Source organism: Desulfonauticus submarinus (assembly GCF_900104045.1).
Taxonomy (GTDB): domain Bacteria; phylum Desulfobacterota; class Desulfovibrionia; order Desulfovibrionales; family Desulfonatronovibrionaceae; genus Desulfonauticus; species Desulfonauticus submarinus.
In genome coordinates this window covers 1-51,443 of sequence record NZ_FNIN01000013.1, presented here as the reverse complement: position 1 = coordinate 51,443, position 51,443 = coordinate 1, and the positions used below count along the sequence as shown (strand labels likewise).

At 32.2% G+C, this 51,443-nt stretch carries 52 protein-coding genes; 26 read left to right on the top strand and 26 right to left on the bottom strand.

What is annotated here, in order from left to right; all coding sequences use genetic code 11:
• The first annotated feature begins 177 nt into the window (after window positions 1-177).
• The 3 genes from clpS to aat all read left to right on the top strand — a co-directional run bounded on the left by clpS (window position 178) and on the right by aat (window position 3,574).
• Window positions 178-489 carry an ATP-dependent Clp protease adapter ClpS gene (clpS, locus tag BLP60_RS09170; RefSeq protein WP_092066245.1) on the top strand — a complete coding sequence of 104 codons (312 nt, stop codon included), beginning with the start codon at window positions 178-180 and terminating at the stop codon, window positions 487-489.
• Between the two features lies 1 nt (window position 490).
• Window positions 491-2,752, top strand: a complete 2,262-nt coding sequence (gene clpA / locus BLP60_RS09165) for an ATP-dependent Clp protease ATP-binding subunit ClpA (protein WP_092066243.1) — start codon at window positions 491-493, stop codon at window positions 2,750-2,752.
• A 135-nt stretch (window positions 2,753-2,887) separates the two neighbouring features.
• Entirely contained in the window at window positions 2,888-3,574 is a 687-nt protein-coding gene (aat, locus tag BLP60_RS09160; RefSeq protein ID WP_092066241.1) for a leucyl/phenylalanyl-tRNA--protein transferase, read from the top strand.
• On the opposite strand, the gene BLP60_RS09155 is transcribed toward aat, so the two are convergent.
• Complete coding sequence (locus tag BLP60_RS09155) at window positions 3,533-4,582, bottom strand: glycosyltransferase family 9 protein (protein WP_092066239.1); 1,050 nt, start codon at window positions 4,580-4,582, stop codon at window positions 3,533-3,535. The genes aat and BLP60_RS09155 overlap by 42 nt on opposite strands.
• Complete coding sequence (locus tag BLP60_RS09150) at window positions 4,572-5,048, bottom strand: hypothetical protein (RefSeq protein ID WP_143338930.1); 477 nt, start codon at window positions 5,046-5,048, stop codon at window positions 4,572-4,574. Before BLP60_RS09150 ends, BLP60_RS09155 begins: the two co-directional genes overlap by 11 nt.
• A gap of 153 nt (window positions 5,049-5,201) precedes the next feature.
• Here BLP60_RS09150 and wtpA point away from each other — a divergent pair, with 153 nt between their 5' ends.
• The 4 genes from wtpA to cbiB all read left to right on the top strand — a co-directional run bounded on the left by wtpA (window position 5,202) and on the right by cbiB (window position 9,094).
• Window positions 5,202-6,170: a tungstate ABC transporter substrate-binding protein WtpA gene (gene wtpA, locus BLP60_RS09145; protein ID WP_353640743.1), complete on the top strand. Its 969-nt coding sequence runs from the start codon at window positions 5,202-5,204 to the stop codon at window positions 6,168-6,170.
• Window positions 6,171-6,314: 144 nt separating this feature from the next.
• Complete coding sequence (locus BLP60_RS09140; RefSeq protein WP_234970986.1) at window positions 6,315-7,013, top strand: ABC transporter permease; 699 nt, start codon at window positions 6,315-6,317, stop codon at window positions 7,011-7,013.
• A gap of 23 nt (window positions 7,014-7,036) precedes the next feature.
• Window positions 7,037-8,092 (top strand): ABC transporter ATP-binding protein, encoded by a 1,056-nt coding sequence (locus BLP60_RS09135; RefSeq protein ID WP_092066231.1) that lies wholly within the window; start codon window positions 7,037-7,039, stop codon window positions 8,090-8,092.
• Between the two features lie 57 nt (window positions 8,093-8,149).
• Window positions 8,150-9,094 (top strand): adenosylcobinamide-phosphate synthase CbiB, encoded by a 945-nt coding sequence (gene cbiB / locus BLP60_RS09130; protein ID WP_092066229.1) that lies wholly within the window; start codon window positions 8,150-8,152, stop codon window positions 9,092-9,094.
• 33 nt (window positions 9,095-9,127) lie between these two features.
• On the opposite strand, the gene BLP60_RS09125 is transcribed toward cbiB, so the two are convergent.
• The 3 genes from BLP60_RS09125 to BLP60_RS09115 form a co-directional block, all read right to left on the bottom strand.
• On the bottom strand, window positions 9,128-9,988 hold the full coding sequence (locus BLP60_RS09125) for a deoxyribonuclease IV (RefSeq protein ID WP_092066227.1): 861 nt from the start codon (window positions 9,986-9,988) through the stop codon (window positions 9,128-9,130).
• 75 nt (window positions 9,989-10,063) lie between these two features.
• Window positions 10,064-10,801, bottom strand: a complete 738-nt coding sequence (locus BLP60_RS09120) for a sulfite exporter TauE/SafE family protein (protein ID WP_092066225.1) — start codon at window positions 10,799-10,801, stop codon at window positions 10,064-10,066.
• Window positions 10,802-11,251 carry a phosphatidylglycerophosphatase A family protein gene (locus BLP60_RS09115; RefSeq protein WP_092066223.1) on the bottom strand — a complete coding sequence of 150 codons (450 nt, stop codon included), beginning with the start codon at window positions 11,249-11,251 and terminating at the stop codon, window positions 10,802-10,804. It abuts the gene before it with no gap.
• 249 nt (window positions 11,252-11,500) lie between these two features.
• On the opposite strand from BLP60_RS09115, the gene BLP60_RS09110 reads away from it, so the two are divergent.
• From BLP60_RS09110 to BLP60_RS09095, 4 genes are all read left to right on the top strand, one after another.
• Window positions 11,501-12,718, top strand: a complete 1,218-nt coding sequence (locus BLP60_RS09110) for an ammonium transporter (RefSeq protein ID WP_092066221.1) — start codon at window positions 11,501-11,503, stop codon at window positions 12,716-12,718.
• Window positions 12,719-12,741: 23 nt separating this feature from the next.
• Window positions 12,742-13,080: a P-II family nitrogen regulator gene (locus BLP60_RS09105; protein WP_092066219.1), complete on the top strand. Its 339-nt coding sequence runs from the start codon at window positions 12,742-12,744 to the stop codon at window positions 13,078-13,080.
• Window positions 13,081-13,363: 283 nt separating this feature from the next.
• Window positions 13,364-13,663, top strand: coding sequence for a type II toxin-antitoxin system RelE/ParE family toxin (locus BLP60_RS09100; protein WP_092066217.1), 300 nt, complete (start codon window positions 13,364-13,366; stop codon window positions 13,661-13,663).
• A gap of 3 nt (window positions 13,664-13,666) precedes the next feature.
• Window positions 13,667-13,990, top strand: a complete 324-nt coding sequence (locus BLP60_RS09095; protein ID WP_092066215.1) for a HigA family addiction module antitoxin — start codon at window positions 13,667-13,669, stop codon at window positions 13,988-13,990.
• Between the two features lie 114 nt (window positions 13,991-14,104).
• Here BLP60_RS09095 and BLP60_RS09090 read toward each other — a convergent pair whose 3' ends face one another.
• The 6 genes from BLP60_RS09090 to BLP60_RS09065 all read right to left on the bottom strand — a co-directional run bounded on the left by BLP60_RS09090 (window position 14,105) and on the right by BLP60_RS09065 (window position 21,685).
• Window positions 14,105-14,704, bottom strand: a complete 600-nt coding sequence (locus BLP60_RS09090) for a Maf family protein (protein ID WP_092066213.1) — start codon at window positions 14,702-14,704, stop codon at window positions 14,105-14,107.
• Between the two features lie 68 nt (window positions 14,705-14,772).
• A complete protein-coding gene (gene lpdA, locus BLP60_RS09085; protein ID WP_092066211.1) occupies window positions 14,773-16,098 on the bottom strand; it encodes a dihydrolipoyl dehydrogenase in 1,326 nt (441 codons plus the stop codon).
• The gene (gene gcvPB, locus BLP60_RS09080) at window positions 16,086-17,537 is read right to left on the bottom strand and encodes an aminomethyl-transferring glycine dehydrogenase subunit GcvPB (protein ID WP_092066209.1); all 1,452 of its coding nucleotides are present in this window, start codon (window positions 17,535-17,537) and stop codon (window positions 16,086-16,088) included. The genes lpdA and gcvPB overlap by 13 nt, the downstream gene beginning before the upstream one ends.
• 34 nt (window positions 17,538-17,571) lie before the next feature.
• Window positions 17,572-18,915 (bottom strand): aminomethyl-transferring glycine dehydrogenase subunit GcvPA, encoded by a 1,344-nt coding sequence (gene gcvPA / locus BLP60_RS09075; RefSeq protein WP_092066207.1) that lies wholly within the window; start codon window positions 18,913-18,915, stop codon window positions 17,572-17,574.
• A gap of 78 nt (window positions 18,916-18,993) precedes the next feature.
• Window positions 18,994-19,374 (bottom strand): glycine cleavage system protein GcvH, encoded by a 381-nt coding sequence (gene gcvH / locus BLP60_RS09070; protein WP_092066205.1) that lies wholly within the window; start codon window positions 19,372-19,374, stop codon window positions 18,994-18,996.
• A gap of 112 nt (window positions 19,375-19,486) precedes the next feature.
• Window positions 19,487-21,685 carry a bifunctional diguanylate cyclase/phosphodiesterase gene (locus BLP60_RS09065; protein WP_092066203.1) on the bottom strand — a complete coding sequence of 733 codons (2,199 nt, stop codon included), beginning with the start codon at window positions 21,683-21,685 and terminating at the stop codon, window positions 19,487-19,489.
• A gap of 297 nt (window positions 21,686-21,982) precedes the next feature.
• Here BLP60_RS09065 and BLP60_RS09060 point away from each other — a divergent pair, with 297 nt between their 5' ends.
• The 5 genes from BLP60_RS09060 to BLP60_RS09040 all read left to right on the top strand — a co-directional run bounded on the left by BLP60_RS09060 (window position 21,983) and on the right by BLP60_RS09040 (window position 27,394).
• Complete coding sequence (locus BLP60_RS09060) at window positions 21,983-23,185, top strand: type II secretion system F family protein (protein WP_092066201.1); 1,203 nt, start codon at window positions 21,983-21,985, stop codon at window positions 23,183-23,185.
• Between the two features lie 95 nt (window positions 23,186-23,280).
• Complete coding sequence (gene metF, locus BLP60_RS09055) at window positions 23,281-24,150, top strand: methylenetetrahydrofolate reductase [NAD(P)H] (protein WP_092066199.1); 870 nt, start codon at window positions 23,281-23,283, stop codon at window positions 24,148-24,150.
• Window positions 24,151-24,248: 98 nt separating this feature from the next.
• The gene (locus BLP60_RS09050) at window positions 24,249-25,268 is read left to right on the top strand and encodes an aspartate-semialdehyde dehydrogenase (protein ID WP_092066197.1); all 1,020 of its coding nucleotides are present in this window, start codon (window positions 24,249-24,251) and stop codon (window positions 25,266-25,268) included.
• Between the two features lie 126 nt (window positions 25,269-25,394).
• The gene (locus BLP60_RS09045) at window positions 25,395-26,336 is read left to right on the top strand and encodes an aminotransferase class IV (RefSeq protein WP_092066195.1); all 942 of its coding nucleotides are present in this window, start codon (window positions 25,395-25,397) and stop codon (window positions 26,334-26,336) included.
• 2 nt (window positions 26,337-26,338) lie between these two features.
• Window positions 26,339-27,394: a glycosyltransferase family 4 protein gene (locus tag BLP60_RS09040; RefSeq protein ID WP_092066193.1), complete on the top strand. Its 1,056-nt coding sequence runs from the start codon at window positions 26,339-26,341 to the stop codon at window positions 27,392-27,394.
• On the opposite strand, the gene BLP60_RS09035 is transcribed toward BLP60_RS09040, so the two are convergent.
• Genes BLP60_RS09035 through selA form a run of 4 tightly spaced genes read right to left on the bottom strand, consistent with a single transcriptional unit; the run spans window position 27,391 to window position 32,113 of the window.
• Window positions 27,391-28,758: an aminopeptidase gene (locus BLP60_RS09035; RefSeq protein WP_092066191.1), complete on the bottom strand. Its 1,368-nt coding sequence runs from the start codon at window positions 28,756-28,758 to the stop codon at window positions 27,391-27,393. The genes BLP60_RS09040 and BLP60_RS09035 overlap by 4 nt on opposite strands.
• Window positions 28,759-28,788: 30 nt before the next feature.
• Entirely contained in the window at window positions 28,789-29,688 is a 900-nt protein-coding gene (locus BLP60_RS09030) for a hypothetical protein (RefSeq protein ID WP_092066189.1), read from the bottom strand.
• Between the two features lie 45 nt (window positions 29,689-29,733).
• The gene (locus tag BLP60_RS09025; RefSeq protein ID WP_092066187.1) at window positions 29,734-30,720 is read right to left on the bottom strand and encodes a UDP-glucuronic acid decarboxylase family protein; all 987 of its coding nucleotides are present in this window, start codon (window positions 30,718-30,720) and stop codon (window positions 29,734-29,736) included.
• Window positions 30,713-32,113: an L-seryl-tRNA(Sec) selenium transferase gene (gene selA, locus BLP60_RS09020; RefSeq protein WP_092066185.1), complete on the bottom strand. Its 1,401-nt coding sequence runs from the start codon at window positions 32,111-32,113 to the stop codon at window positions 30,713-30,715. Before selA ends, BLP60_RS09025 begins: the two co-directional genes overlap by 8 nt.
• 519 nt (window positions 32,114-32,632) lie before the next feature.
• Between selA and BLP60_RS09015 the strand changes: the two genes are divergently transcribed.
• Window positions 32,633-33,265: an AzlC family ABC transporter permease gene (locus BLP60_RS09015; RefSeq protein ID WP_092066183.1), complete on the top strand. Its 633-nt coding sequence runs from the start codon at window positions 32,633-32,635 to the stop codon at window positions 33,263-33,265.
• Entirely contained in the window at window positions 33,258-33,551 is a 294-nt protein-coding gene (locus BLP60_RS09010; protein WP_092066181.1) for an AzlD domain-containing protein, read from the top strand. The genes BLP60_RS09015 and BLP60_RS09010 overlap by 8 nt, the downstream gene beginning before the upstream one ends.
• Before the next feature lie 110 nt (window positions 33,552-33,661).
• On the opposite strand, the gene BLP60_RS09005 is transcribed toward BLP60_RS09010, so the two are convergent.
• A complete protein-coding gene (locus BLP60_RS09005; protein ID WP_092066179.1) occupies window positions 33,662-34,927 on the bottom strand; it encodes a bifunctional folylpolyglutamate synthase/dihydrofolate synthase in 1,266 nt (421 codons plus the stop codon).
• A gap of 160 nt (window positions 34,928-35,087) precedes the next feature.
• Between BLP60_RS09005 and BLP60_RS09000 the strand changes: the two genes are divergently transcribed.
• The 5 genes from BLP60_RS09000 (at window position 35,088) to BLP60_RS08980 (ending at window position 40,278) form a co-directional block, all read left to right on the top strand.
• The gene (locus BLP60_RS09000; protein ID WP_092066177.1) at window positions 35,088-36,611 is read left to right on the top strand and encodes a glutamate synthase-related protein; all 1,524 of its coding nucleotides are present in this window, start codon (window positions 35,088-35,090) and stop codon (window positions 36,609-36,611) included.
• Between the two features lie 7 nt (window positions 36,612-36,618).
• Window positions 36,619-37,059: a 4Fe-4S dicluster domain-containing protein gene (locus BLP60_RS08995; protein WP_092066175.1), complete on the top strand. Its 441-nt coding sequence runs from the start codon at window positions 36,619-36,621 to the stop codon at window positions 37,057-37,059.
• Between the two features lie 18 nt (window positions 37,060-37,077).
• On the top strand, window positions 37,078-38,361 hold the full coding sequence (locus BLP60_RS08990; RefSeq protein ID WP_092066173.1) for an NAD(P)/FAD-dependent oxidoreductase: 1,284 nt from the start codon (window positions 37,078-37,080) through the stop codon (window positions 38,359-38,361).
• Between the two features lie 77 nt (window positions 38,362-38,438).
• Window positions 38,439-39,509, top strand: coding sequence for a class II glutamine amidotransferase (locus tag BLP60_RS08985; protein WP_200779128.1), 1,071 nt, complete (start codon window positions 38,439-38,441; stop codon window positions 39,507-39,509).
• 16 nt (window positions 39,510-39,525) lie between these two features.
• Window positions 39,526-40,278, top strand: a complete 753-nt coding sequence (locus tag BLP60_RS08980) for a GltB/FmdC/FwdC-like GXGXG domain-containing protein (protein WP_092066170.1) — start codon at window positions 39,526-39,528, stop codon at window positions 40,276-40,278.
• On the opposite strand, the gene BLP60_RS08975 is transcribed toward BLP60_RS08980, so the two are convergent.
• The 7 genes from BLP60_RS08975 to BLP60_RS08945 all read right to left on the bottom strand — a co-directional run bounded on the left by BLP60_RS08975 (window position 40,279) and on the right by BLP60_RS08945 (window position 46,113).
• A complete protein-coding gene (locus tag BLP60_RS08975) occupies window positions 40,279-40,716 on the bottom strand; it encodes an arsenate reductase ArsC (RefSeq protein WP_092066168.1) in 438 nt (145 codons plus the stop codon).
• The gene (locus BLP60_RS08970) at window positions 40,716-42,377 is read right to left on the bottom strand and encodes a methyl-accepting chemotaxis protein (protein WP_092066166.1); all 1,662 of its coding nucleotides are present in this window, start codon (window positions 42,375-42,377) and stop codon (window positions 40,716-40,718) included. Before BLP60_RS08970 ends, BLP60_RS08975 begins: the two co-directional genes overlap by 1 nt.
• A 233-nt stretch (window positions 42,378-42,610) precedes the next feature.
• A complete protein-coding gene (locus BLP60_RS08965) occupies window positions 42,611-43,042 on the bottom strand; it encodes a response regulator (RefSeq protein WP_092066164.1) in 432 nt (143 codons plus the stop codon).
• Window positions 43,043-43,052: 10 nt separating this feature from the next.
• Window positions 43,053-43,655 (bottom strand): histidine kinase dimerization/phospho-acceptor domain-containing protein, encoded by a 603-nt coding sequence (locus tag BLP60_RS08960; RefSeq protein WP_092066162.1) that lies wholly within the window; start codon window positions 43,653-43,655, stop codon window positions 43,053-43,055.
• On the bottom strand, window positions 43,648-44,013 hold the full coding sequence (locus BLP60_RS08955) for a response regulator (RefSeq protein ID WP_092066160.1): 366 nt from the start codon (window positions 44,011-44,013) through the stop codon (window positions 43,648-43,650). The genes BLP60_RS08960 and BLP60_RS08955 overlap by 8 nt, the downstream gene beginning before the upstream one ends.
• A gap of 16 nt (window positions 44,014-44,029) precedes the next feature.
• Window positions 44,030-45,757, bottom strand: a complete 1,728-nt coding sequence (locus BLP60_RS08950) for a sensor histidine kinase (protein ID WP_092066158.1) — start codon at window positions 45,755-45,757, stop codon at window positions 44,030-44,032.
• A complete protein-coding gene (locus BLP60_RS08945) occupies window positions 45,754-46,113 on the bottom strand; it encodes a response regulator (RefSeq protein ID WP_092066156.1) in 360 nt (119 codons plus the stop codon). The genes BLP60_RS08950 and BLP60_RS08945 overlap by 4 nt, the downstream gene beginning before the upstream one ends.
• Before the next feature lie 282 nt (window positions 46,114-46,395).
• Here BLP60_RS08945 and BLP60_RS08940 point away from each other — a divergent pair, with 282 nt between their 5' ends.
• Genes BLP60_RS08940 through BLP60_RS08930 form a run of 3 tightly spaced genes read left to right on the top strand, consistent with a single transcriptional unit; the run spans window position 46,396 to window position 48,273 of the window.
• Window positions 46,396-47,355: a sulfite exporter TauE/SafE family protein gene (locus BLP60_RS08940; protein ID WP_092066154.1), complete on the top strand. Its 960-nt coding sequence runs from the start codon at window positions 46,396-46,398 to the stop codon at window positions 47,353-47,355.
• A 17-nt stretch (window positions 47,356-47,372) separates the two neighbouring features.
• Window positions 47,373-47,801, top strand: coding sequence for a DUF1634 domain-containing protein (locus BLP60_RS08935; RefSeq protein WP_092066152.1), 429 nt, complete (start codon window positions 47,373-47,375; stop codon window positions 47,799-47,801).
• A 22-nt stretch (window positions 47,802-47,823) separates the two neighbouring features.
• The gene (locus tag BLP60_RS08930; protein WP_092066150.1) at window positions 47,824-48,273 is read left to right on the top strand and encodes a response regulator; all 450 of its coding nucleotides are present in this window, start codon (window positions 47,824-47,826) and stop codon (window positions 48,271-48,273) included.
• A 37-nt stretch (window positions 48,274-48,310) separates the two neighbouring features.
• On the opposite strand, the gene BLP60_RS08925 is transcribed toward BLP60_RS08930, so the two are convergent.
• The 3 genes from BLP60_RS08925 to BLP60_RS08915 form a co-directional block, all read right to left on the bottom strand.
• Complete coding sequence (locus BLP60_RS08925; protein WP_092066148.1) at window positions 48,311-49,627, bottom strand: sigma-54-dependent transcriptional regulator; 1,317 nt, start codon at window positions 49,625-49,627, stop codon at window positions 48,311-48,313.
• Window positions 49,628-49,779: 152 nt separating this feature from the next.
• Window positions 49,780-51,114, bottom strand: a complete 1,335-nt coding sequence (locus BLP60_RS08920; RefSeq protein ID WP_092066146.1) for an ArsB/NhaD family transporter — start codon at window positions 51,112-51,114, stop codon at window positions 49,780-49,782.
• A gap of 12 nt (window positions 51,115-51,126) precedes the next feature.
• Window positions 51,127-51,443 (bottom strand): CBS domain-containing protein (locus BLP60_RS08915; RefSeq protein WP_143338912.1); only part of this gene is annotated, 317 nt, incomplete at its 5' end.

Sequence of the window (51,443 nt, the reverse complement as noted above, 5' to 3'; positions counted from 1 at the left end):
AAATCGCTTTCACCAATGGGAAGTTTTTGCATGGTTTTGTCCTTTGGTATTGATTCTAGGTAAAAGTTAGGTGTTTATTTAGTAAAGGTCAATATGTGAAGTTATGTTTTGAAAGAGAGTTTTAATTACAGGCTTCTTCACATTGACTTTTTAAAACAAAAGGTTAACATTTTTTACATGAGTGAGAAATTTTCTTCTGATTTTGAATTAGCAGATTTGGTTGAAGATAATATAGAAGAACCTAAGTATTATAAGGTATTACTTCATAATGATGATTATACCACTATGGACTTTGTAGTTGAAGTTTTACAAAAGATTTTTCATAAAGATAAGGCAGAGGCTTATGCTATTATGATGAAAGTTCACACAGAAGGGATAGGTGTTTGTGGCATATATCCGCTGGAAATAGCAGAAACAAAGGTGTTTTTAGTTAAGCAAATGGCAAGGTCCAGGGGATTTCCCTTAAAATGTACTTTAGAAGAGGTGTAAAGTGTTAAGTAGAGAGCTTGAAAGAATTATTGCAATTGCAGTACAAGAGGTCAAAAGAAGACAACATGAATTTTTGACCTTGGAACATATTTTATTTGCTTATACAATTGATAAAAAAGGACGTCAAATTTTAGAAGATATGGGAGCTGATATAAAGGAATTGAGACGATTGTTGGAAGAATATTTTGTGGAAAATTTAGATGTTTTGCCAAGTAGCTGGGAGCGGGAGATTATTCAGACAATAGGAGTGCAGCGTGTTATTCAAAGGGCTATTATGCATGCTCAATCTGCTGGTAAGAATATGGTCCAAGCAGGAGACTTGTTAGTTGCCTTTTTTGAGGAACCTGAAGCCCATGCTACTTATTTTTTAAGAACTCAAGGAATAACTCGGTTAGATTTACTAGACTATATTTCTCATGAAATGGAAAAAGATAGCCCTGGAAATAGTTGTCCTGAATGCTCGCGGGGGGGTAAACAGGAACAAAAAAAACAAGGTTTTGTAGAAAAGTTCACTATTGATTTAGTAGAAAAGGCAAGACAAGGGAAAATAGATCCTTTAATTGGTCGGGAGAAAGAACTAAGACGTACTATTCAAGTTTTACTCAGGAGAAGAAAAAATAATCCTATTTTTGTTGGAGAGCCTGGAGTTGGGAAAACAGCAATGGCCGAAGGCTTAGCTTTAAAGATAGCTAATGGAGATATACCAGCACAATTTAGAAATACTAAGCTTTATGCTTTAGATATGGGAGCATTAGTAGCTGGAACAAAATTTAGAGGTGACTTTGAAGCAAGATTAAAAGGAGTAATAAAAGAATTAAAGGCAATGGATAATGCTATTTTATTTATTGATGAGATCCATACAGTAGTAGGAGCAGGTGCAACTAGTGGTGGTTCTTTAGATGCTTCTAATATCTTAAAGCCTGTATTAGCTTCGGGAGAGATTAGATGTATTGGGTCTACTACGTATGAGGAGTATAAAAATTATTTTGAAAAGGATAGAGCCCTTTCTCGTCGTTTTCAAAAAATAGAATTAAGTGAGCCTAGTATCGAAGATACAGTGAAGATATTGAAAGGTTTAAAGCCGTATTATGAGAAGTATCATCGAGTAAAATATCAAACCAAGGCCCTTCTAACAGCAGTAGAACTTTCTGCTAGATATATACGGGATAGATATTTGCCTGATAAAGCTATTGATGTGATTGATGAAGCAGGGGCTGTATTTGTTTTAGAAGGAGCTCCTAAAGGGAAAAAGACAGTTACTCCAAAGGATATAGAAAAGGTAGTAGCAAGTATTGCTAAAATTCCTTCTAAACAAGTAACAGTTAGTGATAGAGAAAAACTGCTTAGTTTGGAACAAGAACTAAAAACAGTAATTTTTGGGCAAGATGAGGCTATATATACTTTAGCCAAAGCTATTAGAAGAGCTAGGGCAGGGCTTAGAGATCCTCAAAAGCCTGTAGGTTCTTTTTTATTAATTGGCCCTACAGGAGTTGGAAAAACTGAATTAGCCCGTCAGTTAGCACTGACGTTAGGGATAAAATTTTTGCGTTTTGATATGAGTGAGTACATGGAAAAGCATGCGGTTTCTCGTCTTATTGGCGCTCCACCTGGATATGTAGGGTTTGATCAAGGCGGTCTTTTGACAGAAGCAGTACGAAAAAATCCTCACTGTGTGCTGTTGCTAGATGAGATTGAGAAGGCGCATCCAGATATATTTAATATCTTACTTCAAATTATGGATCATGCAACGCTTACAGATAATACAGGAAGAGAAGCTGATTTTAGACATGTTATCTTACTTATGACCTCTAACGCAGGAGCAAGAGAGATGAGTGCTAGATCTATTGGTTTTGCTCCTGAAAAGGTAATGGATAAAGCTAAAAAAGGATTAAAGGAAATAGAAACTTTGTTTAGTCCTGAGTTTAGAAACAGATTAGATGCTATAGTTGCTTTTAATGGTCTTTCTCAAGATATTATGGAGAAAATTGTAGAGAAATATATAAAAGAACTAAATCAACAGTTAAAATCTCAGCAAGTAGAATTGACTTTAAGTTCAGGTGCAAGATCTTGGTTAGCGAAAAAAGGTTATGATCCTAATTTTGGTGCAAGACCTTTAGCTAGGGTTATTGAACAAGAATTAAAAGATGTTTTAGCAGAAAAATTACTTACCAAAGAAATAGAAAAAGGAACAAAAGTTTTTGTAACATTAAATAGTAAAAGGAAAAAATTGCGCTTTAAAATAGAAGAGAAAGTAGCTTATTGAGATAGTGATAAACTAAATTTAGATCAAAAAAAGTAAATATATTAAATTAGCTTGTAAAAGATGTAGTAAAGAGAGTGGTGTAAAAGGATTGGGTAAAAAAAGATTACAAGAAGGAAAATGGAATAACTATGAAATATGTTTTATCTAAATTCAAAACCTATTTTTCCACCTATTGAATTTGCAGATAAAGATGGTCTTCTAGCTATAGGTGGAGATTTATCTCCAGAGAGACTCATTTCAGCTTATTCTATGGGTATTTTCCCGTGGTATGAAAAGGATACTCCAATTCTTTGGTGGGCTCCTTTTCCCCGTCCTGTTATTTTTCCATCTGAGTTTCATATTTCTAAAAGTCTTAAAAAAATTTTAAAAAAAAATATTTTTTCTATTTCCTTTGATGCAAATTTTTTTGAAGTTATTTTTAGTTGTGCAGAGCTTAGAAAAGAGCAAGGAACATGGTTAGTTCCAGAAATGATAGAAGCTTACTCTAATCTTCATAAATTAGGATATGCCCACTCTGTGGAAGTATGGAAAGATGGAAAATTGGTTGGAGGATTATACGGTGTATCTATAGGAAGGGCTTTTTTTGGGGAATCTATGTTTCATTTAGTAGATAATGCTTCTAAAGTTGGTTTGTGGGGACTTTTAAAATTTTTACAAAAAAATGACTTTATTTTTTTAGATTGTCAGCAATCTTCTCCTCATGTATTGCGTTTTGGAGCTAAAGAAATAGGGCGGGATGAATATAAGAAATTATTAAAACACGCTTTGTCTTATCCTACGCTATTTTGTTGGCAAAATAAGAGCGTCGAGCTTGGGCTGTAGGGCATTCCAAACTGTTTGAGGAGATAAATTCACCAAACAATTTATATGTTCGCAGTGATTTTTATTACAGGGTTGGCATTTAAGCCCTAACTTTATGTCATAATGATAGCCTTTAGGGTATGTCCATGCAGAACTAGTAGCTCCAAGAATAGTAAAACTCGGCGTATTTACAGCTACGGCGATATGTCTAGGAGCAGAGCAATTGCCTATATGCATTTTAGCCAAAGAGATTATTGCTGCCATTTCTCTTAAAGAAAGTACTTTGTCTGGTAGAATAAAAAGATTTTTATCACTTTTATAAATTGGTTCTACAAAATTCCTTTCTTTTGGACCATAGAGTAAAAGAATTTTAGTTTGAGGATGATGTTTTTTTATTAGTTGGCCTAGTTGGATATAGTGCGAACTAGGCCAACATCTAGTTTTGCGTCTATGAGTTGGATCAAAAGTTAAAAAGAGATTATCTGGTTTCACTTTTAATTTTTTTAAATAATTTTGGGCAGACAATATTTCGTTTTCTCTTAGATAAACCTGGGGAGGAATTATCTGAGGATCAATATCTAAGGCGCGAAGAATACTTAGCTTACAATAAGCAGCATATCCTGGTAAGGAATTTACCCACTGGGAATAAAGAATTTTATTGTACCAAGGCGGAGTATAAGTTAATTTTATTTTTGCCTTAGAAAAGAATATAACCCATCTAATTCTAGGAAGTTGTTGAAAATCGACAATTAGGTCAAAGTTTTGCTTGGCAATTTGACGGTAAAATTTAAGCTCAGTTAAAAAATTTTTTAATTGTTTTCTATCTAAAGAAATGATTTTATATAGGTAGGGATTGTTTTCCAGAAGAGGTGCACATTTTTTTTCTGTATAAAAATATATTTTGGCTTGAGGGAATTTTTGAGCAAGTAATTTTATTGCAGGTGTTGCGAGTAAAACATCACCTATTTGCCTTAGCTGACAAATAAGGATCTTTTGGGGAGAAAAATTTTGGAGAGAACTATTTTTCATCCATTAAAGGTGGAGCACTATTTAAATCGTAAAATCCTCTAACCTTAAAAGGTAAGCTGTAATTAGGAGCTCTATCAAGGTAAATACGGCCAAAATTTTCATCCTCTGGCATTTTCCATAAAGGCACAAGACCAGAAGGAATGGGGAACTCTAGAGGAGCGCTTATAATTTCTTTTATTCGAGATTCATAACGAGATTTGAGATAATCTATTAGCATATCTCTTTCTTCAGGCAAAAAAGATTCTAAAACAATATCTTTGGCATCTTGTAATTTAGGTTTAGGTAAGTCTGTATCTTCTAAAATATTTTCCCATAAAAAGTCTTTTTCTTCTTCTTTTGGCCAAAAAGAACGATAAAGATGCACCTCTACTCCTTTTCGTCCTTTAAAAGAAAAAAGTGTCATTTTTACCATAAATGCCCTTAGAGTGGGTAAGGCGATATCTGGTTCTATAATATGAATATCCATATCTATTTTATTTAGCTTTAAAGTATAACCAATGTCAATATGAGTATTAGCTTTGTTTTTTATTTTTTTGCTTTATTGAAACCTAGTTGACTTGTTTGCCTAAAACGGCATATATCTAAAAAGACATAAAATTTGGGAGGTGTTGGAATGACAATGGATAAACTTTTAGGAGTAATTTTAGGGTTTGCTTTGATATTTGTGTCTAGTGTGAGCAAAGCAGAGCCTAGAGGGAAGTTGATTATTTTTCATGCTGGGAGTTTGAGTGTACCTTTTGCCAAAATGGAACAAGAATTTGAAAAGATGTATCCTAATGTAGATGTTTTAAGAGAAGCTGGGGGAAGCACAAAAATGGCTCGTCTTATTGCAGATGTAGGAAAACCTGCGGATATTATGGCTTCTGCAGATTATAAAGTAATTGATAATATTTTAGTTCCAGATTTTGCCACTTGGAATATTAGATTTGCATCTAATCAATTGGTATTATGCTATACAAAACATAGTAAATATGCAGACGAAATTAATTCTAAGAATTGGTATGAAATTTTATGTAGAAAAGGAGTTGTTTGGGGGCATTCAGATCCAAATTTAGATCCATGCGGCTATAGAGCCCTTATGGTTATGCAATTGGCAGAAAAATTTTACAATAAACCAGGTTTGTATCAACGTTTGTTAGGTAATAGACCAATAGAAAATGTTCGTCCAAAATCTGTAGAGCTTATTTCTCTGTTAAATACAGGAAATATGGATTATGCTTGGGAATATTTATCTGTTGCGGTTCAACATAATTTAAAATATATAAAATTAGATGACCATATAAATCTTGGTAATTATAAATATGATTCATTTTATAAACAGGCTGAAGTTAAAGTTACAGGTAAAAAACCTGGCACATGGAAGGTTAAAAGAGGAAAATCTTGTACTTATGGAATTACTATTTTGAAAAATGCTGCTAACAAAGAAGCTGCAGAGGCTTTTTTAGCTTATATGCTCGATCCAAAAGGTGGGCTTAAAATTTTAAAAGAAATGGGACAACCTCCTTTTATCCCATGTAGAGTAGCGTCTGAGGAAATGAAAAATAATTTGCCTAAAAAGTTGCAGAAGTTGGTTGAAGTTAAAAATTAGTTAATAACTTTCTATTTAAAGAGTGAAGTTGTTTTTTATTTAATATTTAAAAAAATGAACCAATATAAAAATAAATTTTTTTATAATTTTTTGTTTTTATTATCTTTCCCTTTGATTTTATTAATTGTTTTACCTTTAGGTAAAATGTTGACAGGGCCAGGTTTAAAAGACCTGGCCTTAACTATTCAAGATAAGGAAGTTTTAAATGCTCTTTTGAGAAGTATTTTGACTTCTTTAAGTGCGACTTTGATAGCCTTTGTTTTGGGAACTCCTTTAGCCTATTTATTAGCTAGAAAAGAGTTTAAGGGAAAAAAGATTGTTCAAGGTATTATAGACCTTCCTATTATGATTCCTCATCCTGTTATAGGTATTGCTATTTTAGGATTGGCTTCTCGAAATACAGTGCTAGGTCAAATTTTTCAGTCTTTAGGTATTCAAATAATGGGAACTTATACTGGCATTATTACTGTACTTACTTTTGTTGGCTTACCTTTTTATATAAACACCGCTAGAGATGGATTTGAATCTGTATCTCCTAGATTAGAGTATGTGGCAAGAAGTTTAGGAGCAGGGCCATGGTCTGCTTTTTTTAGAATTACTTTTCCTTTGGCTTGGAGAAATATTATTTCAGGCATGATAATGTGTTTGGCTAGGGCTATTAGTGAGTTTGGAGCCGTGATTATAGTAGCCTATCATCCTATGACCGCCCCTGTTTTGATTTATGAAAGGTTTACTGCTTATGGGCTTAAATACTCTCAGCCTGTGGCAGTTTGGCTGATTTTTATTTCTTTAGTTTTGTTTGTGAGTATGCGTTTTTTAAGTCCAAAAACAAGGGAATCATAAATAGATTCATTGGTGTCTTTGATATGTTAAAAGTCGTTGAATTTTCTTTGACTCTTTCTAACTTTTTACTTCAAAATATTAATTTAGAAGTTCAAGAGGGAGAGTTTTTTGCGCTTATTGGTCCTACTGGTTCAGGTAAAACTCTTCTTTTAGAATCTTTAATGGGGGTTTTTCCTAGTAATTGTCAATTCAAAGGAAATATCTTTTTAAATAAAAAAAATATCACCTATTTGCCACCAGAAAAAAGAGGTCTTGGAATTGTCTATCAACATGCGGCCTTATTTCCTCACTTAACAGTAAAAGAAAATATTTTGTTTGGCTTTAGATATAAAAAACAAAAGAAAAATCTTAAAGAACTTGATTTTTTGATTCAAAAGTTGGGCATAGCTCATCTTTTGAATCGTTTTCCTAATACGTTAAGTGGTGGAGAACGACAAAGAGTTGCTTTAGCTAGAGCATTGGTTCTACGCCCTAAGGCTATTTTATTAGATGAACCTCTATCTGCCTTGGATCCTAACTTTCAAGAAGAAATTAGAGAGCTTCTCAAAAATTTGCATAAAGATTTGAATATTACTTTTATTATGGTTTCTCATAATTTTTCTGAAGTTCTTTATTTAGCTGAAAGAGGAGCTATTATTCGGAATGGTCAAATAGAACAAATAGGAACTATTTCTCAAATTTTTAATCATCCGAACTCTAGTTTTGTAGCAGATTTTGTAGGAGTAAAAAATATTTTTTCTGCTCAGATAAAAAAAGATGTTGCTATTATAAATAATACTTTAAAAATAAAGATACCTATTCAAAAACAAAAGTTTTTGAATTATATTGCAATTCGTCCAGAAGCTATTTTTTTGTTAAATAATAGAAATAATAATCATTTAGAAAATTGTTTTACTGGAATAGTTAAGAAAATTTTTAGAAAAGGTTTTTATTTTGAATTTATTATAGAGGTTGATTCAGTAGAATTTAAATCTTTTTTGACTAAAAAGGATTTAATAGAAATGATAGTTAAAGAAGGAGACAAAATAAAAATTGGTTTTAGAGCAAAAGATGTGCATTGTTTTTATGAGAAATTATGAAATTGTATTGACATTTAATCTTTAAAATATAGTTTTTTAAACTAAAGTTAAAATAATATGTTAGAATATATGACTTATGTTATAATTGCTTGTATTTTAGACTTGTTTTTAAAAGATCCTGTCTGTTGGCCTCATCCTGTGGTTGGAATTGGCAAGATAATTGGGTGGTTAGAAGGTTTTTTTTTAAAATTTAATAAATATCCATATTTTTTGGGTTTTAGTTCAGTGATTAGTTTAAGTGTCTTGATTTACTATGGGGTAAAGTTTTTAATTTCTATTCCAAGAGTAGGATGGATATTTTTTATTTATTTGGGATTTGCTGGTTTAGCTTTTGGCTCTCTTTTAAGAGAGGGTAAAAAGGTTTTTAATGCTATTTTAAGAGAAGACTTGGAAGATGCTAGAGAAAAACTTGGGTATTTAGTTAGTAGAGATACCTCTAAAATGGATTTTTTAGAAGTAAAAAAAGCTCTGATTGAAACTATGTCAGAAAATTTTAATGATGGTTTTTTAGCTCCTTGGTTTTATTTTTTAATCGGAGGTCCAAGCTGGTTATGGGTATATAAAGTTGTATCTACTTTTGATTCTATGTGGGGATATAAAGTAAAACATTATCATAAACTTGGATTCTTTGCTGCAAAACTAGATGATTGTTTAGCATATTTTCCTGCCCGTTTTAGTGCTTTTGTTTTTTGGTTAGTAGGTATTATAAATGAAAACTATTTTTCTCTTAAGGTTGTTCAAAAAGAAGCCAGTCAACTTCAAAGCCCTAATGCAGGTTGGCCTATGAGTGCCATGGCTTATCTTTTAGGAATAGAATTAGGAGGTAAAAATATTTATTTTGACAAAATTGTAAACAAGCCCCTTTTGGGAGTAAAAGGTGTTTATCCTCAAAATATTCATTTAGAGAGAATGTTTGCTTTTTTAAATTTTGCTTGGGGCATTACTATTGTATTTAGTCTGTTGATTTTAAGCAGTGTAATACTAATTTTTCATTATTGCTAATTCTTTAGTTTAATTCAATTTTTTATAAATTTGTTATTTAGACCTTACTTGTTTTGCTAGTTGTTTTAGGGTTTGTAAGTTTTTTTTATCTGAAGATAAAGTTTTGTCTTTAGGGGTTTCAATGATCATGGGAAGATTTTGAAAGTCTTTATCCTGAACAATAAAAGAAAAGGCCTTGAGCCCTATTGTCCCTTGACCAATATGAAAATGTTTATCTTTTTTACTTCCAAGATCGCAGAGTGAGTCATTGAGGTGCCATAGTTTAACATTTGATAAATCTAAATAGTTTTTAATTTTTTGTTTTAACTTTTGATATGTAAGAGATGTTCTAAAATCATATCCAAAGCCAAAGAGGTGAGCTGTATCTAAACAAAAGCCTATTTTTATGTCTAAAAGTTTTTCTTTTAAAAGTGCAAATTCCTCTAAATTGCCTCCTAATAAATTCCCAGCTCCACATGTGTTTTCTACAAGTAAAATACCTTTGAATTCTGGCACTTTTTCAAATGCCTCAATAATGGCATTTGCCAATAGAGAAATCCCTAATTTTATCCCTTTTCCTCTATGACTACCTGGATGGGTTACAATATAAGAGACATTTAATAGAGTTGCTATCTTAAATTCTGCTATTAAATTTTGGATAGATTTTTGATAAAGGTCTTTATCTGGGCTAGCTAAGTTTAACAGATAGGATGTATGAATAATAAGAGGATAATTACCCCATTTAGTATATTCATTTAAAAAAAGTTCTATTTCTTTAGAAGTAAATTTAGGAATTTTCCATTGTCTTTGATTTTTAGAAAAAAATTGTAAAGCCTCTCCTTTAACCTGCTTTATTCTTTTTATACTGTATTCCAGCCCTCCGCTAATAGACATATGGGCACCAAAAAGAGGCATATTTTCTCCTTTTGTTTAAATAAAAATATTTATTTTTATTGAGATCAACCCAAAAGAATTTAATTATTTAAATTTTTACTTGAATAAGATATACTTGATTCCTTTATAATTGAAAACAATGCTTATTATTAATAAAAGTACAAATACAAGCTGTTTATATTTTTTAGTTGATAAGCGTTTATAAAAGTAAATGCCAGATATTACTCCTAGGATAAGAGGAATTATGCCAATACTAAAAAGTTTTATTACGTCTTTTGTAATTAGTCCAAAATAGGCATGTATTGAACTTATTCCCAATCCAGCAAAAAAAAAGTATCCGGTTAGAGCAAATTTTAATTTAGATTTATCTAGAGGTAAAAGAGATGTATAAACTATAATAGGTGGTCCATTTGTTCCTAGACTTCCACCTAATATCCCAGCTAAAAATCCTGCTATACAACTACACCAAGAAGGTAAATTAACTTGAGGAAGTTTAATAAATAGTCCATAGAGGGCATAAGTAAATAAAATTATGCCAAGAGATAGCTCTAAATAAAAAGATGAGATATTTTTTAAAAGATATACCCCAATAGGTAAGCCTATTAATGTAGGTATAAATAGAGGTAAGATTGTTTTTAAGGAAAATACTTTGCGTAAATCCCACATTAGCATTGAATTTATTATAAGAGCAAATAAACTTATTAAAGGGATTAAGGTTTTTAAAGGATAAAAAAAGGAAAGAAGAGGAAGAGAAATAAGCACAGAACCAAAGCCTGTGAGTCCTTGCACAAATCCTGCACCAAATATTATAGATAAAAAATATATAGTAGTCATTTAAAGTAAATTATACATACCAAATAAAATAATGCTTCCTATAAGTCCTGCTACATAATCATCAGCCATAATACCTATGCCAGCAGGGAGCTTCTCTGCCCAAGAAATTGGCCATGGTTTTAAAATATCTAAGGCTCTAAAAATGAAAAATCCTTCTGCTAGAGTTAATATGTTTAGTTTAGTTATAAAAAGAAAAGTTAATAATTGTCCTCCAATTTCATCAATTACCACTAAAGAAGGGTCTTGCTTTTTTAATTTTTTTTCTACTTCTGAGGCTGCCTTTGCTCCTAATACAAAAATAATGGTCGATATTATAAGCTTAATGCCCATTGTTAAGTTTGGGAATAAAAAGAGAAAAAAAATACTTAATAAAGAACCTACAGTGCCTGGAGCAATGGGCGAAAAACCTAATGGCCCTGCTGAAGAAAAATAATAGTAAATTCTAAACATAATTCAATCTCTGTATTTTTTTTCTGGCAAAGGGGCAAGCTATTAAATTTTACAATTTTGTAAAAAAATATTTAAAATTTACAAAATTGTAAGTTTTTAGATTCAAATAACAACATTTTTCAGAGAAAATTTTAATTATAACTGATTGTAATTAAATAATTTTTTCAAATAAATAAGAATAGGCATATTTGTTGTAGGAAGAATTGATTAAAGATAATCAATTGAAATTAAAAAAATTAAGGAGGAACTATGAACAGTGCAGACACTGCCTTTATTTTAATTTCTGCTGGGTTAGTGTTATTAATGACCCCTGGATTGGCTTTGTTTTATGGTGGAATGGTTAGAAAAAAGAATGTTTTGGGTACGATTTTACAGAGTTTTATCCTTATTGCCTTAATTAGTTTTGAATGGGTTTATTTAGGATATAGTATGTCTTTTGGCCCAGATATTAAAGGGATTGTAGGTTCTTTGGCCTGGTTTGGATTAAAAGGAGTAGGATTGTCTCCAAGTCCAGATTATGCAAGTACAATCCCTCAGATAGTATTTATGATTTATCAATGTATGTTTGCTATTATCACTCCTGCTCTTATTACTGGTGCTTTTGCTGAAAGAGTTCGTTTTGCTCCATTTCTTATTTTTAGTTTACTTTGGGCTATTTTGGTTTACAATCCTGTTTGTCATTGGGTTTGGGGAGCAGGTGGATGGTTAAAGGCTAAAGGAGTTCTTGACTTTGCAGGAGGGCTTGTAGTTCATCTTACTTGTGGGGCTGCTGCTTTAGCTGCGGTGATGGTGCTTGGTCCTAGAAAAGGATTTGGTAAAGAGAATTTTATTCCTCATAACCTTCCTATGACCCTTTTAGGTACAGGTTTGCTTTGGTTTGGATGGTTTGGATTTAATGCTGGAAGTGCTTTGGCTGCCAATGGAGTAGCTGCTAGTGCTTTTGTAGCTACTCATTTGGGAGGAATGGCAGGTATGGCTATGTGGATATTGATTGAGTGGTTACATACAGGAAAACCCACCACATTGGGGGCTGCTTCAGGAGCAATTGCAGGTTTAGCCACTATTACTCCAGGTGCAGGTTTTGTTAGCCCGAATAGTGCTATTTTAATTGGGATTTTAGCTGGAGCGATTTGCTATTTAGGAGTTTTAGCTAAGTCTAAATTTGGATATGATGATAGCTTAGATGTTGTGGGTATTCACGGTTTAGGTGGTCTTATTGGGACTTTGTGTGTTGGAATTTTTGCTACTACAAAAATAAATCCCAGTGGAGCAAATGGGTTATTGTATGGTAATGCTTCATTACTAGGAACCCAATGTTTGGCTGTTTTAGCAGTAGGTCTTTATGCTTTTGGAATAAGTTGGATATTATTTAAAGTTATAGATGCTATCATGCCAATGAGATTAGGAGAAGAGCAAGAAGTTATGGGCCTTGACATTAGTGAGCATAGTGAACGAGCATATGAGTAGATTATAACAATTAAGGAGGGAAAATGAAAAAAATAGAAATTATTACTAGACCCTATAAGTTAGATGAAATTAAAGAAGCTTTGACTCAAGTAGGAGTTAAGGGAATGACAGTAAGTGAGGTGAAAGGATTTGGTAGGCAGAAGGGACATAAAGAGGTTTATAGAGGAGCAGAATATCAAGTTGATTTTATGCCCAAGGTGAAAATAGAAATAGTAGTGGATGAATCTTTAGTGAAAGAAGTAGTAAAAACTACTCAAGAAATAGCTAGAACAGGAAAAGTGGGAGATGGGAAGATATTTATTTTACCAGTAGATGAAGTCATTCGTATTAGGACTGGAGAACAAGGAAAAGAAGCTATTTAATGTGTAAAAGAGAGAAACAGTAGTGTAATCTGATAGATCATTGTTTAGAGTAAGTAATTTTATAGCTGCTAGTTCGTGGGAAAGGGAAAGAAAAATATTTTTCTTTCCCTTTCCCACAACCGTTTTTAGAACATCTCGTACTAAGGAGATATTTTAATATCAGCCATGGTACGCAACTTAGCTGAAAAAATATAAGATTTTCGTATTTGTTTGTTTATTGCCTGCCAAAGGATGACCAGAAGCTAGACTTGAAATAGCATGGATTCCGTGATATTGAGTTTATATGATATTGTCGTTTAAAAATATTGGCACAGAAGATATTTTTAATGGAAAAGACACTAAAAAGGCTAGAAAAATTTGTCCTGAACAGCTTTGGAAAATAGCAAGAAGAAAATTAGATCAACTTGATTCGGTAGCAACAATAGAAGATTTGTTGATTCCTCCTGGTAACAAGCTAGAAGCCTTAAGAGGAAATAGAAGAGGACAGTACAGCATTAGAATAAACGAACAATATCGTATTTGTTTTGTATGGGAGGACAAAGGGCCATCAGAAGTAGAAATAATAGATTATCACAAGGGGTAAAAAATGGTAAGAATACCAACGCATAGGGAACCTACTCATCCAGGAGAGATGCTTTTGGAAGAGTTTTTGAAGCCTATGGGTATAACTCAAAAAGAGCTTTCTAAAGGCATAAAAGTGCCATATCAAAGGATAAATGAAATTATAAATGGAAAAAGAGGTATTACACCTAGTACTGCTCTAAGATTGGCTAAATTTTTGGGTACATCTGAAGATTTTTGGCTTAACTTACAGCTTAGATGGGATCTTTACCGAGCAATAAAGAAAGAAAGAAGTGTATTAAAAGAGATTAAGCCATTGAAGTTAACACATGAAATAGCAGAGATTTAAAAAAAGGTTTAATAAATAGTCTATTATATCTAATGAAAATATATCAGAATATATCAGTGAAAAAATTTCGCAAATTGGTGTATTTATCTTTTAAATGATAGAATTTTTTAAGTATTATTGGTTGAGAACAATAATTTGTTTTTCTATTAACAATTTTGTTGTTTCAGTAAGAGGAAGTCCAATTACATTGGTATAAGAGCCTTGTATTTCTTCTACTAAAAAACCTCCTATACCTTGAACAGCATAAGCTCCTGCCTTGTCCAAAGGTTCTTGTGTTGCAATATAATTTTTTAAGACAGATGAAGAAAAGTTAGCTATTTTAACTTTGCTTTGAACAAAAAAAGTATGAGCTGTATTTTTTTCTATTAAGGCTACTGCTGTGATTACTGTATGAATTTTTCCTCGTAAGAGGGTAAGGTATTCTAAGGCTTGTGATTGATTTTTGGGTTTACCTAAAATTTTATCTCCTATTACTACAATGGTATCTGCCCCTAGCACTGCTGCTTGTGGAAATGTATGGGCAACCTCTTCAGCTTTTTTTTTCGCCAAAAGGAGAGCGTAATCACTTGGAGAGATGTTAAAAGGTTTAGGTTCCTTAAACTTACTAGGGTGGACATAAAAACAAATTCCCAAAAGAGATAAAAGCTCTTGGCGTCTTGGAGATTTAGAAGCTAAAACAATATCCTTTTTGTTTCTAAAAGGTCCTCTTTTCATTGCAACAATACTTTTGTTTTATCTAGATTATATTTCATGAATTTATGATTTTGTCTAATTACCTTTTATCATTGTAAAAGTGCTTCTTTTAGACTTTCATCTAGTGTTGGATGAGCAAAAATATGCTCTCTTACTTGGGCTTTAGTCCATTTTTGGTTTACTATAATTGTGGCCAAAGTAATTAAATGAGATACTCTAAATCCTACTGCGCTTATGCCTACCACTTGTTTTTTTTGCCAAATAACTTTAATAAAACCATTTCCTAAACCATGTGCCTGGGCAATAGGATTAGAAATAAGAGGAACTTTAGTTATATTATATTCTTGTCCCTTAAGGTCTAGTTCTTTTTTACCCACACTTATCACTTCTGGAAAGCCATAAATGCAACTGGGAATTGTTTTGGGAAAGTAAGGAGAGTTTTCCTTGTTTGCAATGAGCCTTATTACATATTCTCCTTGGTCTGCAGCTGCATGGGCAAGCATAGCCTTACCATTTACATCTCCAATAGCAAAAATATTCTTACTTGCTTTTAAGTAATTATCCACAGGAATAAAGCCTTTATTAGTAGCAATGTCTATTTTTTCTAGTCCAATGTTTTTTGTGTTAGGAAGTCTTCCAATGGCTACAAGGCATTTATCAGCTTCAATAATTTCATTTTCTAAATGTATAAATACTCTTTTATCTTTAATAGTAATTTTTTTTACTTTACTTTTAAAATATAACTCCCATTTTTCTTTTTTTAAATGTTTAAAAATTTCTTTACTTATATCTGGATCTTCTAAAGGAGCTGGTCTATCTAAGGCTTCTATAAGCATTATCTTTGAACCAAGACGACTAAAATATTGTCCAAGTTCTAATCCAATTGGTCCACTGCCAATAATAGCCAGAGTTGGAGGAATGTCTTCTAACTCTAAGATCTGGGAAGAAGATAAGATTAGATTACCGTCAAACTCTAGTCCAGGAATAACTCTTTCTGATGTTCCAGTAGCAATAATGGCATTTTTAAAAGAGAGAGATATATTTTGTTTTTGTAGTTTTAAAGTTGTTTTGTTCTCAAAGATACCTTTATCTTGAAAAATATCTATATTAAATTTTTTTAAAGTTTGGGCAATAGCTTTTTGAGTAGCAGAGATAAGATTTTTTTTTCGCTTTAAAAGAGCAGATACGGATAAATCAAAATGTCCTTTTCCCAAACGAATACGAGTTAAGGATTTTATTTCTTCTATAGGCTCTGTTGCACCTAAAAATAACTTAGTAGGAATACAGCCAACATTTAAACATGTTCCGCCTAATTTTTTTTCTTCAATAAGAGCGGTTTTTAAATCTTGTTTTCCTGCCTCTAAGGCTGCTTGATAGCCTCCTGGACCTGCTCCTATAATTACTACATCGTACATGGTTCTACTAACTCCATTTGTCTTGCGGCTTTAACTTCATCTAAACGGTTAACAGGAGTATAACTAGGCGCTTGAAGTAATAATTCTGGCCGTTGATCTGCGGTTTCTAAAATTTCTATTAAGTCATCTACAAATTTATCTAGTGTTTCTTTGCTCTCTGTTTCTGTTGGCTCTATCATAAGACATTCTTTTACTATTAGGGGGAAATAAATAGTTGGTGCATGATGTCCTTTATCCAAAAGAGCCTTAGCAATATCTAAAGCTCGGACACCTTTTTTGGCTTGTTTTACTGCTGAAGCAACAAATTCATGCATACAGGTGCGATTGTAGGGGATTTCTAGATAGTTTTCTAATTTTTTGCGTAAATAATTTGCTGCTAAAACTGCATGTTCAGATACTCTAGTAAGTCCTTCTCTACCTAAACGTAAAATATAGGCATATGCTTTTAAGATTACTCCAAAATTACCATAAAAAGGAGCCACATAGCCTATAGAAAGAGGATAGTCATATTTTAAATAAAATTGTCCATCTTCTAGTTTCACAACCCTGGAAATAGGCAAAAAAGGTTCTAGTTTTTTATTAACTCCTACAGGACCTGAGCCAGGTCCTCCTCCTCCATGAGGGGTAGCAAAGGTTTTGTGTAGGTTGAGATGAACAACATCAAAACCAACTTCTCCTACTTTCATTTTGCCCATAATAGCGTTTAGGTTAGCGCCATCATAGTAAAGTAGTCCATCTACAGAGTGAATTAATTCGACAATTTCAGCTAAATGTGTCTCGAAAAGCCCTAAAGTATTTGGGCAGGTCATCATAATGCCTGCCACTTCTTCATCTAAGACCTCTTTAAGTGCTTTAGGATCAATGATGCCATTTTTAGATTTTATACTCACTACCTTATATCCTGCAATTGCTGCTGAGGCTGGGTTTGTACCATGGGCAGAATCTGGAACAATTATTTTTGTTTTCTTATTTCCTTTGTGTTTGTGATAGGCGGCAATTAACATTACACCAGTAAGTTCTCCGTGGGCTCCTGCAAGAGGTTGTAAGGTAAATGCATCCATTCCTGTAATTTCACATAAAAGTTGCTCTGTTTCATAAAGTACTTCTAATGCTCCTTGGGTATAAAGTCCTGCGGTTTTGAGTTGAGGAATTAAAGGGTGTAAATCTGTAAATCCAGGTAAATTGGCAATTTCTTCCATAAATTTAGGATTATATTTCATTGTACAAGAACCCAGAGGATAAAAGTTGCTATCTACTCCAAAATTTTTTCTAGAAAGCAAGGTATAGTGCCTTATAACATCCAATTCACTTACTTCAGGTAAAAGAGGTTTTTGTTTTCTTAAAAGAGTAGAAGAGATATGGTCTGTAACACTTGTTTTGGGTTTATCTGGCCAAACTCCTTTTCTACCTGAAATGGATTTGTCAAATATAGTTTGCATTTTTAGCTCCTAGAAAATAAATTTATTTTAAGCATTAACTATGTTTTTTTAAATAAGCTTTAATCATTTCAGTCAATATACCTATAGATTCTTCACTAGTTTTTTCTGTACAAGCTAAAAGAAGACAGTTTTCCATGTTTTTATAATATCTTCCTATTGGGAAACCTGGTACATAATTTTTTTCTGCAAGATAGTTAATAAGTTCAAAAGCAGGTATAGGAAGTGTTAAAGTAAATTCATTAGCAAAATGATTGTTATTTAAAAGAGTAATTCCATCAATCTCGGTAAGTCTTTTTGCAGCATAATGAGCTCTTTCTATAGATAATTCAGCTACCCGCTTCAGTCCTTCTGGTCCTAGTAATGAGATATATAAAAGAGCCTGAAACGCACATAATGCTTGATTCGAACAGATATTAGAGGTGGCTTTTTCTCGTCTAATATGTTGTTCTCTGGCTTGAAGCGTTAAAACAAAACCTGTTTTCCCTTCTCTGTCTACAGTTTTTCCCACTATTCGACCAGGCATTTGACGAATATGTTTTTTTTGGGTGGTCATTATACCTAAATAAGGACCTCCAAAGTTCAAAGGTAAACCTAAAGATTGTCCTTCTGCTACAGCAATATCTGCTCCCATTTCTCCGGGCGTTTTGAGGATGCTTTGCATAAGAGCATATACAGAGATAATGCCTAATGCCCCTTGTTTGTGAGCTATTTGAAATAATTCTGTAAAATCATTTATTTCTCCAAAGAAATTTGGATTTTGGACAATGACGCAAGCAGTATTCTGGTCAATGTTTTTGGAGAGGTTTTCAAAGTCAGGACTGCCTTTTTTGTGCGGGATAGTAATCATTTCTAGATGGAGGTTTATAGTATAGCACTTTAGCATTTGTCGATAAATGGGATTTACTGTCTCACAAATAATTATTTTTTTTCGTTTAGTAATTCTTATTGCCATCATAATGGCTTCATAAATAGCAGTCCCGCCGTCATAAAGAGAAGCATTGGCAAAATCCATATCCATTAATCTTGCTACTGCTGTTTGATATTCAAAAATAGCTTGCAGGACTCCTTGGGATGCCTCAGGCTGATAAGGAGTATAAGCTGTGTAAAATTCAGATCGGCTTAAAATGTGCTTTACTGCTGCAGGGATATAGTGATCATAGAAACCTGCTCCTAAAAAGGTAGTTAAGTTGTGTTTATTTTTTGATGCTAACTCTTTAATACAACGGCATACTTCCTGCTCTGATTTGCCTTTTGGGAGATTAAAGGTTTTACACCTTAAATTTTGTGGAATGACTTCAAATAGATCATCGATGCTTTTTACTCCAATAGTGGCAAGCATCTCTTCAACTTGTTTAGGGGTATGTGGAATATATGGCATATTCTTGGCCTCTGTTTTAGAGTGTTATTTTTATCTGTTTTTTTTTATTATTTTTGCCTATAATTAAAGCTATTTGGATTAATGCTCTTCTTCTTCCAACAATTTTGCATATTCATCAGCAGTAAGAAGTCCTTCTGGTTGAGAGGAAAGTTTTATTTTGCAAATCCATCCTTCTCCATAAGGATCTTCGTTTATTTTTTCAGGAGCTTCTTCTAAAAGAGTATTTACTTCTACTACTTCGCCACTTACAGGTGAGTAAATTTCACTTGCAGCTTTTACTGATTCTATACTTCCTATTTCATCTCCTTGATTTAAGGTGGAACCAATTTCTGGAAGCTCAATAAAAGTAATATCTCCTAATTGTTCCTGTGCAAAGTGAGTAATACCTATAGTTGCTGTGTCTTCTTCTATTTTAGCCCATTCATGGCTTTTAGCATAGAGTAAATTTTCTGGTATCATGATTTTTCCTCCTTAAGTATTAGTAATCTCAAACATGAAAAGTTTTTATTATTATTTTTTTTAAAAAAGAGCAATTGAGAATCACTCCTGAAAAAATAACAGGTATATATAATCATTTATTGACAAAATGAGAAAAAAATTTGGTATTTTCTAGAAGTATAGGCTTGGATAGTAAGTATCCTTGGATAAAATCACAGCCAAAAGATTTAAGTAATTCTAATTGTTTTTTATTTTCTACACCTTCCGCAATAGTTTTAAGGCCTATTTTTTTTCCTAAGTAAATAATTGCTTCGACCAGAGAGGCGTTTTTAGAATTTTGGGTCATATTTTTAATAAAAGATACATCTAATTTAACTATATCTATAGGCAAGTGAATGAGATAGGATAAAGAAGAATAACCTGTTCCAAAGTCGTCAATTGCAATGAGTGTCGCAGTATGTTTTTTAAATTTTGTTAAGACTTGTATAGTTTTTTCTATATCTTCCAGTAAAACCCTTTCTGTAATTTCTATCGTAAAGTTATTTCCATATTTTTTACAGAATTTAAGTAATTTTTTTAAAAATAAGTTGTTTTTAAAACTATTAGCAGAAATATTATAAGAGATTCGACAATTCATATTGGTTTTTTTTAATTTTTCAAATAAATTTTGAAAATATTTTAAAGACCATTCTTCAAAATATTTTAAATATTTTTTTTCCTCTAAAACTTCTATAAAATCATTTGGATAGATAATAGAGTTATTTTTTTTAATTCTAAGTAGTGCTTCATAACCTGCAACTTTTAGGTCTGTTGTAGTAAAATAAGGTTGAAAATGAAAACAGAATGTTTCCTCAATAATAGCTTGTTTTATAATTTTTTCTGCTTTAATCCTTTTTTTAGCTAAAATATCCATATTAAGATCAAAAATTTTATATATTCCTTCTCCTTGTTTTCTAGCTTGAGATAAAGACAAAGATGCATTTTCATACAATTTGGCAAAGTTTGTCGCATCATCTGGAAAGATAGACGCACCAGCATTAAATGTTAGGTTAATTTTTTCTAAGTGTATGGTGATTGGTTCTTCTAAAATTTTAATTAAATTGTTTATGAAAGAGATGATGCTTTTTTTGTCTGGTATACTATAAATAAAAGTTGCAAAGCTGTCTCCACCAACTCTGCAAATAATGTCTTTCTCTTGAAGATGATGACGTAACCTATTAGCTATTACTTTTAAAATTAGATCTCCTTTTTTAGTCCCATAAATATTATTGATTGTGGTAAAATCATATATATCAAATATAATTATGGCAGAGATTGTTTTATCATCTTTTTTAATTAAGTCATCTAGAGCTTGAATTGCTTTTATTTTAAATCCAAAGAAGTTGTATACTTTGGTAAGTTGGTCAATATATTTATTTTTTTCTACTTCATCTTTTAAATTTTGTTCATTAGTAACATCTTTACCAAATGCTACGAAATATTCTATTTTCCCTTCTATTTCTACAGGAACTATTTTCTTCTTACTATAAAAAATAGTCCCATCCTTTTTTTTATCGATAAAAAGAGCTTCAAAGATATGTCCAGAAGTAATCGTCTCCCATAACTGTTTATAAAAATTTTGATCATGGTAACCAGATTTTAGAACTCTGGGATTTTGGCCCAGTAATTCCTCTTTTCTATAACCAGTTACTTCTGTAACCGTTTTGTTAACATATATAATTTCTCCTTTTAAATTTGTTATTATAACCCAATCTAAGCTATTTTCTAGTGCCTGGGCTATAATAGTATAGTTTTTTTTGTCTTGTAGATAGGATATGGCAAATATAATATCTTTTTTTATTTCCTCTAAAATTTCTTTAGATGCATTTAAAGTAAAAAAATTTTCTTTTAATGATGTTAGTTCAAGTAAATAAACCTCATTATCTCTAGATATAATCGGTATTATTGAATTAGAAAATATTTTTCTTGATATAAAAAATTTTTTTATATCTTGCGAAAGATTAGATATTCTTATATCATTATGAATAATTATTTTTCCTTCCAATAATTTTGAGAGAATATGTCTATTTTCTTTTTGAATATAGAATTCAGGTATCTTTTGAAAGTAATCTTTATCTTTTCCAATAGAGCATAATTTGTTAATTTGTTTTTTTGATAGTTTTCCAATCCATACGCTGTATAATGAAAATTGTTTAAAAAGTATTTTACATATACTTTTTAGTATAGAATATTCATCATATGAGGATAGAATTAGATTATTTATCTCTTTTTTTATTTCAAAAAAATCTTCAAATTTGTTTTTTAAAAAGTAATTACTGTCTAATACGCTCATGATATCGAGTGGTTTTTAAAATGTCTTTGTATTCTTAGGTATATTTTTAAAAAAATTCAAGGCTGTTTTTAAAAAAACAGCTATATTTACTTTAGATTAATTTTTAATTAAAAGATAATATATGTAAACTTTATTTAATTTTAATTGATTTTATTAAGGAATGATAATTTATTGTCCAATTATGGAAAATTGTAAGAATGGCTTGAACATGTTAGAATTAAAGTTTAAGGAAAGTGAGAGCTTGTATATTGTAATATCTAGTTCGTCAATTTGTAATTTAATCTAAGGAGAAGTGGTATGCCTATTTTTATTTACAAAGCTAAAAATAGAGCAGGCAAAAAAGTAAAAGGTGATGTAGATGCACCTACCATAGAGCTTGCTAAAAGTATGTTAAAAAATAGAGGGTTCTCAGACATTAAAATTAAACCCAAGCCCAAGGATATCTTTGAGGGGACTTTCTTAGAAGGATCAGTAACTCCTAGAGATATGGTTATATTTAGTAGGCAGTTTGCTACTCTTATAAATGCTGGCGTACCTATTTTGCAAGCCTTGCAAGTTATGTGTGACCAGACACAGAATGGGAAGCTTAGAAGAAAACTTTATCAAGTAAAAAATGATGTAGAAGCTGGCTCTTCTTTGTATGCTGCTTTATCAAAGCATAAAGATATTTTTGATGATTTGTATCTAAACATGGTCCAGGCTGGAGAAGCAGGTGGTGTACTCGATGTAGTTTTGCTTAGGTTAGCAGAATATATGGAAAAAGCAGCCAAATTAAAGGCAAAAGTTAAAAGCGCGATGATGTATCCTGCAGTTGTTGTAAGTGTAGCTGTAATAGTTGTTATTATTATCTTATTGTATGTTATTCCCACATTCGAAAAGATGTTTGCTGATTTTGGTGGAGCCCTTCCTCTTCCTACCCAGATTGTTATTAATTTAAGTAGGTTTGTTAAATCAAATTTTCTTTATATGGTAGGTGGTGTTATTATTGCTGGTATTATTTATAAGTTAATCTATAAGACTGAAAAGGGGCGTTTATTTTTTGACCAATTGTTTTTAAATTTACCTGTAATGGGTGACATCTTAAGAAAAGTTGCTGTAGCAAAATTTAGTAGAACGCTTAGTACAATGATGGCCAGTGGTGTTCCCATTTTGGAAGCTCTTGAGATAGTAGCAAAAACTAGTGGCAATAAAGTAATAGAGCAAGGAGTATTAAAGGCTAGGTCTAGTATTTCCGAGGGTAATACTATTGCTGAGCCTTTAGATGAAACAGGAGTTTTCCCTTCAATGGTTATTCATATGATTTCAGTGGGTGAATCTACAGGGTCTTTAGATACTATGTTGGAAAAGATTGCAGATTTTTATGATGACGAAGTTGATGTAGCAGTTGATACCTTAACTTCTTTGCTTGAACCTATTATGATAGTGTTTTTAGGAGTTGTAGTAGGTGGTTTGGTTGTAAGTATGTATCTGCCTATATTTAAGATTGGTGAGACAATATAGTCTTAAGAATAGACTTGCACTGTGTGGGGGAAAGGTTTAGAAGAGCTAACTCTTGTTAGTTTTTTGATGAAATTTATTCTAGAGGGGAGACTAGCTTGATAGCAGAACTTCTTAATAAAACAGATTTTTTTATTTCACTAGAATTTTTTCCTCCAAAAGATAGAGAAAAATGGCCATCATTTTTTAGGGAAGTTGAATTATTAAAAAAAATTAATCCATTATTTGTCTCGGTCACTTATGGCGCAGGAGGAAGCACTAGAGATTATACCCTTGAGATAGTAAAAATATTAAAACAAGATTTATCTTTGGAACCGATGGCGCATTTAACTTGTGTGGGTGCTTCTGAACAAAATATTTGTTCTTTTTTAGACTCTTTACAAAAAATTAAAGTAAAAAATATCTTAGCTCTTAGAGGAGATCCACCAAAAGGAGAAAAATCTTTTGTTCCTGATAGTGATAGGTTTAAACACGCATCAGACTTGGTCTCTTTTATTAGAGAGAAATATGGAAAAGACTTTTCTCTTGGTGTTGCTGGTTATCCTGAAGGTCATATTGAAGCTTTGAGCTTAGAAAGTGATTTGGAATTTTTAAAGTTAAAGCTCGATTTAGGTGGAGATTTTGTTATTACTCAGCTTTTTTTTGATAATAATTTGTACTTTGATTTTGTAAATAGAGCTCGTTCTCTTGGGATTAAAAAACCTATTATTCCAGGAATATTGCCTATCATGAATCTTAAAGGAATCAAGAGAATTACGCAATTGTGCGGAGCGACAATTCCAGAAGAATTATTAGAGAAATTAGAATATGCAGAAGCAAAAAAGGGAGGAGAAGGGGTAATAGAAGTTGGAATTGAACATGCCAGAAAGCAGTTTATTGAATTGAAAGAAAAAGGAGTATGTGGAGTACACTTTTATACTTTAAATAAATCATATGCTTGTTTAAAGATATTAGATGGCATTGTATAGTTTTTTATCAAAAAACAAAAATTCTACTTAAAAAGTTTTTACTTTTGGGGGACTCTAATTAAAATAAGAAGTGTTACTTTATTTATGGAGGGGAGACGATGAAAAAAAATCCAGTAGTTGCTGTGGTAGGAGCCACTGGAGCTGTAGGAAGAGAGATGTTAAAAGTCTTAGAGCAACGAGATTTTCCTGCAAAAGATGTGAGAGCTTTTGCTTCTGCTCGTTCTAAAGGAGTTAAGCTTCCCTTTAAGGGAGGAGAGATAATTGTAGAAGAATTAACAGAAGATTCATTTAAGGGAATAGACCTGGCTTTGTTTTCTGCTGGTGGAGGAGTTTCTAAAAAATTTGCTCCTATTGCAGCAGAAGATGGTTGTGTAGTAGTAGATAATTCTAGTGCTTGGCGTATGGATGATAATGTGCCTTTAGTGGTTCCTGAAGTAAATCCAGAAGACCTTGACTGGCATAAAGGAATTATTGCCAATCCAAATTGTTCTACTATTCAGATGGTAGTAGTTTTAAAACCGTTACATGATGTAGCAAAAATCAAAAGGGTTGTTGTGTCCACTTATCAGGCAGTTTCTGGGACTGGACAAAAGGCAATTCAAGAGCTTGAAAATCAAGTAAGGCAGATTTTTAATATGAAAGAGGTAGAGTGCAAAGTATATCCTCATCAGATAGCCTTTAATTGTTTGCCTCATATAGATGTGTTTTTAGATAATGATTATACTAAAGAAGAAATGAAAATGGTTAATGAGACAAAAAAAATTATGCACGCTCCTGAAATTAAAGTCACTGCTACAACTGTGAGAGTACCAGTTTTTTATGGACATAGTGAATCGGTTAATATTGAGTTTTATAATAGCATCTCTGCAAAAGAGGCCAGAGCTATTTTAAGTCAAGCTCCTGGGGTAAAGGTTTTGGATAATCCAAAAGAAAGTATCTATCCTTTAGCAATCTATGCCGCAGGAGAAGATGATACCTTTGTAGGAAGGATTAGAGAAGATGATACTGTAGATAATGGACTTAATTTATGGATTGTTGCAGATAATTTACGTAAGGGTGCAGCCCTAAATGCTGTTCAAATAGCTGAACATCTTATTATACGAGAGTTGCTAAGATAAACGTTAAATAAAGTTTAGTAAGATTAAAGATTATTTCTTTATTAAATTAATTGGCTGCAAAAGATTTTCTTTTGCAGCCAAAATTTTGTTTTTTTAGTGTTTGAAAACTTATTAAGAGAGGGAGAAATGATTAAAGTATTAGATACTGATAATTATGTTAAAGAAATTTTAACAAAATCTAGACCTAATGAAAAAGATTATCTTGTTTTTTATGATCATAGGCTCGGAGTTGCTTGTAAAAATCCTAGGTTATTTCTAATCCCCATAGATGATCATTTAGTACATAGGGGTGATGGTGTATTTGAAACAATGAAATTTAAAAAACGTAAGATTTATTTATTAAAAGAGCATCTTGAGCGACTTAAAAGGTCAGCAAAATCTATATATTTAGATCCACCTTGTTCATGGGAAGATGTTGAACGAATTATTTTAGAAGTGTGTAAAGCATCAGAAACAGATGATGCCCTAATTTCGCTTTATCTAGGTAGAGGGCCAGGTGGTTTTACCACAGATTTTAGAGAGTGTCCTTATTCTAGTTTTTATATTGTTGTACGTAAATATCCTTATAAGAAAGAAAGTTTTTGGGAAAAAGGAGTTACTGCTTTTAAATGTGATATTCCTGCTAAACAGTCTTATTTGGCAAAAGTAAAAACCGTAGATTATTTACCCAATGTTTTAATGAAAAGAGAAGCAATTTTAAAAGGATATGATTATCCTCTTTGCTTTGATGAACATGGATTTTTGGCAGAAGGCTCTACTGAAAATGTGATTATTGTTGATCAGCAAGGACGAGTTATTGTTCCAGAACTCAAAAATGCTCTTAGTGGAACTACTTTAATGCGAGCATTAGAATTGATTAAAGATAAATTTACTTTTTTATTCCGTCCTATTCGAGAAGAAGAAATATATGAAGCTAAAGAGGTTATTTTATTGGGAACTACTATAGATGCTGTTAGTGTTGTCCGATATAATGATAAGCCTATTCATGATGTCCGTCCAGGGCCTGTAAGCAAAACAATTAGGACCCTTTTATTACAAGATCAAAAAGAAAATGGGGTTTGTTTTTAAGAATGACGATTGTAGTTCATATAGATTTAGGTAAAGAATGGCGTGGTGGCCAGAGACAGGTTTATTATCTTATAGAAGAACAAATCAAACGAACAGGATTACAGATATATCTTGCTTCGCCGTATAATACTCCTTTATTAACCAAAGTAAAACAAAATTTTACTAATGTAAAAACTATAGGCTTATATTCTTCTTTTGAATTTGATTTGAGAAATATTTTTAAGCTATATTCCTATTTAAATAAAAAAGACTTTAATATTATTTTGCATACTCATGATGCCAAAGGGGCAGGTCTTGGATACATATTGAAAAAAATATTTCCACATATAAAATTAATTCACACTAGGAGAGTTTCTTATAAGATAAAAAAAATATGGGCAAAAAGAAAATATTACAGCGCTGATTTAATAGTAGGTGTGAGTAAAGATATTTGTACAGCATTGAAGCTGGAAGGGTTAAATGGAAAAATAGTCTATATTCCAAGTTCAATCAAAAAACAGAGATATGTAGTAAAAAAAGATAATAGATGGCATAATCCTCTAAGGTTAGGAGTTATTGGAGCCTTAAGCCCGCAAAAAGGTCATGAATTATTATTGCGTACTTTAGTTAAATTAAACTTGGATTTTGAATTGTGGATTATTGGTAGTGGGAAATTAGAAAGGTTTTTACAGAATTTGGTGCATTCTTTACAATTAACTAATAAAGTAAAATTTTTAGGATTTGTTGAGAGTAATAAAGTTTTATCCCAGTTAGATATTTTAATTGTTCCTTCAGTAGATGGAGAGGGGAGTAGCGCTACAATTAAAGAAGGGTGGGCGAGTGGAGTTCCAGTAATTGCATCTGATTTAGAAGCTAATCTTGAACTTATTAAACCTAATATAAATGGTCTTATTTTTAAACGTAAAGATCCTTCTTCTTTGCTTGAGTTAATAAAGAAGTTGCTTAATAATAGTGAGCTATACGAGAAATTAAAAGCAACAGGGCTTCAAGAGGTAAATCAATATAGCCCTGTTGCTATGGAGCAGGCGTACTGGAAAATTTATAATAAAAATATTTAAGCTTTTAAAAAGGTTTTATAGGCAAGATAAGTAGCATATAGATCTGCTACGCTACTAATTTCAAACGGGCTGTGCATACTTAAAACTCCAGGACCAAAGTCTATTACATTGCTTCCATACATAGCCAAAAATTTTGCTACTGTGCCACCACCTCCAAGGTCTACTTTTCCTAATTCTGCCATTTGCCAAGGAATGTTGTTTTGATTTAAAATTTGTCTTAGCCACGCTATGTACTCTGCATGGGCATCATTAGCCCCATATTTTCCCCTGTGACCTGTAAATTTACAAAATACAGGACCATGTCCTAAGTAAGATGCATTTAATTTTTCATGTACTTCTTGATAATCTGGATCTATAGGCGCGTGAACATCTGCTGAAAGAGCTTTCATATTTAAAAAAACTTGAGAAAGTTTACCTTTTTGTTGCCACCCCTCTAAAAGGTCTTCTAAGCAATAAGTTAAAAACCAAGATTTTGCCCCAGTAGACCCATCAGATCCAATTTCTTCTTTGTCCCAAAAAATAAGAATTTGGGTATGTGTAGGTTGTTCTTGTTGTTCTAAAAATGCCATTAAAGATAAAAACACACAAGCCCTATCGTCTTGGCCATAACCTCCGATTAGGCCTTTATCTAACCCTATGAATCTAGCTTTACCAGCAGGGACTATTTGTATCTCTGCACTGTAAAAGTCTTCTTCTCTTACTCCATATTTTTCAAAAAGAAGCATGAGGAGATGTTTTTTTAGACTTGCTTTTTCTTTATTTGTTTTAGCATCTTTTTCTTTTAGCGGTATATGTCCTAAGATTACATTTAATTTTTCTGCTTCAAAGGCATCTTTAAGTTTTTTTTCTATTTGTTTATATGCAAGGTGGGGCAGTAAGTCTGCTATGGTAAATACAGGATCACTTTCATCTTCACCTATTTTGATCTCAATCTGTCTTCCATCTTCTTTTACTATTACTCCATGAAGGGCAAGAGGCCTGGCTAACCATTGGTGTTTTCTGATCCCTCCATAGTAGTGGGTTTTGGCGAGTACTACTTCACATTCTTCATAAAAAGGATGTTGTTTTAGATCTAAATGAGGAGTATCTGCATGTGCTCCAATAAGACGTGTTCCTCCTGCTAAAGGTATTTTTCCCTTTCTAGCTATAAAAATTGTTTTATTATGTAGAATTCGAAAAACTTTTTCTTGAGAAAAATCCTGGCTAAAGCCATGTTGTTTTAACTGTTGTTTTACCCAAGAAATGGTTTCTCTTTCTGTTTTGTTTGAGGATAAGAATTCTACATACAATTCTGATAGTTTTTTTAATTTTGGATCTCCTTCATACTTATTCCAACAATTTTTAGCTTTTACTTCTAATTCCATATGAGACTCTCCTTGAATTATTTGTAAATATTAAACTTTTTCTGGGAGAATGTTATAAAGATAAGCATTATCTGGATAAAATAATAGTGCATTGATAATTTTTAATAATAACCAAAATGATGATAAAGGAATTACAATAACCTGGATAATAAAATAGCCAACAAATAGAAATCCTAATGCTAAAAGATTTGTTATTATACTTTTTGTTTTTTTGATAATTTGAAGGGCAGCTTTTTTAAAGGCAATGGTTTTATCTTTTATAAAGTTAGATTTATTTTTTAATGATTCTAATATATTATCACTTTCAGGTATGGAAAGTTCTTTGAGTTTATTAAATTCAGTCATATTTATTTTCAAATTATTCATTTTTTCTGTTATTTTTGGAGCAAAATATAATCGATAAATGCTTTCATTTGCCGAGGAGGCTATTGGAAGAAATAATCTCCCTGCTATTAATATAATTGAAACTTTTAAGAGGGTAGAGTGTATTTTTTGAATTTTAGGAATATTTTTAAACCATGTTAATAAGGATAAGATTAAGATACAACCTATTAAAACAGGAAACACAAAAGATATACTGAGTTCGTATATTATTTTTTGGACTCCTAAAGATACAATAGATGTTACTAAAATAGTAGAAGTTCTTTCAGTCATATCGTCAATAGGATCTAAAATTTGTCCTATTGCTAAAGAAATTCCTACGCCAGCTGGTTCTAGCTGAAGATCGGATTCTTTTAGAATAGAAACTGCTCCATTAATAAATCTACATGTAGCATAAGCGATGCTTGCTTTGGTAATAGCTTGTTGAAAATAGGTGTCCGCGTGTTTATCTAGATAAGGAATTTTGGTTCCGTTTAGTAAGAATAAAAGAGTCGCTATTAGTATCCCTAGTATAGAATTTAAAATATTTTTTTTTAAATTTTCTTTCATACTTAACTAGTTTAATTGGGTTGGTTGATTTTATCACAACATAATTTAATTAATTTTTTGAGCAACTTTTTTTAAGTAATCTTCAAAATATTCAATGGTCTGCATTAACCCCTTTTCTAAAGATGTAGTAGGTTGCCAATTTAATATTTTTTGGGCCAAACTTATGTCTGGTTTTCGTCTAGTTGGGTCATTTTCAGGCAATGGCTTGAATTCTATTTTTGATCTAGAATTTGTTAAGGTTATAATAGTTTCAGCTAATTCTAGGATAGAAATTTCAGCAGGATTTCCTAAGTTAATTGGCCCTGTAATATCCGAAGGGGTGTTCATGAACTTTATGATCGCTTTTACTAAGTCATCTACATAACAAAATGATCTGGTTTGTTCGCCCTTACCATATACTGTAAGTGGCTTATTTTGAAGTGCTTGCAAAATAAAATTACTCACTACTCGTCCGTCATTAGGGTGCATACGAGGACCGTAAGTGTTAAAAATTCTTCCAACTTTTATTTCTAGTTTATGCTGTCTGTGATAGTCAAAAAATAGAGTTTCAGCACATCTTTTTCCTTCATCATAGCATGAGCGTGGTCCAATTGGGTTTACTTTGCCCCAGTAAGTTTCTGGTTGGGGGTGTATTTCTGGATCTCCATATACTTCTGAAGTCGAGGCCTGGAAGATTTTCGCCTTAACTCTTTTCGCTAAACCAAGCATATTTATACTGCCGTGCACACAGGTTTTTAAGGTCTGGACTGGATCAAATTGATAATGAATTGGTGAGGCAGGACAAGCTAGATTGTATATTTCATCTACTTCTAAATATAAAGGGAAAGTTATATCATGTCTTAAAAGTTCAAATTTAGGATTATTTAATAAGTGGTAAATATTTTGTTTTTGACCTGTATAAAAGTTGTCACAACAAATTATCTCATATCCCTGAGATAAGAGTTGTTCACAGAGATGAGAGCCAATAAAACCAGAACCACCTGTGATTAGGATTTTTTTAGTAGTAAGATGTTTAAATTCTCCTTTATGCATTACCAGATCCTATTTGTTGGCTAAAAATTTGATATATAAGATTTATTTCTTTAGATAAAATTGTTCTTACGTCAAGGCAAAAGATATCATCTTCTATTCTTCCTATTAAAGGAGGTGTAGTTTTAAGTAATTTTTGACGAAGCTTTTCAGCACTTAAATTTTTCATTTTAATTTGTACCACATAAGTAGAGATATCTTTTTCTGGTAAAGACCCCCCACCAACTCTAGAGGTAGATTTTACTGTTTTGACCTCAAGTTCATGTATTTTACTTAAAAGATTTTTTAAACGTCTTGCTCTATTTTTTAAAGTAGTAAGAGGAGTGAAGATGAGATTTAAAGTGGGAATTTCTTTTAAAGCTGTTGCTTCATCTAGATAAAGTCGTAGAGTAGCTTCTAAGGCAGATAATGTCATTTTATCTATCCTAAGGGCTCTATTTAATGGATTTTGTTTTATTTTATCTACAATATCTTTTTTACCTACAATGATTCCTGCTTGCGGTCCTCCTAATAGTTTGTCTCCACTAAATGATACTAAATCAAGTCCAACTTTTATGGATTCTTGTACAGTGGGTTCATTTAGTTGAGAAAACCCATATTTGGAAAAAGAGATGAAATTTCCACTACCCATATCTTCTATTATTGGAAGATGATATTTTGCACCTAATTTCACCAATTCTTCTAGAGAAACAGATTTATGGAAACCAATAATTCTATAATTAGAAGTATGAACTTTCATTATACAAGCAGTGTTTTCATTTATTGCTTGTTCATAATCTTTTAAATGTGTGCGATTAGTAGTGCCTACTTCTTTTAAGATAGCTCCACTTTTTTGCATGACATCAGGGATACGAAAAGATCCACCTATTTCAACTAACTCTCCCCTAGAAACAATAACTTCTTTTTCTTTGGCTAATGTGTCTAACATTATTAAAACTGCTGCTGCATTATTATTTACTACTAATGCTGATTCTGCTCCTGTAAGTAGACATAATATTTCTTCTACATGAGAATACCTACTCCCTCTTTTACCTGTGTTTAGATTGAATTCTAGATTAGAATAGTGAGAACAAGCTTGGCAAACAGCATCCAAGGCTTTTTTAGACAAGAGAGAACGTCCTAAATTAGTGTGTACTACTACGCCTGTACCGTTTATAACCTCTCTAAAGTGTGGTTTTAATTCAAAATTTAAAAAAGAGAGAAGATTTTTTATAAGAGTTTTTTCTTCTAAATCTATTTTTGATATATTTCCCTTTTTTATCTGTTGGCGTAAATTTTCAAGATATTCGTTTATTTTAGTTTTAAGAAGTAGATTGGGAGTGTCGTAAAAATGTTGCTGCATAACTTGGATTAATCGTTCTGTTGAGGGCAACTTGGCATATAAGTTGTTAGACAAATTAGCCTCCTTTTAAAGAAAAATTACTTTGAAAATTTGGTTAAATCATGTTTCTATTAAAAGCAAGAGAGAAAATTTTCTGCTATTGTTTTCAATAGATGTTAATGTTTCTATATTAGAGAATGGAGTATTTGGATTAAAGAAATATTAGTAATATGGAGATATATTGGTTGAGTATATTTAATGATTTAGATGTTTCAAAAATTATGATATTAATATAAGGTAAATTAATGTTAAAGTATTACTAGGGTATTAGGTTTCTATACAAGTTGGGCTAAAAAGATCAAAAAATGATAACATTTATATATTTCTAAATTGACAATAATTAGATAGCATATTAATTTGGATTTTAGAATTGGATGTGTCAATTGGTAGACTTAATTGTGAAAAATATGAAATTTATTTTGAGTATTTTATATATATTGTTCAAAAAATCATGTAGAGAAAGCTTTATCTCTAAATTTTTAATCTAGATTTAAGAATGGAACTAATTAGATTAATTTTTTAAAGGGAACTAGAATGAAATTTTTAAAAGTATTTAAAGATACTCTTCCTATTTTTATAAGTTATTTTGCTTTGAGTTTTTCTTTTGGAATATTAGCTGTAAAGAGAGGAATAAATCCATATGTTGCTATTTCAATGTCTATATTTATATATTCTGGGTCCTTACAGTTTTTACTTCTAATGATATATAATAAGTTAACATTATTAGATATCTTTATCACTTCATTTCTGTTAAATTTTAGACAATTTTTCTATTCTTTAAGTTTTTTAGACAGATATAAGAACCATTTTTATAAAATTTTTACTCTTACAGATGAAACTTTTGCTATTTTAATTCATCAAAAAGAAAACCCAAAATATGATTTGTATGTATCTATCTTTAATCACTTTTATTGGGTTTTTGGAACCATATGTGGAATTATTTTTGCGCAACTTGTTAATTTCGAATTAAAAGGATTAGATTTTATTTTGGTTAGTTTATTTGTGGTTATTTTAATTGAAAATATTTTAAAAACAAGGAACATTTTTCCAGTTTTATTAGGCAGTATAGTTTTTTTTATATTTTATTTATTAGAAATAAAAAATATTTTAATTTTTTCAATTGTTTGTTCATTCTTCATAATTTATTTAAGGCGTAGACATGCTTGAAATAATTATTGGCGCAATAGCAAATTTATTAACTAGATTTTTACCTTTTATCTTCTTAAAAAGATACTCTAAGAAATTTTTATTTTTAAAAGATGAATTGCCAGTTGTTTTACTTACTATTTTAACTCTATATACAATTTTTCCAACTGGAGAAGTAAATTTAAATGAATTAAAATTCAGGCTTATAGGAATAATTGTAACTAGTATTTTGCATCTATTTTTTAGACAATTTTTATTGTCTGTATTTGTAGGTAGTTTTTGTTATATTTTATTGATAAATTTTTAAAAAATATTAATTGTATTGTTAAGTTGATATGTTATTTCTTAATTAGTATTTGGATGTTTCACTGTTTAAAAAAAAGTGTTCAATTATTCGGTAATTTTTTGTGTATTTTTTTAAAAATTTTTATTTTTTTTAAGTAAAAAATTGATATTTTGCCACCTAGGTTTTAGTTTGAAAATTTCAGATAATAGATAAAAAGAGCCACAAAATAATACACTTTTTTGTTGAGATGAATAATTTAAAGATTGTTTGATAGATGAGAAGAAAGGTAAGTTAAATTTACTACTAATGTCTTGGGCTAGAAGACTTCTTGAGTTAGAAGGAATTTGACAAAAATAAATATTAGGAGAAATTTCTTTTAGAATTTTTAACATGGTTTGAATATCTTTATCTTTTAAACAGCTAAAAACAACCGTTTGGGGAAAAATTTTTAACTTTGAAAGAGTTTTTTTAAGTAAAGATAGAGCAGCAGGATTATGAGCTACATCTAGATATATATCAGGGTCTTTAGAGACCTGTTGTAGTCTTCCCATAATAAAAGTATTGTTAATAGCTTCTAGGATTAATTGGGAAGAAGTTTTGAGCTGAAAAAAAGAAACAATAGCATCCCAGGCTGAAAACACTAACTGCAAATTTTCTTTTTGGAAGTCCAAAAGATAAGGAGAAATAGGTAGATTCATTTCCCAGGGATAGTATATTAAGCAGTTATCTGTAACTATAGAATAGTCAGGAGCATATTTAAATAAAACATTTTTGTTTTTTGCTGTTTCTATAAGAATAGATTTAGCTGTAGAAGTTTGCTTAGCGCTTACTACCAGAGATTTTTTTATAACACCTGCTTTGTCTTGAGCAATTTGAGATATATTAGAGCCAAGAATTTGGGTGTGATCTAAGCTAATAGGTGTAAATAGAGTAATAAAAGGATATAAGACATTTGTTGCGTCAAACTTTCCTCCTAGTCCTGCTTCAAAAAAAGCAATATCTACTTTGTGCTCTTTAAAGATAAAACATGCTAATAAAAAGATAAATTCAAAATAAGTTAGTTTTAGTGATTTACAATTTTGTAAAATGTAGTTGGCAGATTCTATCCATTCTTCATTGGATAGGGTGGTGTTGTTTATTTTAATCCGCTCTTTGACACTAATTAAGTGAGGAGAAGTAAAAAGGCCTGTTTTTAAGCCATGACTACGTGAGAGGCTTTCTAAAAAATGGGCGGTAGAGCCTTTTCCGTTTGTGCCTACTATGTGAACAATAGGACAAAAATCTGGATTTAAGTTAATTTTTTTTAAACCAGCTTGTACTCGATCTAGACCTAATTTCATTTTAAATAGGCCAAGTTGGCTTAAATATTTATTAACTTCTTGTATTGTTTTAAACATTACATTTTTGTAAAATTATTTTATTTTGTCTTGACAATTTTGCTAGTGGTTTCTAGCGTAGCTTAACGATAATTAAAAATTAAATTGTAAGAAGTTTAATTAGAGGAGTTTTAGAAGAAAGTAAATGGTCTTTCTTTATAAAAAAAGAGGAGAGTAAGCCTTGCTGTATCAACCAATTATTCAGAACTATCATGATTTTATTGTAGAGCGAGATAGAGATTTATGTATTAACTGTCGAGTTTGTGAAAGGCAGTGTTCTTACCTTGTACATTATTGGGATGAGAATAGGCAGAGGGTCATGCATGACAGTTCCAAGTGTGTGGGGTGTCATAGGTGTGAAGCTATGTGTCCTACAGGAGCTATAGTTATTAAGCGTAATCCTTCTCAGTTTAGAGAAAATTCTCATTGGAAGCCTTGGTTTTTGAAAAATGTTTATAAACAGGCAGAGAAGGGTGGTGTATTGTTAAGCGGTATGGGAAACCCTCAGCCTTATCCTGTTTATTGGGATCATTTGCTTTTGGATGCTAGTCAGGTAACTAATCCTTCTATTGATCCTTTACGAGAACCCATGGAGTTAAGGACGTACTTGGGATCAAAACCAGATGTTTTGCAATTTGAAGAAAAAGAAGAAAAGGTTAGTTTAAAAACAGAATTAAGTCCTCAAATAAAATTAAACTATCCTATAATGTTTTCAGCCATGTCTTATGGCTCTATTAATTTTAATTTACATATTGCAATGGCCAAAGCTGCTACAGAGTTGGGTATTGTTTATAATACTGGAGAAGGAGGTTTACACCCTGACCTTTATAAATATGGTCCTAATACTATTGTTCAAGTAGCTTCTGGTCGATTTGGCGTACATAGAGATTATTTAAATGCTGGATGTGGTATAGAAATTAAGATAGGACAAGGAGCTAAGCCTGGTATAGGTGGACACTTGCCAGGAGAAAAAGTAGATGCAGGAGTGTCCTTGACTAGAATGATTCCTGTGGGTTCGGATGCATTGTCTCCTGCACCTCATCATGATATTTATTCGATAGAAGACTTACGACAACTTATTTATGCCTTAAAAGAAGCTACAGAGTATAGAGTCCCTGTTTCTGTAAAAATAGCAGCAGTGCATAATGCAGCAGCAATTGCCTCTGGTATAGTTAGAGCTGGGGCAGATATTGTGGCGGTAGATGGTTTTAAGGGAGGGACTGGAGCTGCGCCAACTATGATTCGAGATAATGTAGGAATACCTGCAGAGCTTGCTTTAGCTGCAATTGATCAAAGATTAAGAGATGAGGGTATTAGGAATAGAGCTTCTATAGTAATTGCTGGTGGAATACGGTGTAGTGCAGATGTAGTGAAGGCAATAGCCTTGGGTGCTGATGCTGTCTATATTGGTTCAGCAGCATTAGTTGCAGTAGGTTGTACAATGTGTCAGCGCTGTTATACAGGAAAATGTCCTTGGGGTATTGCTACTAATGTTCCTTCTTTAGCAAGAAGACAAAACCCAGAAATTGCTAAGAAAAGGTTAGTAAATCTTGTAAAGGGATGGGCCCATGAAATAGAAGAGATGCTGGGTGGTATGGGATTGAATTCTATTGAGAGCCTTAGAGGTAATAGAGAAAAATTAAGAGCTGTTGGCTTAAATGAAGTGGAATTAGATATTTTTAGAGTAAAACCTGCAGGAAGGTAAAAATAAGATGAAGAGAGTTTATGTTAATCCAGAGGTTTGTATAGGGTGCAAGCTCTGTGAGTTAGCTTGTTTAACAGAGCATTCAGAAAGTAAAGATTTGATTTTAGCTTATACTCAAGAACGTCAGCAAGGACTTTTGCCAAGGAATACGGTAGAAGAGTCGGGCTGGATTACAGCTTCTTTAAACTGTAGACATTGCGAGGAACCTTATTGTGTTCAAGCTTGTATTTCAGGTGCTTTACAAAAAGACAAAGAAAGTGGCCGCGTGGTTTACAATGAGAAGCAATGTGTTGGATGCTGGTCATGTTTAATGGCCTGTCCTTTTGGAGCAATTAAAAGGCATCCTATTAAAGAAAAGATTGTGAAGTGTGATTTGTGTCCTGAGAGAGATATTCCAGCTTGTGTAAGTGCCTGTCCTAATCAGGCGTTAACCTTTGAGGAAAAATAAAATTTTTGAGGATAAGCCATGAAATATGTAATTATTGGAAATGGAGTTAGTTCTATAGGGGCAATTGAAGGTATTAGAAAGAGAGATGGTAACGGACAAATAACTGTTCTTACAGAAGAAAATTTTTTAACTTACGGACGACCTCTTATTTCTTATTATTTGGCGGGCAAGGTAGGTGATGATAAGTTAGCTTTACGTCCAGAAGATTTTTATGAGAAAAATAGAGTAGAGGTAAAACTAGGATGTGAGGTGATTAAAATTAATTGTGCGGATAAGAGGGTGATCCTTCGGGGAGGCGAGGAAGTAGAATATGATAGGCTATTATTAGCCACAGGAGGGACGCCCTTTTGTCCACCTTTAAAGGGTAGTGACGGAGAGGGAGTTTATTTTTTTACTACTCTTGCACATGCTAAAAAATTAGCTCAAGTTGTTGATAAACTAAAAAAAGTAGTGGTTATTGGCGGAGGTTTGATAGGTCTTAAAGCAGCAGAAAGTTTGTTTGACAGAGGAGTAAAAGTAAGCATTGTAGAGTTAGCTCCTAGAGTTTTGAGTGCTGCTTTTGATGATATTGCAGGTAAGATAGTAGCTAATAGATTAGAAGAAGTAGGTATTTCTATTTTTTGTAAAACTACAGCGCAAGAAATAAAACGTGATAAAGCTGGGAATATAAAGGGAGTATTATTGCAAAATGGGAAGTTTTTAGAGGCAGACGCTGTAGTAATTGCAATAGGAGTGGTTCCTAATATTTCTTTGGCTAAAGATGCAGGTTTAAAAATTAATAGAGGAATTATTGTAGATAAGTTTTTAACCACTAGTGATACGAATATTTTTGCTGCCGGAGATGTTGCTGAAGCATGGGATATGTTAGTAGATGAGCCGAGAGTAGTCCCAATCTGGCCAAATGCTTATTCCCAAGGTTATTTTGCTGGCCAGAATATGGCAGATGCAAAGGTTGAATATGAGGGTGGTATTCCTATGAACTCTATTGGATTTTATGGATTGCCTACTATATCTATTGGAATAGTAAATCCACCTAAAGATCAAGATTTTGAAATAGAAGTATTTGTTGATGAAGAAAAAGAAATTTATAGAAAATTAGTCTTTAAAGGTGATTTCTTAGTCGGATGTGTATTAGTAGGTGATATAGATATGGCAGGAAGATATGCTGGTTATATTCGTTTTCAAGTCCCAGTAAAAGAAGAGGAAGTTAAGTTTAATTTAAAAAATAATAAGCCTACTTACTTACAGTGGCCTGAAGAGATTTTTCAAGCTCGTTGGAATAAAGATGCGAGAATAAGATAAAGGGGAAATCCATGTTAAAAGAGAGAGTTTATTCTATTAAAGAGTATAAACATAAGGTGTTTTCTCAAAAAGAGTATATGAGAGAAAAAGATATTTCAGGTTGTGGTCTTTTTGGAGTGATAAATCGTAAGAAAAATTTGATTTCAGGGAGTATACCTGTTGAAGCCATTGCTGTTCAACATGATAGAGGAAATGGACTTGGAGGTGGATTTGCTGCATATGGTATTTACCCTGAGATGGAAGATAAATATGCTCTACACTTAATGTGTGATGATAAGGACGCTTTAAGTTGTGCAGAAGAATTAATTAGAAGATACTTTGATATTCATCTTTCAGAACCTATACCTACTAAAAGAACATTAAATATAGTAGAATCTCCCGTACTTTGGCGTGTTTTTGTTAGTGTAAAAGAGGATAGGCCTGCATGGATTACTTTAAATGAAGATGATTATGTGGTGGCTGTGGTAATGCAGGTTAATAAGCAAATTAAAGGGGCTTATATTTTTTCTAGTGGCAGAAATATGGGAGCCTTTAAAGGAGTTGGGTTCCCAGAAGATATAGGTGAGTTTTATAGATTAGATGAATATAAGGGGTATATCTGGACAGCCCACAATAGATTTCCAACCAATACTCCTGGTTGGTGGGGTGGAGCCCATCCTTTTACTATTTTAGATTGGTCTATAGTTCATAACGGAGAAATATCTTCTTATGGCATAAATAAAAGGTATTTAGCTGAACATAAATATGAATGTACTTTAATGACTGATACAGAAGTAGTAGCTTATCTTTTAGATTTATTTATTCGAAAACATGGTCTTAGTAAAAAAATGGCTTGTAGAATTTTTGCCCCACCTTTTTGGGATGAAATAGATAGAATGGAAGAAGAAGAGCAAAGAGCATATACAGCTCTTAGAATGGTTTATGGTTCTGGACTATTAAATGGTCCTTTTGCAATTTTATTTGCCAATCATGAAGGTTTGGTTGGCTTAAATGACAGAATAAAACTTCGTCCTTTAATTGTGGCAGAAAAAGGAGATGAAGTTTTTATGGCCAGTGAGGACTGTTCTATTAGAAGTGTTTGCCCAAATCCTGATAAACTTTGGGCTCCAAAGGCTGGTGAACCAGTAATAGTGGAACTTGAAAACTAAAAAGGGATGTTAGAATATGGCTAAGAATATAATAATTGATGCCAAAGGTATTTATTATAAAGACTTAAATCAAAAGATTAGGGAATTAATAAGACAAGGTTATCAAGATTTTGAGTTAGTAAATGTGAGTGGTCAAAGGTATTTAGCTACAGGTTTAGATGGCAAATATAATTTTTTAATTAAAGGAGTTGCTGGTCAGGATACTGCTGCTTTTATGCGAGGTCCATATTTAAGGATAGAAGGCAATGCTCAAGATGGTTTAGGAAATACAATGGATGATGGAAGAGTAGTAGTAACTGGTATGGCTGGTGATGTGTTGGGATATGCTATGCGAGGTGGAGAGATATATATAAAGGGTGATGTAGGATATCGTGTTGGTATTCATATGAAGGCTTATAAGGAAAAGCTCCCTGTAATAGTAATTGGCGGGAAAGCAGGAGATTTTTTAGGAGAATATATGGCAGGTGGAGTTTTAATTGTGTTAGGAGTATTTAGCCAACATCCCAATGCCCCTATTACAGGAAGAAGTTTGGGTACAGGTATTCATGGTGGGGTTATTTATATTAGGGGAGAAGTTCCAAAATATCAATTAGCATCTAATTTACTAGTAGAAGAAGTTGATGAAAAAGATATGGAACTTATTAAAATACAAGTTAAAAATTTTGCTGAAGAATTAGATGCAGATGCAGATTTGTTATTGAAGGAAAAATTTATTCGAATTCGACCAAAATCACATCGTCCGTATGGAAATTTATATGTACCAAATTAATTAGGATTCTGCTTTTAATAAAATATTTGGGAGAGAAAGCACAAAGAGCTTTATTCTATCTCTTACATCTCTGTAAATAGTTAGAGCTTCTTCTATATTTTGAGTTTGTGCACTAAGACTAGGAGGGTCGGGGAAACTATAGTGTATAGTTTTGCCAGGAAAATAAGGACAAGTTTCTTTTGCATGATCACAGAGCGTTATAATATAGTCGAATTTTTTATTTTTTAATTCATCAATAGTTTTTGAAAAGTGATTTGATATATCAATTCCTTCTTCTTGCATTACTTTTATAGCAAAAGGATCTACAACATGTTTTAGAACTCCTGCTGAATATGGTTCTATACATTTATTTAGTAAATGTCTTGCAAATCCTTCTGCCATCTGACTTCTACATGAATTTCCTGTACAAAGAAACAATACTTTTAATTTAGGTCGCATTATACTTTAAACTTAGAAACAATTTCTTTTAATTTAGTTGCAAGTTCCTGTAATTGTCTAGTGCTTTCGGCTACAGTAGTGCTGTTATCTTTCATTTGAGATACGGACTCATTAATAGTGATAATGTCTTGGGCAGTTTGTTTAGCTACAGTAGATGCCTCTGTAACGTTGTTGTTTATCTCTTCTAGAGCATTTGATGCAGTACCAATATTTTCAGCTATGTCTCTTGTAGTGACAGATTGTTCTTCAATGGCTGCAGCAATGGTGGTGACTATTTCATCTATTTCTTGGATAACTTCTAAAATTTTTCCTATTTGTTTAACAGTTTTGTCAGTGGCGCCTTTAATCCCATCTATTTTATTTTTTATCTCTTCAGTTGCTTGAGATGTTTGGCCTGCAAGTTCTTTAATTTCATTTGCAACCACTGCAAAGCCTTTCCCTGCCTCACCTGCTCTGGCAGCTTCTATTGTAGCGTTTAGAGCCAGCAAATTGGTTTGCGAGGAAATGGCTTTAATAGTTTCTAATACAGTAGTAATTTCTTGAGTTACTATGCCAAGTTCATTGACTTCATTTGAAGTTTCTTGTGCTATTTCCACAGCATAGTTACTTATTTCTTTAGCTTTACTTGTATTAGTTGCTATTTCTCCAATTGTCGCACTCATTTCTTCTGCTGCGGTTGCTACTGTATTTACATTTTCAGTGGTATTTTTTGAAGCATCTGCAATATTGTTCATATTCACACTCATTTCTTCTGCTGCGGTTGCTACTAAATTTGATTTTTGGGAATTTTCTTCTGCTATTTCAACTAATTTATCAGAAACTTTATTCAAGTTTATGCTAGAGTTTGCTAAAATATTTATTCCTTTAACTACTTCTCCTATTAGGTTACGCATATTTTGAGTCATAGTATTGATAGATTTGGATAAAAGACCAAGTTCATCTTCATGATGAGTTGTAATTGTAGCTGTTAAATCTCCATCGCTTACTTTTTTGGCGACTTCAGAAGACTCAATTATTTTAGATACAATTACTTTACAGATAAAGAAATTAATAAAAATTACTAAAAGAATAAATCCGCCCAGCATTATAAGCCCTGAAATTAATTGATTGTTTCTAAGGGTTGCCATTTCTTTAGCAATGCTTTGTTCTACAATCAGAGTGCCTAAGATAGGCTTACTAGCTCCATGACAGTGATGACAGTCTGGAGCATTTGGGATAGCTGTAATACTAGTAAAATAAGGATTACTATCTGTATTTATTATAAGATCATATGTTCCGCCTTCTTTTAGACTTTTTTTAACAATTTTAGTTAATTTTTTGTCCTCAGTTAAAGAAAAAAAGTCTTTATTTAGGTGTTGTTTTTGGGTGGAGTAACTTATAATTCCTTTAAAGTCAGTTAAGTAAACATTAATATCTTTATGTTTTTTAGCTAATTTTTTAAATTGATTAGCGGTGCCTTCATCATCTCCAGTAACCATGGGTTCTTCTATAGAGGATAAAAGAAGTTCTGAAGTTCTCGCTCCTGAAACTTTAAATACTTTAAAAAAAGCATCTTTTTGCCTTATATTATTGGTAATAAATAGAACTGCAAATACTATAATAAGAATACTTCCCACAATAAGACTTATCTTTGTTCCCAATGATTTACATATTGGAGTCATAGGCTTAGCCTCACTTTTATTAAAAAGTTTAATTAGTTAATTCGTATTTTGTAAATAGAATCAACCTAATCCAAGTTTATCTTTTTGGCAACAGTTTTTGTCTGGGAGATTAATTGTTCATATTTTTGCGAATATGGGAATAAAAGGAAAAATATATGAGAGGATAAGAAAAAATTTATTTTAGGTAAGGGAAAAAACCCTTACCTAAAAGAGTTAATATTATTATTTGTTTTTTACCAACCTTTTTCTTCTAATATGTGTTTTATTTTTTCTTCGTGTTTTTTTTGAATCAAAATCATCTTTTGGTTTTTAGCCTCTTGGATTTTTTTTAAAAGTTCTTTAATTTCAGCTGGCTTTTCTACAAAGTCAAAGGCCCCCAGTTTCATTGCCTCAACACTTTTTTGTACACTGGCCTGACCTGTTAAAAGGATTATTTGAACTTCTGGCATTTCTTGCTTTATTTTTTTTAAGGTTTCTATACCATCCATACCAGGCATAACTAGATCTAATATTATAGTATCAAAATTATCTTTTTTTAGTTTTTGTATTGCCTCTGCACCTGAAGAAGCAGTTGCTACTTCCAAACCTCTTGTCTTCATTCGTTCTGCTAGAGAATTGCAAAATTCTTGTTCGTCATCTACAATTAATACCTTTGTATTTTCCATATTTCACTCCTTAGGTTAGAGTTATAAAGATAGTTTGTTTTTCTTTATCCAATGTATAGTCCAACTTTAAAAATTTTAAAATTTCTTTAGTATTATTACTAATATAATAACACGGACTTATGTTTATTTTGTGTTCATTGGTTGAGATATAAATAGTTTTAGGAGGGTCTTTAGCTATAATGTCATTTAAAATAGAAACAATTAGATTAAATAGGATAAGAGGTTGAGTAATAATGGTCTTATCAGATTGAGTTTTTAGTTGTAAGTCCACATTCTTCATTTTAGAGATTCTATTATAAGTACTTATAACCAAGTTTAATAACTTGTTAAGGTTAATAGAAGACTGTTCTTGGTCTGGCATATGAGCTAACATATTAAGATTTTGGACAATAAGGTTTGCTCGCCTGGCTTGTCTGCTAATTGAGTTTATAATTTCTTCAATTTTTTCAATAGATAGGGGTTTACCTTCTTTTTGTAAAAATAAGAGGTCTTCTAAGAGACCACTTTGTTCTTGGATAATAGCCAGACAATTTTTTATTTCATGGGAAATGCTAGCTGTTATTTGGCCTGAGAGTTTAATATTAAACCATAAAGGATGTGTAAGATTATTCATGAGTTGTAGCTCCTATTTCGTTTAATTTGTGTAAAAAATCTTCAAAATCAACAGGTTTTACTAGATAAAAGCAACTTCCTTTGTCACAGGTAGCGTGAAAATCTTGTTCTGAACCATGTCCAGTTAAGAATCCAAATTTTAGATTTGGTTGGATTTGTTTGAGTTTATCCATTAACTCAAGTCCACTTAATTTAGGCATTTTCATATCTAAGATAGCTAGGTCATAAGTATGTTTTTCAGCAAGGCTGAGTGCTTCTTCTCCTGTGGTGGCAAAGTCTGCCTCAATACCTCGAAAAGAAAGGCGTTCAGCAAGAGTTGCAACTAATTCTTCCTCATCGTCTACTAATAGTATTTTCAATTTTAACCTCCCACTTTTAAGGATTTACTGGCAAACTAATAGTAAAAGTTGTACCTTTACCAACTTCGCTTTTAACAGATATATCTCCTTTTAATTTTTTTACTAATCCATAAGTAATAGATAGTCCAAGCCCTGTTCCGCCTTTATCTTGTTTAGTAGAAAAAAATGGCTCAAAGATTTTTTTTAGATTTTCCTTTGGAATGCCTATACCGTCATCTGTGATACTTATTCTCACAATATTTTGTTTTGGAGATTCTAGAGCGATAATAATATGTCCACCTTTAGAAACAGCAGCAAAAGCATTGTTAATTATGTTTAAAAAAATTTGTTGTAGCTTACCTCTATCGCTTTTTATAAGAGGAATTGTATGTTTTTTGATAATTTTAACATCTATGCCTCTGTATTCAGCTTCTTTATGTAAGAAACTCAAGACTTCTTTAATCAGAGATTCTAAATCTACCTCTTCCATCTTTACATCTACGTGACGAGCAAAGCCAAGTAGTCTATGGGTTATTTCTCTACATCGTTCTACTTGTTTTAATATGGATTCAACTAAGTCTAATAATTTTTTGTCATGTTGATATTTTTTAGAGTAAATAAAAAGGTCTTTCATAAGACCTGCTTTTTCATTTATAATAGCTAGAGGGTTGTTGATTTCATGGGCAACTCCTGCTGCAAGCCTACCTATAGATGCTAGTTTGTTAGAATGTTCGGCCTTGTGAAGGAGAGCTAGCCTTCTCATATCTGCATAATAAATTTTAGTTACTAGAGATGTAGAAATAAATATTACTACTCCTAACACTATTATTAAACTAAAACCCAAGACGTAAAAAGTTTCCTTTTTTAAGGAATTTAATCCGCTTCTCAATACAAGAGGTTTTTTTACTAAGGCAAAAATAAAAGGTGAATTCGGAATACGAGTATAACCGAGTAACCACTTTAAGCCATTGTGATCTGTTATTTCACATATTCTCTTTACCGCTTTACACTTGGGTAACTCAATTGGAAATGAAGATAAGACTTTCCCAAAAAATTTAGAGTCTGTCTGTAGGATGTTCTTTTCATTTAAAATAAAAGCGTCACTAGTAGAATCTGTTTCTAAACCAGATATTATTTGATTAAACTTATTGGTATCTATTGTTGACCTAAGAATGAAAAAATCTCCATTTGGAAGCATTTTTTTTATAGCAATAATAAAATGAGGCATGTTTCTATAGCCTAAGAAAATATCACTAACGTAATATTCTTTTAAAATAACTTCCTTATACCATTCTTGATTTTCATAGTTTTTGCCTTTTAAGTTATATGGTCCGACATATACGGTTTGGGTACCTTTGGAATTTATTATACCAAGATCTACAATCCCTCCAAACGCTTTTTGGAAATCTGTATATATTTTCCCAAGTTCATCTTGTTTAGAAAGTTTTGCAAAGGAATTGTTTTCTACAATGAACTTAAGAGCACATTTTCTTTCCTCTAAAAAGAAACTAATGCTATTTTTAGTATTTGAGATTAAACGTATTAAAGGATATTCTACTTCTGCTTGAATTGCTTTCTCATAAATACTTAAATTTAGAAAAGTAAGCACAAATAAGGGAACACTTGCAACTAAAGAAATAATAGCAATTACACCTATCCATAATTTGCGATAATCAAAAAGAGATTCTTTTTGTTCTAGATTAGGGTCTCGGTCTTCCCAAAAAGGTGGTTTAAAAAAATTTATATTTTTAATAGACTTTATCATTCTAATTCTCTTATTTTTTGCAGTAATTTTTGAAAGTCGACAGGTTTGTTTAAATATTCCTTGGCCCCTAGTTCTAAACACAATTCTTTTTCTTTTGTAGATCCATGACCTGTTATAATAAAAACGGGTAAATTAGGATGATTTTCATAAATCCATTTTAAAACTTCTATCCCACTTATTCCTGGCATTTTTAAATCTAATAAGACAAGATCAGGTTTTTTCTCTTTGATTATTTTGATAGCTTGTTCACCATTTATGGATTTTAGACATAAATATCCTCTTAGCTCTAATCTCTCTGCCAAGGCACTTAAATAATCTTTTTCATCGTCTACAATAAGAATTGTGGATATAATCATAAAATTATCCCTAAAGTTAACAAAGTCAATCCAGTTTTGTGAAAGAGTATTTTATATTCTACTTTAAAACATTTTTTATCTTTAAGGCAAGCAGAAAAAATAATTCTTAGAAAGTTTATTTTTTAAACAGTTTTTTGCTTTAAGTTTAAAAATGAAACGCAGAAATTATAAAAAATAAATTTATTGAACATAGGGTGTTGTTTAGAAAAAATGGTTGACACAAAATTCACAAGGCAATAAACCAAAACAGGTGTTGCACAATTTAACATTAGGAGAGAGGGTATGGTTAAAAAAATGTGGCAAAGACTGATGACAGCTTTTTTTATTATTTTGGCTAGTCCTTGGATTGCTTTCGCTGCAGAGGGTGTTTCTACTGGTGTTAAGCCTTGGTGGTTTTGGCCTCTTATTTTATTTTTCTTTTGTTTAGGTTTGGGAGTTATTGCTGTTCTTGCTGGTGTAGGAGGAGGAGTATTGTATGTTCCTTTAGTAAGTGGATTTTTCCCTTTTCATATTGATTTTGTAAGGGGTGCAGGGCTGATGGTTGCATTGGCAGGTGCCTTAGCTGCAGGTCCTGGTCTTCTAAGGCGTAACTTAGCGAGTTTGCGTTTGACTTTGCCTATTGCTTTGATTGCATCTGCCTGTTCAATTGCAGGTGCATTTTTAGGACTGTATCTTTCTGGCTTAAATCCTGGTTATGTTCAGACAGCTCTTGGTATTACTATTATGGGAATAGCTATCCTTCTTCTTTGTTCTAAAAATACAGAACGCCCTGTGGTTACAAAGCAAGATGCTATTGGTTTAGCTTTGGGGTTACAAGGTGCTTATGTAGAAGAAGGTACTGGAGAGATCGTGGAGTGGAAAACCCATCGTACTTTAACAGGTTTGTTATTATTTATTGTTATTGGAGTGTTGGCTGGGATGTTTGGGTTAGGTGCTGGTTGGGCTAATGTGCCTGTGTTAAATTTGGTGATGGGAGTTCCTCTTAAGATATCTGTGGCAACAAGTAAATTTTTACTTTCAATTACAGATACCTCTGCAGCTTGGATTTATTTAAATAAAGGATGTGTTATTCCTCTTATGGCTATTCCTTCAATTATAGGTTTGATGTTAGGTTCTTTTATTGGAGTTAAAGTTCTAGCTATAACCAAACCAAAAGTTATTAGATATATAGTTATAGGGGTTCTTTTCTTTGCAGGTTTTAAGGCTATAGATAAAGGCATGGGATGGAATATAATCGGATAAAATAAAGGGGGAGTATTATGAATAAAGATAATATAGATTTAACAAAGCCATTACCCCAGCAAATTACTTATTCTAATATTTTGTTTTGGGGAGCATGGGGAGGTATTGCTTTAATGACTTTAACTTATATTTTATATGTATTTCATATTTTACCTCCACATGTAGATGTAAACTTAGTTGTGCAAAATTGGGATAAAGGTGTTCAAGAATATATGCATATCACTAATTCTCCTCATGGGTGGGGATGGTTGTTTTTACTCCATAGAGGAGACTTTATTAATTTTTTAGGAATAGCAATGTTAGCTCTTTTGACGATAGTTTGTTATCTCGTACTTATTGTTGGATATTTAAAAGTGAAAGATAAAGTATATGCAACCATTGCTTTTTTAGAGGTACTGGTTTTAACTTTAGCTGCTTCAGGTATTTTAGGGTCTGGAGGACATTAAACTATTTAAAAAGAGGTGAAATATGTCTCCAAAAAAGAAGATTAAGATTTTATTAGTTGATGATGAAATAGAGTTTTTAAACTCAATTGCAGAAAGAATTAATTTACGAGGCTTTGAGGCTGTTACTGCTACCTCAGGAGAGGAAGCCTTAGAATTAGTTAAAAAAGAAACTTTCTATGCTGCAGTTATAGATTTAAAAATGCCAGGTCTGGATGGATTAGAGACAATTAAAAAACTTAGAGAACAAAATCCCAAACTTCACACCATTTTGCTTACTGGATATGGAGATGAGAAAGTAAAAGAAGCTACTTTGGCTTTAGAATCAGAATATTTTGATAAAGCTGATATGCCTAGTTTTTGGGATTATTTAAAGAGATTGGCCCATAGGGTAGAAGATACTATGGCTGCTGCTGGTTTAGCTACTCATGGCGATTTAGAAGATGCTCAAAAGATAGAAAAAGGTGAAGAATAATAAAATAAAGAGGGGAAAGGTTTTTCCCCTCTTGTTTTTATTGGTCTAAGTTATAAAGTTTTAATTTTCTCCAAAGAGATGTTCTACTAATTCCTAAAATTTTTGCTGCTTCATTTTTACTTCCCTTTGTAAATTTAAGAACTTTTAGAATATATTCTTTTTCTATTTCATCTAATGTTTTTAGATTATGGTTTTTTATTGGTGAAGAAGGATTTTTAAATCTAGATGGTAGGCAGGTTAACGTAATTTCTTCATTTTCAGCCAAGATTACAGCCCGTTCAATTGCGTACTCTAACTCTCTTACATTTCCTGGGAAATCATAGTTTTTAAAAGTGTTTAACACTTCCTCAGAAATTTTATTTACATTTTTACCAAATTCTTGAGCATATTTGTTTAAAAAATAGTAGGCTAATAAAGGAATATCATCTTTTCTTTCTCGTAGAGGAGGTAACTCCAGTGAAACAGCATTGAGACGAAAGTATAAATCTTCCCTAAATTGTCCTTCTTTTACTTTTTGAATTAAATTTCCATTAGTTGCCGCAATTATTCTTACATCAACTTTAACTTCTCTGTTCCCTCCGTAAGGGATAAAACTCTTTTTTTCTATAAACTTTAAAATCATGCTTTGAATCATTAAAGGAGCATTTTCTATTTCATCTAAAAAAAGAGTACCTCCTTCTGCTACCTCTAAAAGTCCTATTCTCTTTCTGGTGGTTCCTTCTAAATCTTCATGTTCTTCTCCAAAAATTTCTTTTAAAAGAATTTCTGGATTAAATGTACTACAATGAATTGCTATAAATTTATTTTGTTTTCTAAAACTAAGACTGTGCAAAGTTCTTGCTATTAGTTCTTTACCTGTTCCTGTTTCTCCTACTATAAGAATAGGGCAATCTAAAATTGCTATTTTATTTAAATTCTTTTTTAGTTTTTGAATTTTTTGGGTTTCTCCTATAATCCATGGGATCCTAGAAGCTGTAGGATTAGATTTAGGAGAAATTTTGTTTTCTGGAGTAAAGTGTCCAATGATATTCCATAATTCGTCTAGATTTGATTTGTCTATTATAGGTATGGTTTCGTTTTTTTGAGATGCTTCTTTTGCATATCCAGTAACCAGGGTAACTTGTAAATTTGGTTTAAGTTTTTTTAATTTAACAGCTAATTCAACGCCATTTAGATCTGTTAGACTATAATCTACTATGGCCATATTAAGAGGATGATGTTTGGCAATTTCAATAGCTTCTGCAGCAGAAGATGCTAGTAATGGACGGAAATTCCTAAGACTTAGCCTTTTCCCTAAGGTATGGAGAAAATCTGGTTCATCATCAACTATAAGAACGTATGGAGAATTTATCATAATTTTATCCTTTTTTTCTAAAATTTAATGTAAGAGTGTAGAAAAGGCAAGGAATAGTGTTGAACAATACAACATATAGGCAGATTTTTAAAAAAATCTGCCTATATGTGTAATTATGTGATTTAAGGAAAGAAGATAGAGATATGTTATTTTTACAAGTTTAATAGATAATATCTTAAATAAATATATCCCATAGCTAGAGCTAAAGTTATAATGGTAACAGGCACTCCATATTTAAGGAATCTGATGAAGGAGATGGGGTGACCTGCTTTTTCGCTCATTCCGACGACGATGACGTTAGCGGAAGCGCCGATAGGCGAGCCGTTACCGCCGAGGCAAGCGCCAAGAGCTAGAGACCACCAGACAGGCATCATGGCGGCATGTTGGATATGTTCCATGGTAGCTTGGGAGGTTAATCCATATACTTGGTGGACCATGTCAATGAGAAGAGGGTTCATGGTAGCGACAAAGGGGATATTATCTACAATGGCAGAGGCAATTCCAGAGAACCAGACCATAACCATAGAGAGTGTGAGCATATTATTGGGTTGAGGGTTAGTTAAGTCGATCATTTTTTTAGACATGAGTTCTACAAGACCTACTTTTACGATACCGCCAATGATAATAAAAAGGCCGATAAAGAAGAAGATAGTAGGCCATTCTACTTCAGCGAGAATATCATGTGGATTTTCTCCAGAGATGAGGAGTAAAGTAGCTGCACCCATAAGGGCTACAGTAGCTGGTTCATAGTGAAAGAAGCCATGCAAGATAAAGCCTACAATGGTTAAACCTAGGATTGCGAGAGATTTTTTGAGCAGAAGAGGATCAGTGATAAGTTCGTTTTCATTCATAGCCATAATTTTCTTTTTATTTTCTTCTTTTACATGCAGTCTTTTGGCAAAGATAAACTTCCAAACAATTAACCAAGCAGTAAAGATGATAATAATTGCAGGAGTAAGATGGATAATAAAATCCATAAAATTGAGCCCTGCTTTAGATGCGATCATGATATTAGGAGGATCTCCGATAAGTGTTGCAGTACCTCCAATATTAGATGCTAATGCCTCAGTGATAAGATAAGGAACAGGATCAACCTCTAATTGTTCAGCAATAAGTAAAGTAACCGGAGCTAGGAGTAAGACAGTAGTGACATTATCTAAAAAGGCCGAGCCAATGGCAGTAATAATGGCGAAAATAGCCATAATTTTAAAGGGTTCTCCTTTGGCAAATTTAGCAGATTTAATAGCTACATATTGAAAGACGCCAGTTTTAGTCATGACATTAATAATAATCATCATCGAAATAAGTAAAAAGATAACATTCCAATCCACGCCTAGTTCAATGTCATGAAAGGCTTCATGTTGTAGTAGGATTTTAAAGATTAACATTAAGGCTGCGCCAAAAAGAGCCACCTTTGTTTTATGTATCTTTTCCGAGACAATCACTGCATAAGCAATGATAAAAATGAGTGTAGCTGTCCAAAACATTAAAGTCCTCCTTTATTGTTCTTCTGCAATTAGCTTGGCATAGCACTCTTGAATTTTTTCAGGACAATCAATGGTACTAACATCCACAGCTTGGAAATTTTTTAAGGCACAGTACTCGCAGATACTAGAAAAGTAGGCTAAAATATCTCTGCGATTGACCTCGCCCACCAGTCTTTTGTTTTCATCTAAAACTGGCAAAGAATTAATTCCTCTTTCTACAATCAAGGCCTCAGCTTCCATAACATGATCAGTAGGTTTTAAATAAACAAACTCAGTAATCATAATATCTTTTGCTTTTTTAGCCTCTACCTTTTCAATGCATTTTCTTA

Excerpts from the sequence above, each read along its gene's own strand:
- clpS (WP_092066245.1), top strand. The coding sequence starts at position 178 with ATGAGTGAGAAATTTTCTTCTGATTTTGAATTAGCAGATTTGGTTGAA.
- aat (WP_092066241.1), top strand. The coding sequence starts at position 2,888 with ATGTTTTATCTAAATTCAAAACCTATTTTTCCACCTATTGAATTTGCA.
- BLP60_RS09155 (WP_092066239.1), bottom strand. The coding sequence starts at position 4,582 with ATGAAAAATAGTTCTCTCCAAAATTTTTCTCCCCAAAAGATCCTTATT.
- BLP60_RS09150 (WP_143338930.1), bottom strand. The coding sequence starts at position 5,048 with ATGGATATTCATATTATAGAACCAGATATCGCCTTACCCACTCTAAGG.
- wtpA (WP_353640743.1), top strand. The coding sequence starts at position 5,202 with ATGGATAAACTTTTAGGAGTAATTTTAGGGTTTGCTTTGATATTTGTG.
- BLP60_RS09140 (WP_234970986.1), top strand. The coding sequence starts at position 6,315 with ATGTTGACAGGGCCAGGTTTAAAAGACCTGGCCTTAACTATTCAAGAT.
- BLP60_RS09135 (WP_092066231.1), top strand. The coding sequence starts at position 7,037 with ATGTTAAAAGTCGTTGAATTTTCTTTGACTCTTTCTAACTTTTTACTT.
- cbiB (WP_092066229.1), top strand. The coding sequence starts at position 8,150 with ATGTTAGAATATATGACTTATGTTATAATTGCTTGTATTTTAGACTTG.
- BLP60_RS09125 (WP_092066227.1), bottom strand. The coding sequence starts at position 9,988 with ATGCCTCTTTTTGGTGCCCATATGTCTATTAGCGGAGGGCTGGAATAC.
- BLP60_RS09120 (WP_092066225.1), bottom strand. The coding sequence starts at position 10,801 with ATGACTACTATATATTTTTTATCTATAATATTTGGTGCAGGATTTGTG.
- BLP60_RS09115 (WP_092066223.1), bottom strand. The coding sequence starts at position 11,251 with ATGTTTAGAATTTACTATTATTTTTCTTCAGCAGGGCCATTAGGTTTT.
- BLP60_RS09110 (WP_092066221.1), top strand. The coding sequence starts at position 11,501 with ATGAACAGTGCAGACACTGCCTTTATTTTAATTTCTGCTGGGTTAGTG.
- BLP60_RS09105 (WP_092066219.1), top strand. The coding sequence starts at position 12,742 with ATGAAAAAAATAGAAATTATTACTAGACCCTATAAGTTAGATGAAATT.
- BLP60_RS09100 (WP_092066217.1), top strand. The coding sequence starts at position 13,364 with ATGATATTGTCGTTTAAAAATATTGGCACAGAAGATATTTTTAATGGA.
- BLP60_RS09095 (WP_092066215.1), top strand. The coding sequence starts at position 13,667 with ATGGTAAGAATACCAACGCATAGGGAACCTACTCATCCAGGAGAGATG.
- BLP60_RS09090 (WP_092066213.1), bottom strand. The coding sequence starts at position 14,704 with ATGAAAAGAGGACCTTTTAGAAACAAAAAGGATATTGTTTTAGCTTCT.
- lpdA (WP_092066211.1), bottom strand. The coding sequence starts at position 16,098 with ATGTACGATGTAGTAATTATAGGAGCAGGTCCAGGAGGCTATCAAGCA.
- gcvPB (WP_092066209.1), bottom strand. The coding sequence starts at position 17,537 with ATGCAAACTATATTTGACAAATCCATTTCAGGTAGAAAAGGAGTTTGG.
- gcvPA (WP_092066207.1), bottom strand. The coding sequence starts at position 18,915 with ATGCCATATATTCCACATACCCCTAAACAAGTTGAAGAGATGCTTGCC.
- gcvH (WP_092066205.1), bottom strand. The coding sequence starts at position 19,374 with ATGATACCAGAAAATTTACTCTATGCTAAAAGCCATGAATGGGCTAAA.
- BLP60_RS09065 (WP_092066203.1), bottom strand. The coding sequence starts at position 21,685 with ATGAGCGTATTAGACAGTAATTACTTTTTAAAAAACAAATTTGAAGAT.
- BLP60_RS09060 (WP_092066201.1), top strand. The coding sequence starts at position 21,983 with ATGCCTATTTTTATTTACAAAGCTAAAAATAGAGCAGGCAAAAAAGTA.
- BLP60_RS09050 (WP_092066197.1), top strand. The coding sequence starts at position 24,249 with ATGAAAAAAAATCCAGTAGTTGCTGTGGTAGGAGCCACTGGAGCTGTA.
- BLP60_RS09045 (WP_092066195.1), top strand. The coding sequence starts at position 25,395 with ATGATTAAAGTATTAGATACTGATAATTATGTTAAAGAAATTTTAACA.
- BLP60_RS09040 (WP_092066193.1), top strand. The coding sequence starts at position 26,339 with ATGACGATTGTAGTTCATATAGATTTAGGTAAAGAATGGCGTGGTGGC.
- BLP60_RS09035 (WP_092066191.1), bottom strand. The coding sequence starts at position 28,758 with ATGGAATTAGAAGTAAAAGCTAAAAATTGTTGGAATAAGTATGAAGGA.
- BLP60_RS09030 (WP_092066189.1), bottom strand. The coding sequence starts at position 29,688 with ATGAAAGAAAATTTAAAAAAAAATATTTTAAATTCTATACTAGGGATA.
- BLP60_RS09025 (WP_092066187.1), bottom strand. The coding sequence starts at position 30,720 with ATGCATAAAGGAGAATTTAAACATCTTACTACTAAAAAAATCCTAATC.
- BLP60_RS09015 (WP_092066183.1), top strand. The coding sequence starts at position 32,633 with ATGAAATTTTTAAAAGTATTTAAAGATACTCTTCCTATTTTTATAAGT.
- BLP60_RS09010 (WP_092066181.1), top strand. The coding sequence starts at position 33,258 with ATGCTTGAAATAATTATTGGCGCAATAGCAAATTTATTAACTAGATTT.
- BLP60_RS09005 (WP_092066179.1), bottom strand. The coding sequence starts at position 34,927 with ATGTTTAAAACAATACAAGAAGTTAATAAATATTTAAGCCAACTTGGC.
- BLP60_RS08995 (WP_092066175.1), top strand. The coding sequence starts at position 36,619 with ATGAAGAGAGTTTATGTTAATCCAGAGGTTTGTATAGGGTGCAAGCTC.
- BLP60_RS08990 (WP_092066173.1), top strand. The coding sequence starts at position 37,078 with ATGAAATATGTAATTATTGGAAATGGAGTTAGTTCTATAGGGGCAATT.
- BLP60_RS08985 (WP_200779128.1), top strand. The coding sequence starts at position 38,439 with ATGAGAGAAAAAGATATTTCAGGTTGTGGTCTTTTTGGAGTGATAAAT.
- BLP60_RS08980 (WP_092066170.1), top strand. The coding sequence starts at position 39,526 with ATGGCTAAGAATATAATAATTGATGCCAAAGGTATTTATTATAAAGAC.
- BLP60_RS08975 (WP_092066168.1), bottom strand. The coding sequence starts at position 40,716 with ATGCGACCTAAATTAAAAGTATTGTTTCTTTGTACAGGAAATTCATGT.
- BLP60_RS08970 (WP_092066166.1), bottom strand. The coding sequence starts at position 42,377 with ATGACTCCAATATGTAAATCATTGGGAACAAAGATAAGTCTTATTGTG.
- BLP60_RS08965 (WP_092066164.1), bottom strand. The coding sequence starts at position 43,042 with ATGGAAAATACAAAGGTATTAATTGTAGATGACGAACAAGAATTTTGC.
- BLP60_RS08960 (WP_092066162.1), bottom strand. The coding sequence starts at position 43,655 with ATGAATAATCTTACACATCCTTTATGGTTTAATATTAAACTCTCAGGC.
- BLP60_RS08950 (WP_092066158.1), bottom strand. The coding sequence starts at position 45,757 with ATGATAAAGTCTATTAAAAATATAAATTTTTTTAAACCACCTTTTTGG.
- BLP60_RS08945 (WP_092066156.1), bottom strand. The coding sequence starts at position 46,113 with ATGATTATATCCACAATTCTTATTGTAGACGATGAAAAAGATTATTTA.
- BLP60_RS08940 (WP_092066154.1), top strand. The coding sequence starts at position 46,396 with ATGGTTAAAAAAATGTGGCAAAGACTGATGACAGCTTTTTTTATTATT.
- BLP60_RS08935 (WP_092066152.1), top strand. The coding sequence starts at position 47,373 with ATGAATAAAGATAATATAGATTTAACAAAGCCATTACCCCAGCAAATT.
- BLP60_RS08930 (WP_092066150.1), top strand. The coding sequence starts at position 47,824 with ATGTCTCCAAAAAAGAAGATTAAGATTTTATTAGTTGATGATGAAATA.
- BLP60_RS08925 (WP_092066148.1), bottom strand. The coding sequence starts at position 49,627 with ATGATAAATTCTCCATACGTTCTTATAGTTGATGATGAACCAGATTTT.
- BLP60_RS08920 (WP_092066146.1), bottom strand. The coding sequence starts at position 51,114 with ATGTTTTGGACAGCTACACTCATTTTTATCATTGCTTATGCAGTGATT.